Genomic DNA, 57,671 nt, shown 5'->3' on the forward strand with positions numbered 1-57,671 from the left:
TAGCGTCGAACGATGGTTTCTTGGATGTAAAACGTCACCTCAATATAAGAAATAACGTTCTTCAGTGCCATCATTCCAACTTCTAATAATGCCTTATCAACATTAAAGTCTACAGGGACGCCACTATTATCGATAAGAGCGCTTGCTTCTTTCTCAAACATCTGCCAAACGGCTCTTACGTCTGACAGGTTGATCACACGAGCAACCAGACCGGTATCAGCTCTATTTCTAACACCACTACTCATAACACTCCTCCTTTCCAGAAGCTACATAATGTTATGCCTCTAGATATCAACCAACATACTTCGATGCATATTGATCAACAGAGCTATTTTATGCCTCTTCACCACTAGGATGAAAGCAGGAGTGTAGAAGTCATTAATAGGAAATAGATACAGAAATATAGGAAGAGATAGGATATTTCTTCGAAACCCATCTCTACTGGCATTCACCAAGGGCAAATGTCACCGCCTCATCAATTGATTCAGGCATTTGGCCAAATCGGGCTAACGCTGTCTCCAATGACTCAGGTAAGAGCGTCTGTCGAAGCCGGTGCTGGGACTGATTGACAAAGGTATCGCGCGTTTCCCAGCCGGGCACTCCGATGTGCTTCCGCCAAGCATTGCAGGCTCCTAGAAGGGTTGCTGCCTGCTCCCATGACTCGATGGCAAGGGCATGGTTGATGTACCCATCCAGTGTAGCCGCAATGCCCCCTTTATCCTCTAGCTTCTGAAAGAGGCGCATCTCCTTGTGTAAAAAATCCAGGGCAGAGTTATAGTCTCCCTCCTCCGCCTCGATCTCAGCAAGTATCTGATAGGAATAGCCTGCGGCCCGTGGCTCTACTTCGGAAAGAGCACATTGGGAGATGCACTTCCGAAGCGTCTCTCTAGCTCTCCCGCTCTCACCACGTGCTTTGTAGAGTTTGCCTAGCCCATGGAGTCCCCAGAGCACTGCGGATTTATCCTCTAGTGTTGTTAGAATGCTCTGTGCTTGTGCGAGGTGAAATTCTGCCTGATCCAGATCCGTTTCTGGCTGATGCTGATACAGGAACGCCAGAGAGGTGCGCAGACGTGCCTCGGCTCGGAGACGCTCTGTTGGGTCGGAAATCTCTGCCGCAGTTCCCAGTGCGCGGTAGAAGAGATCACGTGCCTCTCGGAAGTCGCGCATCTGACAGGCAAGTATCCCAAGTCCGTCTAATACGAGGACGCGCTCCAAACTGGGGGGATAGTGAAACGGCACTTCAATAAGCTCCCCCATCAAAGTTCGCGCCGCTACCCAGTTCCCTTGGATGCTCCAGAGTGCCACCAGTGTTCGTGCAAGGCGCATACCCAGAGGCAGGCATTCACTCACGGCTTGGCACTGCGTCAGAGCATCTTGGATCGTTCGTACTTTCTCGCATAAAGCATCTAGTGCACTCCGATCTTTGATCCCCGCTGGGGCAAGGGTTGCCCCGAGAGCTTGCTCCGCGATGCGAGTCAAATTCTCGATAATTTCCCGTAAGTGCTCTGGCCGTAGCAGGTGCACCTGTGGTGCCCGAGCTTGTTTTTCGACGTACTGAAGCGCGTTTTGTACCAGCAGAACGTTACCCACTTCAGGATCTCGACGGCGAACCTCAGCCTCCAGTGCCTCGATCTCAGCAGCCTCTTCCTTCTCGTGGTTCTCTCTATAGAGGTAGAGGCTCATCAGTGCCTCACGATAGCGTCCCTGTTGCATCTGCTCCTCGACAAGTAAGCGTAATCGTCGCAGAACCGGCTTGCTCTGATAAAGAGCCTCCTGTAACCGCAGCGTAGTTGCCTCGGAGAGGAAAGTACGGCAGGGGCTCAGTAGGTACATGAGCATCCGATCCCGGCCCTGATGGACTTCGTCCCGGTAGTGCTCACACCAGGTAAAATCCCACCCTTGCAGAAATCGCTCTCTCTGATACCTTTCAACGGCTTCGAGGAGCTCCTCAACTAGCTCGATACGTGGCACCTGCGAGGAAGTGATCTGAACCAGTCTCCGAAACAGGGTGATATCTACGGTGAAGAGCTTTGGGTTCAGGTACACCTCCCCGCCATCTTCTCCACAGAGCCCCTGCGCCAAAGGTACAGGAAAGGGAAAACCCTTTTTGAGCTGCTTCAAGTTCTCCTGAATCGCGTTATAGCCAGAGTCCTTCGAGCGCCTCACAGGTATGCCCCCTGGATACAGCACGGATGCGACCGTTTTTCGTGGAGCGCGTAGGTCTGGCTGTACGAGTAGGTAAGCCAGGAGGCATTCCGGGAGTGTGGGCTTGGCTGAGGCTCCCAGCCGTGGGGAGAGCCCGCCAAACAACGAGAACGAAAACAGTGCACCGCTTGCCTGGGTGGGCGGGATAGGAATCTGTAGTTCCGGCAGATAGTGAGTAGCCATGCTCTCCTATTTACAGCCCTACCCACTCTGCCCGCATCCACACTTTTTGAGGAAGCGCTCCTGTTTTTTCACGCGGAAAATAGTGAGCTTGACAAGTCACCCAGCCGATAGATATAATCGCGCATCACAGGATTGTAAGTTAATTACAATCGCGACTTCCACAAAGAGGGAGGCAGGTAGTTTGTCTGGGTACTTGGAACATTTCGGTCTTAAGGTGAAGCCGTTCGCCGCGACCCCTGACCCGCAGTTTGCCTATGGCACGCGGGAGCATCAGCTCGCCGTCGCTAAGATTCAGTACGCCGTCGAGGAGCGGCAAGGCATCTTTCTTCTCCAGGGCGAGGTAGGAGCTGGGAAAACCACGGTTTCGCAGTTCATGCTCAATGCTTGGCGCGACGATGAGTCTCTTGTCGTTGCTCATATTACCAATCCCTCCGTGCGCACTGCATCCCAGTTTCTCAGATTGATTCTGGCACACTTTGGTGAGGAGGCCGCCCATTTCCAGTCGGATAACTGGGATGCTCTCCGAGGCTTTCTCGTCGGCAACTACAAGAGCGGAAAGACCACAGTTCTAGTCATTGACGAGGCCCAGACGATCTCCGCCGAGAACATGGAGACCCTAACTCACATTAGCAACGAACAGACCCAGAAGGACAAGCTGATCCAGATCGTCTTGCTGGCCCAGCCTAATATCGCACGCAAGCTCACCTACAAGCCAGCGCTCAGGGATAGGATCGCACATGGTTCGACGCTCAACCCCCTCTCCTTTCAGGATGCGGTGGCGATGATGCGCCATCGGGTTCAGGTTGCAGGTGGTAATTTCGACACTCTCTTTCCAGGGGAGCAGCTTCACCGGCGACTCTACAACATCACGAAGGGAGTACCCCGTCGGCTCTGCATGCTCTGTGACAATGCCCTGCTTAACGCGTTTGCCATGGGAGCAAAAACAGTGGATGACCAAACGATCTCCGATGCTCTTGACGACCTTGCCTTCAAGGGCTGGAAAGAGAGCGAGAGCAACACTGACCGAGACGCAAAATCAACCTCAAAACCAAGTAAGAAAGGCGCGAAGAAATGAGTGGTGGCCTTAAGATGCCTGGTAAGGGGAAGGCAGCCCTGCTGCTATCAGAGCTAAATGCTGAACATGCCCCTCGCCCTGAGGAGGTCCCTCTCCCTATAGCAGAACCAACAAGGAACAATGAAACTAACGTTACAACGTTACAACGTTACAACGAAGAAACTAACGAACCAACAAACGTTGTAGCGCAGCAACCTGAGAACGCACGAAGTAGCGACACTTCAAACGAAGCAACGAAAGAGCGTGAGAGCGCTCCTGCGAAGGTTGTCACGCCCAAACGCACGAAGGGCTCAGGAGAGGGGGCAGCAAGAGCCAGCCAAGGATCGGAGCGAGAAGGACGCCTGACGCGGGCGCTGGAGATTGCCGGGGACGATGAGGTTGCGGTGGTGACAATCCGGGTGTCCGCCAAGCTGAACAAGTACCTGGACGACTACGTGGAGCGCGTTAACCGACTGGACGCAAAGCGAAAGTACCGCAAGCAAGATGCGATTGCGGAAGCTTTCGCTGCGTTCTACGCCGATCATGTGATGCCGCCCGCCCCTGTGGACGAGGAGCTGTAAAGGAGGACATGACGATGGCAAACTTTCATGGGTTCCAGCGGCTTGAGGCGAATTTCACGCCCACGCCCAACCAGTTCTTCGACGAGATTATTCGCGGAGACTATCCCAAGTGCGTCATCGTCATTGTGGCTGTGCTGATTCGAGAAACCCTTGGCTGGCAGGACAGTGTGACCGGAGAGCGGCGAATCGAGGCTGAGCTAGCACTCTCCCAAATCACCGAGAAAAGCGCGTTGTCGATCAACTCAGCCCGTCAAGGCATTCGCGAGGCTATCGCCGCAGGATTCGTCATTGAGACCGCAAGCCACGATAATCGTCATGGGGCACGCTATGCTCTCCGCTGGGCAGATACAGAGCGCCAGAAAGAAGCCATCACCCGCACTCGCCTTGCCACAAGAGATCGCCTTGCAGAGGTAGAACCCGCTCTCCAAACGGACTTAAATCCCGAGGCAAACACGCCTGATTCTGGAGGTGCAAATTTTGGAGCTCCAAAATTTGGAGGTGCAAATTTTGCACCCACTAAAAGAAAGCGTTCTCCGGAAAAGAAAGATACGAATGTATCTATTAAAGAAACGTTGAACGTTAGCGAAAGCGAGAAACAAGCCCCACCACCTCCACAACGCCCAATGCCCAACGCTCAGGGGAAAGGCATATATGCCATCGCGGAGAAGGAAGTCGCCGAGGTTGTGACCCTTACCGGAGACTCCGAGAGCCTGAGGCGATTTCAGCAGCTCTGGGAGATCGCCGAAAGGAATGAGTGCTTGGATGCCTGGAAAGCGGCTCTTCGAGCCGTACAGAGGCGTCTACGGGCTTCTGGGCAAGGGCCTCTTGAGCGCCCTGGGGCTTATTTCTGCAAGGTCTGTGTGGAGGAGCTAGAAAAGCGCGAGGTCTTTGTTCCCACCAATGCCCAAAAACAGGCAGATGCAGGGGTTGCTGCCCTCATCCGCCAAGAGATTCTAAGAGAGATTCCAACGATAACGACAGTTTCAGCACCTGTCGATGAAGTTGACCTGACTCTCCAGCTGGTTTCCCCTACGAGCCCTGTGACTCCTGAGCTGCTAAGTGTCGAGCTTGGGGAGCTAGAGCGGCAGGGGGGTAAAGACTGGCAGGACTTCTTGGGGTACATCGAGGGGGAGAGGAAGCGATACGAGGGAGAACTAACAGGGATGCGAGAGAGCGCCCAGCAGCGGCTCCTGGACGTCTTTGATCGTCCAGATCGCCGCCGAGAGCTCTACCGAAAGTGGCGCGGAAGGTCGTGAGTCTATCCGTTACTGTAAGTCTGTTAGGCTATGCCAGTGAGGGCGTAGCTCCTCTGGATGGCTTGTCAGATAGTCCAGCAGAGTTGCCCACTTATCGCTACGTTCTTGGCACTGGCGGAGGTATCCGCCCTCAACGGTTTGCGATAGATCGCCGAACTCAGCAGACTGCTCTGCTCGCCATAGAGCGGAGTCCATTTGTGAGCGAACCGTCGATGTGGCGATATCGAGATGTCTTGCGATGGTCTCACGAGTGCGGTACCGGCTAGCCATCTGGAGTGCCTTACGCTCAGCTTTGGTAAAGCCGATTTTAGGCGAGTGCCATGCAAACGCATAACGGACAGGACGGCCTTCACGCTCAGGAGCAAACGCCTCCTCGCGGGTAAGACCCATCAGAAAAGGCTGCTGGTGGTCTGCATGGTCAGGCAACTCGTGCGCTCTAACGAGCTTTGCACCAAAGATATTCTGGAATTTTTGAAAGTTTTCAGTTCCATAAACTTCCTTGGTCCAAGTGCGCAAATAGTAACCGCGCAGGCTCTGAAGCATCGTCTCAAAAAGCCGGTCGCGAACCTGTCCCGCGCGTTCTGCAGAAAGCTGTTCGCCCAAATCGCCAAAAAGCAGACCGGTGAAGTTGAGACCTTTCTCCGGAGTGTTGTTGGCAAAGGTTTCCTCAAAGTCGCTCAGTGGGGAGGAGAGCTCCTTGGGTGAGCGCAAGATTCGACGAAGCAAGTAGGAATCGGCCTGTTGCCCCCAGAGAGCGGATTGGAAGTCGTCCGTCAGAAAGCCACCGGTGCCAATGCCAACCACCTGTTTCTGCGGGGGACGGCGATTGTCAAGGACGACGACCCCAAACATGCGTCTTTGCTTGAGCAGGTCACCTAGAGCTTCGCAGGTGAAGGCACGCTCCGCAGGGGAGACTTGTTTGCCTTCTTGGCTGACGGCAAGAGCTGCAGGAATATCCCGCAGTCGGATCGGCCGGGCGAATAAGTCTGGGGAGGCTACTCTGTGTCCAGGAGAGACTGTTGCAGATGATGGTCTTACTCTTTGAGTGGAGCGAGTCTTAGGAGAGGGTAACAATGCATTGGTCATAGTGTTTTTAAGTTCCTGTTGGGAGATTCAGCAGCTAAGTGCCTGCTCCAATTTATGCGCCGCTCCCTCGAATTGTGAGAGGTGAAAACGCTCGATCAGGCTATAAACCTGACCTAAATGCTCCGAAGCCCCCAGACGATCTTTGTTGTGCCAGCAGAGGCGTGCCCAGTAGAGCAGCCTGTTCATTGCTCCGATGGGATGTTCCTCGCACTCAGGTAGGGTTGGGGGAGCTGACATTGTTTTTGAGGCTCTGTCAGCATGACCCGCTTCTGCCAAAATAACGGAAAGAACCATCCTGGCATCACGAATGTGTTCCATCCGATCCGAGCGAAGGGCGCAGGTTTCGGCTTCTCTGGCCGTGCGCAGAGCGCTATTTAGATATCCAACTCTCGCTTGCCGAGTTGCAAGCTCTCTGAGAAGCTGGGACTCTAAAGCCTGGTCCCGTCTATCGCGTGCTAATGGGATAGCTTCAGTCCAACCCTTAATTGCAACCTCACACTTCGAATGGGGCTGTACTCTCGCTAGAAGGGAGGTTGCCCCAAACCAGATCACGGGATGCTCCTTGGCTGTCACAAGTGCCAGAGCGGACTTGAGACAGGTCTGGGCTTCCTGAGAACGCTCTCGGAGGTGAAGGAATAATCCCCGAGCGTGGAAGGCTTCGGCGAGCAGACGTTGTGCATGGGGCTCGATGAGCAAGCGCCGTGCCGCTTCCTCTTGTAGAGCGAGGAGTACCAGATCCCCTGGAAAGGTTGGATCGCCCCGCCAGATGGGTTGATAGAGTGCTTCAAGTGTTGCCCAAAGCTCGTCGAGTGATGCATCTACGAAGCGAGTTATTCCTAGCTCTGAGGTGCCCCGGCGCAGAACAGCGAGTTCATCGGGGAGAGCACACAAGGCGACAAGAAGCCTTTCACTCTGGTCTGTGCTGGGGATATGCTTGCCGTTTTCCCAGTGGGTAATGACTCCCGGTGCGACCCCTATCTCGCGGGCAAGCTGACGCACTCCAACTCCGCGCCGCATCCGTAAGGCTCTGAGAAGATCACCACTACTGGCGGGCAACACCGCATCCGTAAGAAGTGGTCGGTAGCTAAACTCAGGGTGGGCAGCAAAGATCGCCAGGCGCTCTGTCTGGCTTGCGTGAAGGGCGTCCAGAGTCCTGCTGATCTCATAGAAGCGTGGGGTCTTTGTGCTCTCAGACGCTTCCCAGCGTCGAATGGTAGACTCGCTGACTCCTCCCACGTGGGCCATCTGGGCGATGGAGAGTCGCCGCGATTCCCGCAGTATTCGGAGCTGTTTTGCCAGAGCCATGATTAAGGCTCATCGTACAACGGATTCACTATCTTCTGAGCATCAGGAACCGAGCATATTCGCACAACACCTGCACGAGGTGAACACAGTCGTGCTATTTCTCTCCCCGAATCGCCATATGTCTTGAGTCTCTGCGAGGCCTAGGAACATAGTGAACGAGTAGATCCTCTTATCCTGAGCTGTCTAGAGCATCCTCAAGGACATCAGCAAGCAGTGGTTCCAGCTCGGCCATTTTGGGGAAGAGGTCACCGACCTCAACCTTAAGGTTACTGGCGATTTTTATCAGGTTCTTTGCAGAGACATTGCGATACCCCAACTCGATGGCGGCGTAGTAGGTGCGGTCCATCCCCGCCTTCAGAGCGAAGCGCTCCTGGGAGAATCCCGTGCCCTCACGGTGCATGCGGATCTGCTTGCCGATGGCTTGCAGGACAGGGTCTCTCTCGTTTGGTTCTTTTCTTTTTGGCACAGGATCACGGTACGTAGTTGCGGCCTTTGAAGCAACGGTATACTGGTAGCCGGACTATAAGTAACATTTCTTGAGGCAATGAAAGAAGGTGACCAGGTGGCGAGGCGAAGAGAGTTCGAGAGACCAGAGACTACATTTGAGATAAGGGTGACGGAGGCGGAAGCGGTCATTTGTCTCTTCGAGGAGATTGCGGCGGACGAGGGCTGGCAGCCTGGCGATCAGATTCGTGCTCATGCTACTCGTTCGGTCTACTTTGGCGTGTGGGTGAGGGAGTTGCTCGTCGGTGGGCTCCAGCTCATCACTCCCGACGAGGCGGGTGAAGTGCCAACACACCTGGTTTGGCCTGAGCTGCCCGTCGTTGATAGAGCCTCAGGAGTGCTTCATGCGGCGATTCTAGCGGTGCTGGCCGAGTATAGGGGCAAGGATAACGGCGCGGCGTTCTGGCAGCTTGGCTCGGCGCTATGGCGCTACTGCGTCGAGCAGAACATCAAGACGATCTGGCTAGAGGCGACGCCCAAGATGCTTCGCGCCTACCGACTGCTGGGCTGGCCGCTGGTGGTGATCGGGGAGCTGCGAGAGCACTGGGGAGAGCCTTGCTACCCCTGTAGCCTCTCGGTTCGTGAGGTCGCTGGCTCTCTTGCCGAGCGTGCCTTGATCTCGACAACCTACCGGGGGATTTTGGATTATATGCTCGCCCCCGTACCAAAGCAACCCAAGATAACCAATATCAACGACGGATAGCCGAAGCGTCAAATTTTCCGGCCAGTTCACCTGTTCGGACGAGGAACCTTCTCTGCTTGCTACCCCATGTGTCCTCGATCCAGCCGCCGATAGAAAAGACAATATCTCGAAGTTGATTCTCATTCGGCCACTGTTCAATTTCGCGTCGGAGCAAAAGGGATTTTGTTCGGAGAGTAGGAGGGTCCCAGAGACCTTGGCCGAGCTCTGGCCATCCGTGGCCAAAATTTGCTAGAATACTGCCTTCTACGTCGCGAAAGGCGATTGTCAGTTCAAACGGACCGGACAGTTGGTAGCGCTCAATGGTATTGGTATAGATGCTCATCGCTAGCCAAATCCGACTGATTAGACTGACTAAGCGGACATAGGTGCGCTCCCGTCCTCTAACGACTGAATGCTCGCCTAGTTCCATTTCTAGGGCAACACCTCGGTACAAGGCAAGGTACTCTCCCCACTTCGCGGAGCCTCTAGCAAATCGGACGGCAGCGTTTGATGTAGGGGCAGATTCGTTAAGACCAGATAGCGAACGCCCTGTACTTGGGTCTGCCCACTCCTGAATCCACCAAGACCAGAAGTCCTCATCAAAGTCGATGAATCCTCGCTCCGGATCGAGTGGCAGTATCAACAGTCGGATAGCCGGGTGGTCAACGCGGTCAGCCAAGCCAGAAGTGGCAAAGTCCTCACTGGCGGTGTCAACGAGGTTTAGCTCAGCTCGGTAGCGCCGCCAACGATTCCGACAGAGCTCGAGGTCTACAGCAGGATCGTTCATCGCCTCTGTCTCCCGAGCTGATCGACCGTGGAGACGATCTTCTCCCAGAGGGCCTCCAGGAATTCTTCTTTGGAGTACGTCTTTTGGGTGTGGCGGCTATTGAGAAGGCTGAAATTAATAATTTCTAGAACTGGTTCACCCGATTCCTCACTGAGAACAGGTGTTGCTGTTGCAGTCATTGCCCCGGATCCACCGGAGTTGTTGCCCCATCCATCATAGAATCCTAGGCTCTTATCGCCACCGATAGCTCCACCAAGCCACATGTCTAGGAAATAGATCGTCCGGCTATCTGACTCCACGCGGAAACATATCCTGCCTTCCCGACGGTCGTGGTCCACAATGTAGCCTGCCGCTTCAATATCCTTCATTCGCTCCACTAAGCCCGTCTCGACAAAGGTAAGGATGTCCCGACCGGCCTGATATGCATTAAAGGCTGTGGGACGGGGTTTTGGTCGCGGGTAGGATGCCGCCACCGGCTCATCCGGAGCAAGCGTTGGTGTTTTTGGTCTTAGAAGCGACGTGCGAGGCACTGGGACTGGGCTTGGTGTCGCTGCCTTGCTGGCTCGTCCGCGCCAGTCTAAAGCAGCCTTACGAATGCCAGACGCAACCGCCACAAAGGCTTCATCTTGATTATGCCAGCTCGCCCCTGTGACTGGTTTCGCATCTGTGGGCAGGGCCTGAAGTCTACCAAACGGCGATCCGTGCCAGTCGCAGGGGCGCAGAATAATTGGGATGATTCGTGCTTCACCTGCATCATGGCGCTCTAACGCTCGCTTCATCTCAGTGTCGTAGCAGTAAGTGGAGGCGATGAAGTCGGGACTGATCAATAAAAGAATCAGGTCCGCCGTTTCCAGGTTTCGGTCAATCTCACCGGCCCACTCGGTACCTGCCAAGATCATACGGTCGTGCCATTGGGCAATGATGCCCTGGCGTGTGAGCGGACTCAAGTGGGTGCGTAAGGCATTTAGTAGCGCCTCATCCTTGTGGGAGTAAGAGAGGAACGCAAGTAGAGGTTTGTCAGTGGACATGTCAGCTTTCCGTGTACTGTTATCGAGTAAATACTACCATAAATCACACGGTCGTTTGCTCGCGTGGCAATTGGGGCTTGACGCTCCTAGTTTTACCGGAGACGATAAAAGCATCAAATGCTACCCCCATAAAACTAGGATCATGAGCATATTGCTTGCTTCAATTCTCTATGGTTTGGCTGGGATACTTCTCGCTAGTGCCTCACTCTACCTCTGGATACGGGAGCACCACTCGGAGGCCGCTCGCTGGTTCGTGGGAACTTGCGTGGCCCTCTTTGGCTGGACAGCCACGCTCTATGTCTTCCAGCACCTCTCGATTCCTGAACAAGTGCTTCTTGTAGGGCGGCTCAACTTCGCAGCGGCGAGCTTGGCGGTCTATGGGGTGTATCGTCTGGTTCGCGCTGTAGCGGGCCTAACAACGCGCTTGGCCGATCAGATGTTCGGTGGCCTGACGCTACTGGTGGCTCTGGTGAGTACCTTCACGCCTTGGGTAGACCAAGCCGAGCATGTGAGTCTGACCGCGCAGGTGAGTTTGACTTCGATGCAGGTACATCAGACCGTCTACGGCCCTCTGTTTCCCCTCTATGCAGCCCATCTGCTGGGGTTGCTCGGCGGTGCCATCCTTCTGGCGTTTAGCGAGCGTAGAAAGGGCATGCAGCTCCAAAACGTTCGGGATCAGCTCCTCCTGCTGGGTGTGGGCATCCTAGCGACTGGTGCTGTCTCGATCATCACCAACGTCCTGCTTCCTTACGTGCGCGGGGATTTCCGCTGGATCGATGTGGGGCCTCTCTCAACCTTGCTGCTTCTTTTGGCAGTTGGCTATGCAGTGGTTCAGCATCAACTCTTCGATATCAAAGTGTTGATCCGGCGCACGCTAGTTTTGGGCATGGCTCTCTCGCTGGTTCTGGCGGCCTACAGCGCATTGGTGCTGCTTGCGACCGACTCGGTAGGGAGCTCTGAGTCGGGAGGTGTGACGCGCTTCGGGGTATTGGTGCTCGCCTTCAGCTTCGACCCGATCCGTCGGTTTTTAGAGAAACGAATCGACAAGCTACTCTTTCCCGAACGCAGCCATCGTCGTTAGAGCTCCTATCCTCGCTGCCTTATTGTCCTCGCTCTTGCCGCTTCCAGCTATCGGCTTCGGCGTGGGAGAAAGTCTTTCCACAGGTGGTGCAGACACGATCCCCGGTGGGCTTGCCCTGGTCGTATTCCTGGACGAGCCTTGGATGGTCGCAAGGGGCTCCACTCCAGTTTCGTCTGAGGTCTGCTGCTTGACTGGCTTTCACACTTTACATGGTACCGCTATGGTCAAGCTCAGTCATAGTCTCGCAGGGTAGTCGAAAGACAATAGCAAGGGCGTAAACTACCCGTATGAACGATGTGTCCCTGCAAGGTGGAACCGACAACCTTCTCGATATGCCCAAAACGCTGGCCATGTCAGATGCCGATGTGCGCTTCTATCCCGACTTCTTCGACGAGTCAGAAGCTGATCAGCTCTTTGTCAAGCTGACCCAGACCATCCCGTGGCGGCAGGATCAGATTCGGCTCTTTGGGCGCTGGGTGGATCAGCCACGGCTAACGGCATGGCACGGCGACCCCAGTTGCAGCTATACCTACTCGGGGATGACGATGCAGCCACAAGCTTGGACAGCTGAGCTTCTGGCGATAAAGGGGCAGATCGAGCCCGTGGCGGGTGTTGTCTTCAACAGCGTTCTGCTAAACTACTACCGCACAGAGCATGACAGCATGGGTTGGCACTCCGATGACGAGAAGGAACTGGGAGAGAACCCCGTGATTGCCTCGGTCAACTTAGGAGCAACACGGCGTTTCCACTTCAAGCACAAGCACCTCAAGGAGCAACGGGTCGCTCTCGACCTAACGGCGGGTAGCCTGCTGATCATGGCGGGGCCGACCCAGCACTTCTGGCTCCACCAGGTCCCCAAGTCGGCTCGTTCGCTTGGCCCGCGGATAAACCTGACGTTTCGGGTCATCCGCTGACTTCTCCATCGTTGGTTGACTTCGCTGTATGAGGCCTGGCGTATACTGCTCTCATGACAGACAGCCCCGAAGGGATGCCGCTCCTGACGGTTGAGCAAGCGGCGAGCTATTTACAGCTCTCTACCTCCTCAATCCGTTCTTATATCCGTTCGGGCAAGCTGAAGGCATTTCGGGTGGCAGGGCTGCGAAAAGTCCTGATCCAACGTGAGGATCTGCTGGAGCTTCTGGAGCCAGCCCATCACGACGAGAGCTGACATGTCCCCTCCGTCCTTGGGAACGAAGTTTCGACTCCCAAGTACCCCGAATTCAACCTCAAAGTATGTGGTTGACGAGCTCAGATCCTTGGGCTAGGCTTTAACTGACGCAACGATCTAAATAATCATAAGCTTTATGGGGACGATCATTGGTTATGCCCGCACCGCAATAGAGACCCGAACTTCACCGTCGAACGGCTCAAGGCTTGACAGACAAAAGGTTGCCTTGGTTGAGGCTGGTTGTGATGTTGTCTTCGGAGAAATTTGCTCTGGAATGGCCCATCTGGAGGAGTGCCCTGTCTTGATGGGGTTGCTTCAGGAACTGAATTTTGGAGATACCCTTGTGGTATGCGACTTGACTCGGCTGAGCCGTTCCGTTGCCGTGCTTTGCTCAATCCTGTCGGATCTCCAAGAGCGCGGGATAGAGGTGCGCGTTTTGGGTGAGTTGCCGGAGGTAATCCCTCCAGCCTTTCTCCTCTCTGAATCCTTAGAGAGTCTGCGAGATATTGCCCTTATCAGGGGAGATACTACCCCTCTAAAACCTGCCAGACGGGCCGTGGCTCATGCAACCAGACTGGCCGTGGTTCATACAAAAAGTGTCAGAGGTGTCCGAGACTGAGGGTGCTTGTTAGGCCTTAGAGTGCCTATTGAATTGCTGCCTTTGTTCCTTCTGAAAGCACGGGTAAAAGCTTTGCCGAGAAGATGCGGTATAACTACAAACAAATGTTTGTTTTTACCGTATCCAGACCACGGCCGACTCTCTTCTGCCAGGTGCCAGGACTGCTAGCGCGAGCGGCCCTTGAGGCGCGAGGGCTTGATGAGTCGCGTGTCTCCTTGACCGTTATAGAAGGGAAGCTGGTTCGGGATGCCTCGCCTCTGGCTGTTCGCCGGGGAGTGACGTTAGGGGAGAGCCTCCTTCGGGCACGTCGCCTCTGCCCGGAGCTCTTAGCCGTTCCGCTCGTGGAAGTGGATGCCCGGTCACACTCCCAGCGGCTTTGGGACGCACTGGCCGAGCTGACAGATCTGGTTGAGCCTGCTGGCCCGGATGCCGCGTATGCGCTTCTCTGGGGAAACGAGTCACTAGAAAAGCTGGACTGTCTGTTTCCTGCTCTGACTCCCTTCTGCTCGATGGGGCGCTCGAAGCTGGAGGCACGGGTGCTGGCTCTCTCGGGAGTGGAGGGCCTTGCGGATGCTCCAGTCACGTTTTTATCGGGCGACCCTGCCATCACGGGCAAGCTCCTTCGCTTGGGCTTGACCACGTTTGGCGCAGTGGCAGAGGTCGGCGAGGCGGCCCTTATCTATCAATTTGGCCGGAAGGTGGGGCCACTGCTCTACCAGCGTGCTTTGGGGGAGGACAGCGATCCCGTCCAGGCGCTCTGGCCATTGCCCGTTGTGGAGGCGTCGTATCGCTTCGACCTGGAGCCTATCGAGGATGCGGCTTGCGTGGATCGCTACCTCGTCGAGCTTGCCAAGCGTTCCGCAGGAGAGCTCTGTACACTGCGCCGCTTTGGTCGGGTCGTGACGCTAGAGATCACTTGCGAGCGCGGTAGCCCTTTACTCGGGACGTGGCGTCCGCCCTGGCCCGTTCAGTCGCCTGGCGAGCTCTTGAGCAGCCTACGCCGCCTTGCTGCTCTCCAGCCTCTCCGCTCTGGTGTGATCGGCCTGCGCCTGGTCGTCTCCGAGTTGGACTTGCCGACTGCGACAACCCTCTCGCTCTTTGAGACGGTTCCAGCATCCTGCTTGGGGCGTCTGGAGTCTACTAAGCGGTGGATTCGGGCACGGTACGGGTCGGAGGCCCTGACGACACTCTCGAAAGTCCCTGTCTCGCTTCGGGATCGTCGCCGCGAGCTGGTGAGAGAGGTAATCAAAAGGTGAGCCGCTTAGTAAACCAGCCTGCCTCTGTGGTGACCAACCCGGAGGGTGCGCCTTGCTGGGTGAATAGCTGGGAGGTCTTGCATGTTCACAGCTTCCACCGGGAGTGGATAGGGGCGCTGGAGGGCGAGCCAGAGCGCGATATCTGGCACGTCGAAACGGCGCGAGGAATCCTAGAGCTACATCGAGTTCGGGAGAGCTGGCTCTTAGCACGGGCTGAGGATTAGAGGCAAGTGCATCTCCACACCCACTCAGCGTTCTCGTTTGGCTCTGGCCCTTCGTTGGTGTCCGCTATGGTCCTTCGTGCGGCGGAGCTGGGCTTGCCCTCGATTGCCCTGACGGATACCAACAGCATCACGGGGATTCCCGAGTTGGTACGCCGTTGCCAGAAAGCAGGTATCCAGCCCATCGGTGGTTGCGAAGTGGTATTGGAAGGGGGCGCACGCTTGACGCTTCTTGCTGATGGCCCCACGGGCTTCTCCTCTCTCTGCCAGATACTTTCAGCGGCGGGGCTGCGGGACGTGGAGCGTGATGGCTTACGCGTTCGCCTGGAAGATCTTGAGCGGCATTCCGAGGGATTGGTTTGCCTAACAGGAGCACCGCCACAAGGCTGGATTCCAAAGCTCCTGCTCCAGAGCCGCGATGAGGAATCGGAGAGGGCACTGGCACGTTTGTTGGGTATCTTCGGGCGGGATCGGGTCTTCGTCGAGGTAGTCCGCTCGCTGGCAGAGGGAGAGCATAGCCTCTCACTCCATCTTTTCGACCTGGCGGATAGGCTTGGTATTCGAGCTGTCGCCACCAACGCGGTCGCCTACAGCACCAAGACCGAGTTCCCCGCATGTGAGGCACTTCTGCGTGTGGGGCTAGTCGTTCCCGTGGGTGAGGAGCATGGAGAACTTCCCCTCAACGGTGAGCGCTACCTCAAGCCGATCGATGAGCTAGAGCGACTCTTCGCAGACCGACCCGATGCGCTCCGAAATGCGCGAGAATTGGCTGGTTGCCTCGTGCCACCGCTCGATCCCACCATCCGCCACTTCCCGCGATACCCCCAGCTACCGAGTGGGGAGAGCGCCTTCTCCCTGCTCTCTGGCCTCGTCTGGGAAGGGGCTAGGCGACGAGGCATCACGGACGCGGCTCGCCTCATACATGAACTGGAGACCATTCGTGACCTAGGCTACTGCGATTACTTCCTCATCTGCCACGACGTGATCCACGAAGCGAGACGGCGCAGCATCGGCTGTGCCCTCCGTGGCTCAGCTATTGGAAGTGCTGCCCTCTACGCGCTGGGTGTGAGTGACCATGATCCCATCACTCGGCGCGTCTCCTTCGAGCGGTTCCTCTCCCGTGCCCGGCGCAAGCCGCCCGACATCGATATAGACTTCCGCCACGACCGCCGCGACGAGATGTATGCCTACCTGCGCCAGACCTACGGCAGCGAGAATGTCGCCAATGTCAGCAACTATGTCACCTATCGCGGTAGAAGCCTCCTGCGAGACTTTGGCAAGATCCTGGGCTTCGATGGCCCCGAGCTGGATCGCTTGCGGGAGTTGCTCTGGCACGCGAGAGGAGATGACTTGGCGGAGCGACTACAGACTCTGCCTGAGCTGCGCGCCTTGCAGATAGACCCCGATACCTATGGCGACCTCTTCGCGCTCTGTGCTCAGCTCGCTGGGAACCCTCGTCATCTGGGCACGCACTCCAGCGGCATCGTGGTCAGTGATGTGCCTGTCTGCGAAGTCGCACCCATGCTCTGGGCAGCCAAAGGTGTTCCCGTCGTTGCCTTCGATAAAGACGATGTGGAGTCGCCGGGCATCGGGTTACTGAAGATGGATCAGCTCTGCCTGCGAGCGTTAACTGCCGTAGACATCGCCACCACAAAACTAAAGGCGCAGGACGAGCTGTTCGACTACACGAGCCGGGATAGAGAAGATCCAGAGACCTTGGCGATGATCCGCGCTGCCGAGACCATCGGGGTGTTCCAACTTGAATCGCCTGCGCAGATGGCCTTGCAGTGGCGACTCAAAGCCGACAAGTTCGACGACCTGGTGCATGCCGTCGCACTCGTGCGCCCTGGCCCGCTCGTTGGTGGCGGGATCGCTCCCTATGTGGCGGTTCGCCATGGTAACGTCAAGCCACACTATCCGCTGCCTGAGCTAGAGCCGGTACTCGCAGAAACCTACGGACGGATTCTCTTCCAAGACCAAGTGCTCGATGTTGTGCGGGTCGTGGGTGGCTTTAGCGCCGATGAAGCCGATGTCTGGCAGAAGGCCATCACTCACGCGAGAAGTGAGGAGGAGATGAAGTCGCTCGGCAGGGAGCTTCTGGAGCGAGTCAAGCCCAGGGGTATGACCGGCAAGGCGTTTGAGAAGCTCTGGAAGCAGATCAAGGGGTTCTCACGCTATGGGTTCTGCCATGGGCACTCCGTGGCGTTCGCGGACCATGCGCAGGGAACCGCCTGGCTGATGCACCACCATCCTGCCGAGTTCCTCGCAGCGCTCCTCTCGGTTGAACCGATGGGCTTCTGGCCGGTGGCGACCGTGGTGGAGGAAGCGCGACGGCGCGGTATCACTCCCCTTGGTCCCTGCCTGAACCGGAGCCACGCCACCCAATGGCAGGTCGAGACCCCAAACTCTATCCGCTGTCCCCTCTCTTTTGTGAAGAATGTCAAGCCCGAGCTGGCCGAAGCCATCGCCGCTGAGTGGGATACCAACGGCGACTTTGACGACCTCCCATCCGCTTGCCGCCGCCTTGGGTTTGTGCCTCGTGACGCCCTTGAGTGGCTCGTGCTGTCCGGGGCACTCGACGCTTTGTGTCCATCTCGCCGCCGGGCGATCTGGAGCCTGCCTGCCCTGCATCGTGCCCCCGACACCAAGCGCAAGCTGATCCTTGGTCAACAAGGGATAGAGCTGGCGATCTGCCCGATGCTCCCGCCCGACCTACCGGACTTCTTAGCGGCAGAGAAGGAGCAACAGGAGTGGCAGGCACTTGGCTTCTCACCACAAGGTCACCCAATGCGTCACCTGAGAGAGAAGCTGACACGGCGAGGCATCCAGCCCAGCATAGCCCTTCAGGCATGTGAAGATGGGGAGGAGATAACCCTCGCGGGGCTTTCGCTGATGCCGCATCGTCCCCCAGTTGCCAGTGGGGAGATCGTCGTTTTCCTGACGCTGGAGGACGAGACGGGGCTGGCTCAGGTGACAGTGCCTCCTGCCGTCTACGAGCGCTGGGGAAGTCGCTTGCTGACCGAGCGTGTGCTGGCGATCCATGGACGAGCGGTTCGTCGCGGCATCGGTAACATCCTGACCGCCGACTGCTTACAGGATCTCCCCTGACTGCATCCGAAAAGGAATGCTTTCGCGTACATCACTCTAACTATGGAGGTTGTTATGCCTCCCTTAGAGTGGCTGGAGAACCGGCTCTGCCCCGAGAAATGGTGTGCGCTCAGGCCTACCTCCTCATGAGAGGTACGCCTCGCCTTGATAGTGTCGTTTATACATTGATAGTCTGATGAGGAAAGTACGGGAATAAGGCATAATAGAGATAACATAAATGCCTAAATTATTTCCTGACCCGCTTCCGAATCGTGTTCGGTTGGATCGGCTTCACCATGCTGAAGTTCGTGTTTATGACGCCCTCAAATCAGGTTTATCTGCGGAGTGGGTCGTTTGTTATAGCGCAAAGTGGATAGGACACCGTCGCTTCAGTGGAGGGGCAAATGTGGATGGCGAAACTGACTTTATCGTTGCTCATCCCGACTTAGGAATCCTATTGCTCGAAGTCAAAGGCGGCCAGATTGACTACGATGGCGGCATAGATACATGGACATCAACGGATATTTATGGTGAGGTTCATGAAATAGATCCGGTAGGGCAGTTGCGAGATGCCAAAGGAACGCTTCGTAAGAAACTAAAAGATTTGCCTTCTTGGCGAGGTAATGCGCCGTGGATCGTCATGGAATATGCGATCGTATTTCCTGATTGTCTTCTTTCCAGACAAAACCTTACGACAGATCCAACATTATCAACCCCATCAAATATCTTGATTGACGGTGGCCAGCTTGGCGACATTGAAAAATGTCTTCGACGCGTCTTTGAACACTGGCGAGGTGATTCGCCTCCGCCTGCACCGGGAAGTCAAGCGCAAGTTATCAATGCGCTCATTGCTATGCTTGCCCCCAAAGTCTCACTACCTAATCCAATGGTTTTAGCCATACGCGAGGAAGAGCAAGAGCTTTTGCGCCTCACCGAGGAGCAGATGCGTTTACTGTCGTTCCTCAGCACACATCGTCGAGTTGCGATTTCGGGATGTGCTGGTTCTGGCAAAACCATGATGGCTGTAGAGAAAGCTCGACGTCTTGCTTCAGAAGGATTCGAGACACGTCTTCTCAGTTATCACGTCCCACTGGCCCAACATTTGAAGAGAGTCACAAAAGGAATCCCGAACCTTCAGGCATTGACGCTGAGTGAGCTACAGGCCGACGATATTTATGAGGCACTTGTCGTAGATGAAGGGCAGGACTTTACACCTAAAGAGTGGGATCAGATGCTCGATTGCCTTCTTCCCGACGAGGGCATTCTCTACGTGTTCTACGACGATAACCAACGAGTCCGTGCTCATTCTGAATTGGCGCTTCCTGAGGGCTTGAGTTATTTCCCACTACGGGAGAACGTCCGAAATACTCGGGCAATCCATGCCCGTATCCAGCCCTTTTATGATGCCTCTATTCAACCTCGTGGACCAAGTGGCCGCACTGTTGAGAAGATTGTTGCTGAGTCACCTGCACTAATTCGCAGTGCTTTGTCTCGGACTCTTCACCATCTCAACATCACTGAAAAGATTCCAGTTGCCGATATTGTTGTGCTGACACCCAAATCCCTGAATGACTCCTGTATTGCAAATCAGACCTTGGCCAGTGGCTTTAAGCTTATGGAAACTACACCTGCCATGGAAGGAAGGAGCTCATCAACGGCACACTTAGAAGTACGCTGCGAAAGCGTCGCTTCATTCAAGGGATTGGAGTCTCCTGTGGTAGTGGTGGTAGAGGTAGATAACGATCTCCTCAATAGCCCGCAATATGAGGCAATTTGTTATGTAGCCTTCTCTCGCCCGCGGCTTCACTTGGTCGTGATTGGTTCTGCGAATGCCTTGCAACAGTTGATGGGGGACGCAGTGTGAGATTATTTGCGGATATAGCACCTGATGGCGGTGTTACCACCGTTGAGATGATTGTCAGTCGGATCAAGGCACAATCTAGTTCAATGCCGGGCCGGTGGTCACTTTGTGAACTTCGACCGGATGAGGCTGATTACCAGTTCCTTCGTGCTTGGGCTGCTCATCTCCCCTATGGGGTTGTAAAGCAATACTTTCGTGGAGACCATTGGCAGCAACAGTCACATATGGGACTTGCTCTTTTAATGTTGTTTGCTGAGGTAGCACGACGCGAAGCAAGTGAGGGTACACTCTGGCCCCATATTCGGAGGGGAGTATTCAACCACCAGACGGAGCGTAGCTTATTTGTGCAATCGGCTCCCAAGGCAGAACTCGCCAATGCCATCGAAAGAGCTGTGCGAAGGTTTCATCTTCGACACGTTTTTGATCTGGATGCAGGTGGGCAGAACTACTACAATACGGTTTATCTTCAGTTTGGGTTTACTCGCCATGGCTTCCAAAGAAACCTAGGAATATGGTTATCTGGAAACTATTCCCAGGCAATTCGGCGTCTCCTCTTCACGACATCGCTACGTAGCGACTCCATGATGCAGCTCTGGTCTGCCTTGCGCTCTCGAAGTCCAAAGCTGGATGACATAATCAAAAGCTCCCCGTGGGTTTTACCCGAGTGGCGCGATGATCTGCATGAGGCACTTTCCCGTCAGGTTTTTCAGACAATCACAGATGAAGATGATGTTGAAATTCCTATACTCACGGAGCGACCTCAGCTTTGTTGGGAACAGGCACCTGTATTAGAGTGGCACATTAGTAGTATCGAAACTCTGTCTACGATGCAAGATTGCATTCTTCTTCGTATAAATGGGATCGTAGTCGCGGAGATGTATCTCCAAGAAAGCGGGCACTATGAGCCACTTAATCCTCGGCCTGTACGGACACCCATCATTGGTCATGAAGCTAATGTAGAGTTAGTTTCCCAGGAGGATGGCTCTGTATTACAGAGGGAATTCATTCCCATCTTTGACCGTGAAGCCTTGGTCTGCTGTTCTAATTTAGGACCGAAAAATCTGCTCTTTGCTGCTCCAGGGATTAGACTATCTCCAGAGCCACTACGGCGTTGGTCTTTGCCAAACCAATATTCTTTATCTCAAATGCCTAAAAGTGAGGACTATGAGGCTTTTGAGGAGGGAGAGTTAGTTTGGTCATCAGTACGTGGTTCCAAACCTCCTCCTGAGACCACTTTGGAAATTGACTGGCAGGAGCCCACACTGGCAGCAGCAGCTTCTCCATCTATCAAGGTCACTCACCCCTCGGGGGAGTCTCCTTTAGCTATCCGTATGTGGGGAATACCCCTAATGCAGGTTGCCGAGTCTGAAACAGTGTCCGTGGTTGGTCCTCTACTCGCTGCAGCTGGTACCTTACCTCCGACGATTCAGCTCAATGTGCTAACAGCAAAAGGAAACCGAGAAAGATCCACACTAAAGCGTGATCCTAACACTCTAAAGGGTATTCTTTTCCGATCACCTGAAGGCACCTGGCATTCCTGCGAGGAACTGAATACCCAATTTGCTACGGATATAGCCTCCCTACCATTGCGGTATTATCCACCAAAGCCCCTCTGTGGACGGGAAGGGGATGAGGCGCATTGGCTCTTGTTTGAAGGGGCTTCGTGGCGAGGTAACGTTGCTCGGCAGACACGACCCCGTCCATGGGGATGGGGGGCACCTCTCAATCTTCAAGAGCGAATCTATAACTCGAAAGAACGAATGCGCTTGTGTGAGAGTTGCGTGGACACAGGAATCATTGGAACGTTTGAGAAAGAGCGTCTTACTCTACGGTATCCAATTATCTTAGATCCCCAACGCCATAGGCTAGTCATTCTTAGGGCAAGCGGGCACTGTGAGATCCTTGATGCCGAGCAAGTTGTGTCTTCAGTAAGTGAGGACAATCTGGTCTGGAATTTACACCTGACATCCTCGCTAGACGAGCTTCGCATGATTGCTATTGCCTATGATGGAGAGTATCGCGGTTCATGGTGGTCGTCTGATTTCGGTACTTTCTTTAGTTCCAGCTCTGGAGTAGAGGCAGAAAATCTTAATACCGTCATCGCTCTACTTTACTGGGCAAAAGCCCCTTTACTATCTAGTGGCATTCGCGAACTCGTCCGGGCCTTTGTGAGTCGCAATGTAACTAAAATCATCAATGCATGGCTGTCTTTTGGTTATCTTCCCAGTGATTTGAAACCGCGCCTGCGTGGGGCTGATGATGGTTGGGATGCGACACTTGCAGTGTTGTTGGAAGATTGGGATGTGACACGTAGTGCAAAGACTATAGCCCCAGGAACCCTTCCGCTCAGTAAGAAACTCGCTGATGTGTCTTCACTCACTGCCTATCGATTTCTGAGAGCAGTCAAAAATTCAGGTTATCCGATTGACAATAGTGCCCTCCGCCTTCAATTAGAATTAGATAGCGCCAGCGAGCGGGTCAACCAATGGCGACAGGATATTGAGGCGGCTGATGAAACCGGGGTCAATGAACGCTTCGTCACACTTAAGGATGTCGGCCTTCTCGCGCTTGGGAAGCGTGCTGCCTATCATGGTGTCGCGTCGTTGGACTACTTCCACCGTCGCAATTTGCGAACCGCGATTGGTGCACTGACTCCCTTTCGCAACTGGTTGCTTCATGAGCTTCTAATTGACCTAGAGAATGGATAGTATTTTAATGGGAGTTTCGAGATGACACAGCCCAATGGAAGCATGGCGCAATTAGATGCGCTTGATTTAGTGGAAGGCGTACGGCAGCGCTTAACTGACTTTGCGGGCGAGTCCTGCTATGTTCGTGATTCAGCGCTCCGGAGCGCTTGCCAGTCTCTTTGGAGCGGCCCAGCTACAAAGGGAGGCCTTGTCAACGATCTGTGGGTAGAAGCTGCGTTTCCAGCAGAAAATGGTAACCGAACCCTTGCGGATTTTGTTACAGCTCACGAATTCCCAAAAGACCTTGCAGCCCATCTGCATCGCCGTGGTGCGTTTCCCTCAGATCGTCCTCTCTATTCCCATCAGCAAGCTAGCCTGGAGAGAGCATTCGAACTAGGGCCCAATCATGAACGGCCAGCAATTGTAGTAACTGCGGGTACTGGGATGGGTAAAACAGAGAGTTTCCTCTTGCCTGTTTTGAAGGACCTGTGGACAACCCCCAAGCGTTCTGAACGAGGTGGGGTTAGGTGCCTTATTCTTTATCCAATGAATGCTCTGGTAAATGATCAGGTTGACCGTCTCCATGACTGGCTGACGGGCCAGAATCATCTCACACTCTTTCACTTCACCAGTGAAACGCCAGAAGATTCGAAGGCAGCTCAGCGAAATCATACCCCTCTTTGGCGTGGTGATGAGATGTTTCGGATGCGTACTCGTCGGCAAGCACGTGGCCTTGAGGATGGTCGAGGACAAGCAGAGCCACAAGGTTCATTAGGGCCGCAGCCCGATATTCTGATTACGAACTACTCCATGCTTGAGTACATGCTATGCCGTCCGCAAGATGCGATACTGCTGGGTGAGAACCTACAGTCCATCGTATTGGATGAGGTTCATCTCTACAATGGCACCCTCGCCGCTGAAATAACACTTCTCCTGCGACGATTGCTCGAACGCTGTGGTAGGGCTCCGCGCGATATTCTTCAAATAGCGACTTCGGCTACCTTAGGTGGCGGCTCTGAAGCACTGGTTCAGTTCGCAGGAGAGATTTTCTCAAAAGACACAACTTTGGTTCGTGCTGTTGCAGGGGTGTCCCGCAAGGTGGGTCTTCCAGAAGTTGCGGAACCAGAGAGGCCCTCCAAGCCCGAAGAACTGGTGAATCTTCTCGCACTTCCTGGTCCAACTCTCTCTATCAGTGCCCAAGGCAATGTTCAATTAGCAGAGGATGTCGCAGCCACACAAAAGCTCAAGGTTAGATTAAGTCATCTGACAGCGTCAGAGGTTATTCCCCAAGGAGAAACTCGTCCAGCAGTATTGCTTTATGAGGCACTGGGCCATGCACCACTTGTGCATAAGGCGGAGTCGATTCTTTGGGGTCGCAAGCGATTGCGTATAGATGAGTTGGCGGATGACCTTTTTGACGTAGTGAATGCAGAATCAATTCAGGCAACGATAGCCTTGCTTCGTGCAGGTGCTGCTGCTCGTAAGCGGGCAGGAGATCTCCCGCTCTTGCCTCACCGTATGCATCTTCTCGTCCGAGGACCAGAGGGGGTTTCTGTTTGTTTGAATCCAACTTGTACGGCACCAGCAACAATGCGGCTTCCAAGTCTAGGAGGGGTCTTTTCAGGCCAGGGCAGTCTGTGTCCAGATTGTGGAGCGGCATCTAAAGAGGTATTGCGCTGTCCTGTTTGTGGTGAATGGGTACTTGGTGAACAAGATCGCAAGATCCATTACGTACTTGCCGAAGGCGATACTAGTTCCGGTCCAATTCTTACACTTGATCCAGTATCAGGTCAGAGACGTGGAGCCAACTCTGGAGGGATTCGTGTGCGGGCCGTTGCCAACTGTCCCCGCTGCTCTGCCCAGAACGACGGGGGTGACGAGACAATTGAAAGTGAGCCCCAGACACGTTTGTTTCTCCCGTTGATTGCTTCTACTGATCTGGCCCTATCTATTGTTGCAGAAACTACCCTGGCAGCTCTTCCTGTTCTACCTGTTGCAGAACGCCAGGCGCTACCCGCCGAAGGGCGGCGCTTGCTTGCTTTCTCCGACAGTCGTATGGAGGCAGCTCGCCTTGGCCCTCGTCTGACGACCCAGCACGAGACGCAGCTTGTTCGAGCGATACTAGCTCAGTGCTTGGAGCAGGCACCACCACAGGATGCCGATACTATCGTTGCTATTGAAGCCGCAATTCAAACGATGGAAGCACAGATACAAGCTGCGATCAACCCTACGATAGCAAGGACATGGAGCCAACAACGCGACTTGCTGGTTCAGCAATTGACCAGTATGAAAGTGGGTGGCGATCTTGATGGGTGGGCAGAAGCATTTTGTAACAATAAGTTATTAGGTCAGCTTTTTGATGTCGAGGGTGGGAGTATGCATCAACCGGAGACATCTGCACAACAAATATTTGATCGCAATAGGGATGAAATTCGTCGTCAGGCTCGTTTGCTCATGGCCCGGCAACTCGCCTCGCCAAGTTACCGACAATTTTCACTGGAGACACTTGGTTTAGCGGAAGTCACGTATCCGGGACTTGGGGAACATGAGGGACTACAGCCACCACTTTTAGACTACTTGCCATCAGAAGTGAAGACAAAGATAACAGATAACTGGCATTATCTTTTAGCAACACTGCTTGATACCCTAAGAGTAGATGGAGCCGTTACTCTTAGGCAAAAATCGACGGATACCGCCGATGTTGATGACGCATTCGATTATGGTGGTAGGAAGATTGGACGATGGATGGCTAGTGGAAGTCAAGGCCCCAGAACTTATTTGTTAAGGTTTTGCGGTGTTAGGCCAACTCAACGCCGCCGTGATTTCGTTGCGCGGATTCTGGTATCCGCAGGCATACCTGTAGAAGTTGCAGACCTCCATGCACAAACGATCTTGAGCACCCTCTTCGACCAACTCTTTCAAGTGGCGAAGTCGAAGGATCTTGCTTGGCTTGAGGCTGAACACCGTAGTGGGCACGATGCCATACGAATCCGTTTTTATGATCTTGGGCTTCGGCGACCTAGCGTGCTTTTCCGTTCGAAAAGTACAGGAAAGGTGTTTCCGAGGGGGGTGCTAGGATGCGCTCCTGAACCTGGTTGTAGTGACCTAGAGACCGTTGGAGAAGAGGCGCTCGATCAAGATCCCCGGATTGGTCGTCCACGGCGGGAGTATCGCTCCGCTGCGACATTTACCCAAGGACTTTGGGCGGAAGAACATAGTGCACAGCTTGCACCAGAGGAGAACCGACGGTTACAGGGGCTGTTCAAAAAAGGGATGAGGAACCTACTAAGCTCCACGACGACGATGGAGCTAGGTATTGATATTGGGGGCTTAAGTGCCGTTTTGATGACAAATGTTCCGCCCGGTAAAGCAAACTACCTTCAGCGTGCTGGTCGCGCTGGACGTCGGGCAGATGGCTCATCCATTGTCATCACATTCGCGCGTCCTAGGCCTTTTGACCATGAGGTTTTCAGACGCTTTGGCGATTACTTGGATCGTCCTCTGCGCGAACCAAAACCTCTTAGTCGTGCTCGAATCGTGCAACGGCACCTAAATGCCGTTCTCTTATCTGACCTCTTTCAGGCTGTGTACCCACCAGGCACGTGTGTGGGGGCGATGAATGCTTTTGGAAGTATGGGAGCTTTCTGCGGCGTTTCTCTACCACAGTGGTGGGAATCTTCATCTCATCCGCGCCCGAGTGTAGATATTCTTCAACATCATGGTGTTCCTCCTACAAGTGCTCCTTGGTGGAATGCAGCACGACAAAGTGCATGTCCTGAAGCATGGTTTCTCGATTACCTACATTGGGTTCGGGAGATGGGGAGTGAATCTCTAGAGGAACGCCTACGCTTTCTTTTAGCGGACACAGTGCTAGCCGTTGGGGTCAATGGGTTATTCGAAGACTGGTATGGGATGTTTGATGACATCATTACCTCATTTGCAAGTGCGATTTCTGATTGGCGTCGTGATTATGACAGCCATTTTTCTTCCTGGTACCACCTCGATGAGGTGGAAAAAGATGTTGCACGTCGAGGGAATGCCCATCGCCGCCAGATGGAAGCTCTCGCAGACCAAACGGTTATTGAAGCACTCGCAGACCGCCAGTTTTTACCTCGATATGGATTTCCTATTGGAGTTCAAAAGCTGCGTGTAGCAGTGCCAGATAAAAACCATCCTCAACGAGTGAAGGAGGACGATCAGTTCCGGCTGAGTCGTGGAGGATTGCAGGCTCTGAGGGAGTATGTTCCTGGCTCACAGCTGTTGGTGGCTGGGAAGCTAGTGCGTTCACGTGGTCTACTGAAGCATTGGACCGGTGCTGAGGGACTCGATACTCCTTTCGGGATTCGAGGTCGATATGCTCACTGCGCAAATAAGCATACTTTCTACACTTTTGGGAGTTCAGGCACTGACTCTTGTCCCTTTTGTGATAGTCCTGCGGTGGAGGAGCGGAGCCTTCTCGTACCCGAGCATGGTTTTACGACTGCTGCATGGGAAGAGCCACGTCGGAGTCTTGGCGTTGAACCCGTTGGTTTTGTTCAACAGGCAACCGTAACGTTCCATGATCAACTGGGTATTGAAGTGTCTGAGAACTTCGCTGGAATCTCTGGGATGCGTGCACTCTATAGAGAGAATGGCGAGTTACTTGTCTATAATGAAGGTGAAAATCACCAAGGGTTCGCCATCTGTACTGTATGCGGATTTTCCGATAGTGAGGTTAGTTTTGGAGGTGACCTTCCATCCTCGTTTCGCGATCATCACTCTCTGTTCGCATCAGAGAAGACGGCTAAATCGAGATGCCGGGCTAGCAATACCCTTCGCAATATCGCCTTTGCTGCCCGAGAGACCACAGATGTCTTGATGATTGAATTACCCCATATTCCGGGAGGAAGTGATTTGGCGATTATAACAACGCTCGCCCATGCTCTACGAATTTCTGGTGCTGAGTCGCTTGAGCTTGATACCCGAGAACTGGGTTGCCTTGTCTGTGAAGGACCCGCTGGCCGAGGGCCGGGAGCTGTTATTTACGATAACGTGCCTGGTGGAGCTGCGCATGTAAGGGCACTGCGTGACCAGGGAAGAACGTGGCTTGAACACGCCCAAAGGCAGTTGCGAGGAACACCTGAGCATGATGCGCGATGTACCAGTGCGTGTTTAGATTGCCTACTCACTTTTGATGCACAATCAGATCAGCAGAAAGGCTTATTGAACCGAAGACGTGCCCTACAGGTTTTGGATATCCTACTTGGGCATTAACTAAACCTTATTTTGTCCACAGAAATCTGTGCAGTTGCTTAAGCAACAACATATCCAAGTGAGACATTGAAGAAGTCATTTTGCTGACCGTTTTTGGTGGTGGCATCCAGTCTATTACAGTTGTCCGGTCTCCAAGTTATCGCCGAAAAGGAAGGTTTTCGTCCCCATCAAGGTCAATAGAGATAGCATAGTTTCCTGGGAAATTTTTCTGCCCGGGAGTGGTTGGAGAGCTAATCAAAACCCGAGAAATCGGTAACCCTCCTGCTGAATGGAAACAGGTGCGGGCTAACCCATCGGTTCCGAAGAGCGGATTGGACCTACACAAGGGGGCTGACCACCCAAACGTAGATGCGCCTTCCACTGGGCCTACTGACCATCCTGGCAACGGAGGCACTGCTGATTCGTGGAACGGCTTTGGGAACAGTGCCCACAGTGTGGACAGATAGGGTAAACCATGCCCATCATCTGTCCTTCTGGCAGTTGCGTGTCCGCACTGCACTCACAAAATAATGGGATCGCCATGCTTCCGCGTCGCCGTTCCCTATCGGACAGTTGCCGCGCATACGTCAGGTCCTCTTCTGGTAAAGCCACAACGGTTCTTCGCACCGATGCCAACCGGCGACGGGGGCGCAGTAATGGATAGGACGACTGACACGCCGGGCATCGTGTTACCGTCCATTCCGCGCCACATGAGCGGCACAGCGCCGCGGTTGCAGACTGGTAGTGTACGGCTCCTTTACAGGCTGGGCAACTGGATGGCCCGGACTCCTCCGCACTCATGCTAGTGATGTCGACTCCTATCGTATGGAACCGGATCAGCCGGATCAGGCGTAGCGCCGACTGTAGGCGCCAGGGAGACAGACAGAGGAATCCAGTTCGCGCCCCTGCCCATCGCGCCGCATCGCGCGGGATGAAACCATCCCCCAGCGACAACAGTCGATGCGCCACCGCTGGAGAACAGGTGGCTGGGAGATTCGCGGGTTCCGTCGGCGTCACCCAGAGAATGGCGTCCGTCTTTGTTCCCACCGCTTGTGCATAGGCGATGTCCAGCAGGTCCGTGGTAACGTTCTCCTGCCATCGTCCTCCTTTCGATTCTCCACTCTCTTCCAGCGCTATCGCCAAGGGGATGAGGCGGATACGCCGGACAACTGCGGGTCGGGCTTCGGAGCGGACTTTCTCCAGAACAAAGCGCCGCCAACTCTCGCTCTTTCCAGCGCGGGCGAGGAGATCTAACTCCTCTGGAGTCGGCTGCCCATAGATGGCCAACGCCGATCCTTCCCAGACAGCCTCACAAGGGAGCTCAGGCAGTGAAGTGGGTGCGGTGAAGGACACGCCACTGGGCGGTTTGACGACCATGCGGTGGCGCGTCGTCAGTGTGAGGTCAATAACCTCCCACTCTCCCGGGTCTGCCCTGCTGGAACCGACTTCTATACGCCAGTGGCCATCGCTGTTTACGTACGCTCCCTGCGCCATCCATCCTGAATGGTCCACCGCAGCGCATGCGGTCTGTTCCTCACCCTTAACCGGTTGGTACCCTAGCGCAGCGAGGGCTTGCAGGACTACGAGGCCTGTGTAGATACGATACTGATGTTGTGCATTGGCGGCTGTCTGGGGGAGACTGTCACCTGTGTCACCAGCTTTTCTGCGTAGCTCCGCGAGGAGCCGCCAGACGTCGAAGAGGCGGCGATAGTGCGGATCCATACGGAGGATGTTAGTCGTGTGGAACGGAGGTGCGAGGGACGGAAGTTTGTGCAGACGACGATATAGGGTTGAGTTTTCTGCCGGAATCAGGGCGCGGCGGAGTCGCCGTACCCGCTCCACCTCCTCACTCAACGCCTGATATTGGCGCTCCCATACCTCGCTATTATGGTCGAGATTCGGCAGGAGGGATTGTAGCAGACGATTCTGCTGCCAATCACTACTGGAAAAGCCGTCGAACTGTAATATATCTGCCAAGGAACGCATTCCTTCCAGCAGTCGGTTAGCCTCACCCACCAAGTACTCCCGCAGTTCGTCAATGAACATAATTACAAACCTATTTTCATATAGGGCTAGGTCATCTTCAGGAACCTGTGCGAGTAGTCGTGCTGGCCGTAGACCCGTGACTGTCCGAGATTCCCAATGTTCACTGTGGGAGGCGATATGGCGGAGCGCGGTGGGGCCAGTTCTGCGTACCAGTCCTACTGGGCGTATCTGCTCCTCTATGAGTAATCTGGTTCTGGGCTGTCGGCAGATTGCGAGAAGATGAGGCATGGCCTTCTCCAAGGCATCTAATAACCGGAGCCGGTTCGGGTCTTTTTGGACGGTCTCTGGCTGACGGAACAGCAGCAGCTCACCACATTCGACGGCAACGCGCAGCGTTCCCCAGCGCACCACCCCTTGATCCCCTCCTTCTTCCAGGCTTACAACTCCATGAAGTTCTTTCTCAAAATCGCTCAGGGTATCGCGAAGCTCCCACCCTAATGCAAGGGTAGGGTGCGGCCCGAAGCGAAAACTTTGGGCATGCTTACCGAAACCGTCTTGCGTCGCGACGATTTCCACGAGGGTTTCGCCTGCAGCAGGGTTCTCTATGCGCACTGGAAAAGGTTCAGAAAAAAGCGCCGACTCGGTGACACCGCGGGGTGGTGCCACAGCTACCGGATGTTCTGTGCCGTTCACGCGGACGCGCCAGGCGGAGGAGACTGCAGATGCCCCCTTGCGACGGTTTAGGGGCGCGGCACGTCCCTCAACTTCTCGCGTATCTGGCAGAACCAGGCGTGCCCACCCACCGAGCGGACCTGCCACGTTGACCCGGTGGGGGGATGCCTCTTCCCAACCCGTATCCTTCGACTCTTTCTGGTGGAAGTTAGGGAGATACTGGAGGCGCGGCTGGTCATCAGAGTATCGCTCCTCAGCGGCGGTCGTGTCCGGCATCAAATCCGGCCTCCGGAGAGTTCGGCGATGCGTCTCTGGATGACAGCCTTACAGTAGCGGAGAGGCTCCGGTGCTCCGGCAGCTAGGGCACTGCTTTCTAACAGCAGTTGTACTTCCTCCAAGGGCTTTCTGATTTCAGGATCCAGGAGCGACTCCAGTTTACGTAGCACCTTGCGGGCGATCTGAATATCCACGGCCTCTTCGACTGTCCCACCAGATGCGCTATAGACAGCGGCGAACCGGCATAATTGGTCTTGTAGGCGGAATCCGAAGGTGATGCCGAACTCTTTCTGTAGGAAGTCATCCAGCTGATCGACCGCTTTTTGAACTGGTTGTGGTAAGAAAGGCATCGCCCCGATGGCCTCATTAAACGCTCCGGTCAGCATCGAGTAACTTACCCAGGATGCGCCAGGACTGCTCGCCTGGAACGGGTTTTCGCGCTCCTGAAAGTCGATTACCTGAGCGCGATCATAGACTTTATCCGTAATCTCTAAGGTGGACTCATCACGGTTAGCCGTTCCTACGAACCATACATTCCTTGGAAGGCGCAAACGACGCCCATCAAGGAGATACTCCGGTGTCTTTTCCCCTTTCGAGCGGGGGTCGAATGAGATGAGGTCTACAGCACGATCGTCAGCGTTTCGTTTTTCCATCTCGGAAAGGAAGTCGGCGAAGTAGTATTCGATGCGTGCTAGATTCATCTCATCCAGCACTATGAACCACAGATTTTCCCTTTCCTTGTGCAGTTGGGCTTCGTATAGGGCGCGGGTCAACGCCGACTCTGAGAATCGCCCGGTGAAATCGTTGTTATACCCAAGCAGGTCATGCCGGTCGCGCCAACTGGACTGAACGGGAATCATACTACAAGTACCACTCATGGCTTCAGCGAAAATCTGTGGCAGGCTAGACTTGCCAGTACCACTCACCCCCTGAAGGATCGCCAGTGGAGAGGCTGCCATACCAGCTAAGAAACTGCGCACAGTTGCCTCACGGTAGTATAGTGGACGCTTCTGAGCGGCTCCGAAGTCGCGAACCAACTTCACTATAGTGGGAAGTAGTTTTCCTATAGGCGCGGTAAGGCGGGCGGGTCTACCCGTCTCCTGGGAATGGGCCTTCTCATCGAGATTGAGCAGCTCGGGAAAGCGGGCCTCGCCAGTTCGCTGGTGTGCTTCGGCGTGCCGTCTGAGTGCCTCTTCCAATTGGTCAACGATGGCGCGGTATGAGGCGACCTGAGCCTGAAGTGCGGAGAGCTCATGGCTAGCGACCTCGCGGCGTGCCGCAAGGTTTTTCTCTTCAATGACCTGCCGACGCAACGCAGCGTTTTCCCTATGGAAGCGAGCATTCTCCTGCTCAGCTTCCCTCAGATAACTTGCCTCCTCTTCGTCCGGCAGTTCAGACAGACGTTGGGATAGGTATTTGCATCTCTCTTTAAGTCGATCCCGTTCTTCGAGCAGATTTGTGAGCGAACGTCCGTCCCCCCCCTGCATCTTCTCGCGCAACTCATCCGCTTCTGTTCGTGTTTCCCTCAGGCTTTCTTCCAGCCGCGTAACATTTCCCTGCTCATCCTTCAGTCGACGTTTTAAATCCGCTACGATATCGGGGGAACATTGCTCCCAGCGAGCGACGGTCTGCACCCGCAATTGGTTGACCTGCATACGATCCGCTTCTAAGTCATCACGTTCCCACTGGAGATTTTCGGCAGCGTCTTTGAGTTCCCGTTGCCTGGTCTTTTGTCTGCTTTCCTCGGCGATAAGGCGCTCCTCCCAGGTTGACAGCTCCTGTTCACGTTCCGTCATCGCCTCGGCCGCACGAGCGCGGGCCGCATCAACGATGTCACGCCCAGTCACTTCTGCCTGCTCTCGAATGGATTTGGCTTTCGCTTCAGCCTCAGCGATATTCTCTAGGGAGATCCGATTCTGTTCGTCTGCATCCCGCTGGATTGCAGCCTGCTTCTCTTCAAACCATTCCCGCCTCAGTTGCTCCTCACTGGCGTAGATTTCCTGGCGGACCTCTGCTATGGCTGCTTCACGTGCTGCATCAACGGCCTGTTGACATTCCGTCGCAAAATTAGCTCGCTCTTCATTGAGCTGGGTTTCCTGTGCCTCTAATTTCTTACGCTCAGCTTCGTACAGGTCCTCCATTTCGTGAGCATTTGCCAGATCCGCTTTTAGACGATTGATTTCTTGGTGAGCTTGGTTTAACCTTATCACTGCATCCTGAAACGTCTTTGGAGGCGAAAAAGCTACTCCTTTAGACATATTTTGTCCTGGAGAATTGATTTTAGCCTCAGAAATGCTACTCACAGGCAAATCATCGCCGCCATTTGTATTATCAGAGGAAATATCTGTTGATGACAGAGAGACATGCGTCGTTGTCTCTACGTTTCGTTGTCCCATGGGAGGGAAGCTAGGTCTTGTGCGATTCTTTTTTGCCATTTTGTATCTCTGCTTTTCTGGAAATTCTTTATGCCTACTGCGTCTCCAAGACACGAAACAATGTTGTCAAGGCTAAGTGTGCGGCACTTGTCATCCGGATTACCCGGTTCTGATACGCTTCGACAGATTCTGTCTGTGAGGTATAGTGCGCCTTCTCATTACGTATTTCGGCGACTGTATCGAGTAAGACTAAGAGGTCTGTTTGCATCATCAACGCTTTTCGGAAGGCCGCATCATGCCGTTCGTTAGCGTCGGCTAGCAGGAACACGCACTTATCCCGTAGGCTGATGCCGTTTCCATCAGCCATCTTTTGCATAGATTTGCAGCGTGCCGCTCCGACCATACCGAATGGGATGGGCGTCCCAAAGTGCCGTGCCATCTCTTCTATCCGGTTTCTGAGATCGAAATCAGAGTAAAAATTTCCGAGCCGCCGCGCTAATGCCCGCCTCTCCGGTATCTGCTTCAGCAGGTGGACTGCTATAGCCTCAAGGGCAAATTGGCATTCCATGAAAAACCCCCCACCCACGTCTGGATCGGTTTGTGCTTTAGCAAGGACACGGCCGGCTTTTTCCCAGAACTCACGCGCCATTACAAGATCTGTATCGTCAGATGGTAACGGTAATGGGCTTTCCCAGAAAGGGCGAACAGTATTTGGCAGTGCCGCAAGTGGATCTACATAAGGCTCTTCGGCTGTCAAAAGTGTCGTATCATCAGTAGTGCCTACGTTGCCCGGCTCTTCCATTATTTCTGTGAAGGCGATAATAACGGAGTCTGAAGGCGCGAAATGCTCTTCCGCCATCCGCTTCTGTTCATCCAGAAAGGCCTTCAAGGGGTGATATTCTTGAGCGGTTGCAAGCAGGCGTGTTCGGTACCACTCCCCGCCTAACTCCCCGAAGGGGGCCGTAGCATAGAGATGACCCGGATTGTCCCGTAGTGCATAGAGAAGAACTTCAGCATCCACCGTCTCTGGTTCATCGGATAGCCCCAGGAATGTAAAGTCTCTTACCTGAGAGGTCGCTTTATGGGCTTCCATTCCCGCTTCCGCACCCTGTCCCATCGAAAGATCATCGTCATCCCCGACGATCCGATAATCCGCTTCGGTAAATCCGTTGCAATCCCGGACTGCAGCCTTTACGAAGAGAGAAGGCTGTTCCGCTTCAGACAGGCGCTCAGCATAAAGGCGCATTTTCTCTAATCGTGTCATCGCCGCTTTGACGGCTGCTGCTGTCGGCTCGAGTAGATCCGTGCCGTCGCGCGTTGGCAGGGGATAGACATACTCTGTTAAGGAATCGCGTCCGAGAGGTTTACTGTCGGAATAGAGTGGGCATAGGTAGCCTGTCACTAGGTCGCGGAAGACATAACCATAGGCTGGCGGACGATTGGCTTCAGCGGTCTCGACTGAAGATGCCCTCATAGGTTCTTTACCGTTCCAGACATCGACGCGTCGTAGCCCGGCTTCGGTGGTGACTCCGGTGGCCTCGACGAGACCATCTTCTATTAAGCGCTTCAGCACTGCCAGAATGACCTCCGGCGCGACTCCCAGGAAATATGCCAGCCGAGATCGGTCACGGACTCCGGCTACAGAGAGGCGGAGTACTGCTCGCTCCAGGGCGTTAAACGTCCCCCTCACTGGTGGGGCCATTAGAACAGGGAAGACCCGTAAGGGCCAAGCGAGACGTGCGACGTACGCACCTCCCTCTTTCTCAAGTGAGCGAATGTCATGCCGTCGGCTCCAGACAAAACGACGCGACGGTTCGGGACGTGGACGCAGGGGTGGGGCCATGCCGGGGTCATGCATAGGAGATATACCACCCTTCCTCTCCGCCAAGGCAGCGACGATAGAGGGCGTCCAGCGCCGGGATCGGCGGCGCGACGGTTTCGGCATCGCCGCAGACGATTAGCAGCCTACGGGCACGGCTGAGTGAAACGCAGAGACGGTTCTTTAGGGATAGAAACCCGACGCGCCGCCGACGTGCATCCTCGTCATCGCTTCGCTCCCCATTGCTCCGCACCGTGGAGAGCAGGACGACATCGAACTCCTTGCCTTGAAACGAGTCCACCGTACCTACCTCGATTTTCTGGCTCAGCTCGAGGGGAAGTTCTCGTATGCGTGTCCGCAAAAGCGCGGCCTGTCGCTCGTAATAGGCAATGATGCCGATGGTATACTGCGGGGCGTGTTTCAGGATGCGTTCTGCCTCAACGACGACGGCATCAACCTCTACTTGCCGTGTCTTACTTTGGCCCCGGCTTTCACCGCCGCGTGATCGGGGGATGTCCAGCCAGACGAGCGGTTTTCCACCATAAAGCGGTAATCCATGGTCACGTTCGTCAGCGGAGCAACCGGCTTCGACATCGTTATCATAGAACTGTTCGCTCACTAGTCGGCTGATGACAGGGTGCATCCGGAAGCCGGTACGGAGGCGGAAGGCGCGGCGGGGCTGACCTTCGTTGCGCTTCGGATCCGTGAATATTTCATAGAGTCGTTGGAAAAGGGATTGCTGCAACATCGCTGCGTCTTCCACGCCCTTAGTAGCAGAATATTCCTGAACTGCTTGGTCTTCCAGAATCTGCGGAAGTTGCTGATGGTCGCCAACCAGCACAATGCGACGCCCGCGCACCATCGGGATGAGGAGGTCGAGAGGCATGGCACGGGCAGCTTCGTCTATGATGACGAAGTCATACTCGGTCGCCTGTTCGGCGATTTGCTGACAGGTTCCCGCCGTTATGCTACCGTACTCTTCCACCATTCGGCGGGTTCGCGCTAGGTCGCCGATCTCCTCACGGAAGTATTGAACCGCATCGGCTATCGCGCCATATCCCGCTTGTGCGGAGTCAAGTAGGTCGTCCACGATAGCATCCAGTTGTTCCAGGATGGTAGCAGTCAAGGGGCGTTCGGCTGTTGTCTGGCTCGTCTCTTCTCCATTTTCCTCAGCATCGTCGCCCTGCAGTATACGTATGGAGCGAACGTAGGCTTCCCAGGTTTCGGAATCAGGCGGTGTATCCTGCTGCATTGCCACTGCCTGGAGCGCGTTATGTATGTCCTCCCGATCAGCAACACCGCCCAGGTATGCACCATTTCGGCTCAGGAATCGGCGCAAACGGTCGGCCTGGAACTGCCCGTCATCTGCGAACGCTTCCACCAGCACACGTTGTTGGGCAAGGAGAGCGTTGAGACGACTCTTTAAATTCGCATCTTCCGAATCCGGAAAGACCGATAGAGCTGCCGCTGCTTGAATAGAGTGTGTATGGGCCTTCTGGCACACGTCACGCACAGCCTCCGTACGGCTCAGTGAAATATGGCCAGCGTTGGTGAGCAACGTTTCCTCGGCGAGTGCGACTGCGGCGGGGAGTGCTCTCGGATCCTGTAGATCCCAGTCAAAACGGTAGCGGTCAAGTCGGTGTGCTAGCTCCCTTGCGCGGGCGCGCAACGGGTCATCCGGTAGTTGCTCCAAGACACCATCACAGTACTTTTTTCTGTCTTCGATCCACTTGTATAACTGACGATGTCGCTCTTCATGAGCCAGTCCAGACTTCCCACCGACTCGTTGTGGAGGCAATCCATTTACCTCCAGTCCCTGAATCGCGTTGTCCACCGCATCGTGCTGGTAGCTGGTCACAAGCACGCGCATCTGCTCTCCGCGTTCCTGTGCCCGTTCCATTAGGCGCAGGACAAGTGCGCGGATCACGGTCGTCTTACCGGTTCCGGGCGGCCCCTGAATCAGGGCGATGTCCGGTGTGTTCAGGGCAATATCTAGGGCTTCTCGCTGGTCTCGGGTTAGATCACGGCCCAAGTGTTCTCGCAGTGCTGTGGTGACTGCGGCATCGCGGGAGCGCGTTTCGAAGGCTCCTGCCCGTCCTGTCTCCAGGAGCTCGCCCAGCGTTGCCAATCGCGAGCCTACCAATCTTGGGTCACCCTTCGGACGAACGGATACCGCGCCGCCAGACACGGTCTCGAGCGCCGCCGAGCGCCGCTCCATGCGGCGTTCATCTCCAATGAGCGACAGCATGAGGAAACCATTCTGTTCCGGTGGGAGACTTTCGAAATCTGGCTGATAGTCTAGGTAGGTTATCAATCTTGATGTCTGGCGATCCGCCCGTTCCATCGTACCCGCCCGTTTCAGATCGGGCGGAAAACGCCAGTGCCCAGAATCATCCCGGTCTGGGGCTTCCGCTGCGGCGTCTAGATCTAAAGCCCGTCCGAGAAAGCCTTCCGGCAAAGGGGTAGTAAGTTTGAATTCGAGGCGCAGACCGTCTCCATCCACGTCCAACTTGTAGGAGTGGTAGCGCACCGTCCCGACGTTCGCTGCCTCCTCAAATACCAGCCTACGTTCTAATTCGAGGTAATATCCCCACCCAGCCAAATAGCTGTGGGGGCGCGTAAGCGACTCCAGAACGGCTTTCCTCGTTTGTGAACGGATCCGCGCGAGGTGTTCCCCTGTTCCGAAACGGATGTAGCCTTGTAACAATCGCATCCGTGCAGCATCTTCCCGCAGCGTACGGTGTTCAAATATCCGGACGCAGCGCAGGATGCCTTCTTCCAGCATAAGGTCGGCGGCCCGCCGTCGCGCCCAAAGGCGGATACCTGATCCTGTGCTGAATGGAGTGCCAGGCCGTGACCCAACACCGGGCCTCTCCAATAGTGTGAAAAATGCCAGGTGCGGACCGTGTAGTAGATCATCTGGGACTCGCATCCGCGCTGATTGAGGACGGGTAATTGCGCGTCCGTCCTGAGCCGCCAGGAATTCAACGGCCAGTTGACCCGCGAGCGCATCTGGGGACAGTCCATCCAGCTGGTGCTCCCGTAACACGTCGTCGGAAAGGTCGATTAGCAACGGGGTGTCTTCTGGCAGGTAAATACAGGAGAGGTAAGCACGTTGTCGTAATGTAATCCACTTCCTGTCCCCGCCTGATACAGACACGACCTCATAAAGGGCTTGGAAGCCGTATCGACGAGCTTCTACGAGGAATTCATTGGCCTGGGTGTTGTCGCGTTCTGCGACAAGCATGACCTCGCGCCCGTCAGGCAGCTGAAGCGTCCCCTCAGCACGCTGTTCGTCTGCACGGAAGCGCGCTGTAAGACTTCGGTCCTGGTCTGTCATCTCTCCCAAGATAACTCTCAGGGTGGCGGTTCGCTCCTCGCGCCCCGGTACATCTGTCGGATTCATGCTTCCTCCCGATCACTCAACCCCTGGGTTTGCGCTGCACGGAACAGCCTCATGCAACGGATGGCGGGGTGAGGCACATTACCCTCACCTGCTGAGATGGCTCTGGGATCGGAAAAATAGATGCTTGTCATGTCAGAGATCGGACGCGCCTCGCCCGCTTTCACAAGAGTCAAGCGCATTCCCTGAGCGCTGGTCTCCAACAGATAGATGGGGCGTCCGCCTGTATTATCCAGAGTAACCAACTGATCAGCGTTACAGCGCAGGAGGCAGGCGGTTGCGTCACCAGCAATGCCTTCAGCGCCAAACTCCGTCAGACGGCGTGGAATCGCGGCATTTTCCTGCGTAGGAAAAGGCAGGACAACGCTGCCAACTTTGCGCTGCAAGGCCTTTCCTCCGGTTCCGGTGGCGTCATAGAGTACTATGCGCCATAGCGGGGTCTGCTCCTTGCCACACCACGGACACGCTGTACCGTGTGGTAGGTAATCCGCGCCACACCCGATGCAGCGCGCAAGGTTGTCCGCGGCAGCTAAGAGCGCGGCTTCCCATTGGCGTGGGGCCGGACGTAGAGCGCGTTGCTGAGTCAGTCCCTCCATGAACGCGCGGCGGAAGAGCTCTTTCAGAGTGGTCGTCAAGGTTAGTTCCGCCGGGAGTAGACGCGAGCAGCGATTGCTACTGTTGTCAGGATGTTCGACGTAAGGCAGTTCGCCGCGCAAGGCCGTCTCTTCTGCCTCTGGCACATTGTCTAGGACGGCATCCCCGAGGAGAGGATGCCCCAACCTCAGGAGTGTAAAAATCAAGGTTGCGAGGGAGTGGCAGTCAGTTAGGCTGTCGGGCAAACCGCTTCCGCGCAGCAACTCTGGTGCGATATATCGTTCAGTCCCGACAACTGTGGTTCGTGGAACGTCGGATAGCGAGAGATTGTCCACATCGATCAGGCAGAGCGTGAGTAGCCGGGGGTTGCGGGCAACAAGAACGTTGGAATCCGACAAGTCACCGTAGGCGAGCCCGAGAGAGTGTAGAAAGTGAAAAGCGCGCGCTAGTCGCGCCCCGATAAGCAGTCGCCGACGCAGTCCCCCAGTGTCCTTCTGATACCACTGAGTGAACGAGCTATCCGGATCAGGGCGGAGTAGCCCGGTGAGTGGCCGGTGTCCACGGACGCGGGCCATTACATAGCCGGTGTGTGGAGGGGCCAGTACGGCGGTGGGGAGGAGGAGCGGCAGTTCGTCAGGTACAAGGCTTCGCAGTTCCCGCAGGCGTTCATAACGCCGCCGCCGCTCCCGTGCTTCCGCACCCGCTCGATCACCTCCCCCACGGAGAATTTTGATGACGGAGTCTCCTGAAGCTTCGCGATATACGATCCCTTGTCCCCCGAATCCCATCACCTGGGTTAGTCTATAGATTTTTCCGCCAGTATCGGTGACAGTGCCTAGGAGCTCCTCCTGTGGTACTGGCGAAGTGGACGCGTCCAGGGTAGCTGGAAATGTTGAAGGGGGTAACAATACTATATCTCCCTTCCTACAGGACTAATCCATCATCGGTGAGTTTAGAGAGGTCCAGCAGTTCGGGCACGATGGCGTTCGGGTCACGGCCTTTGGTGCGCGACGCCACTGATAGTGTGACCCACTGCAAAAAGCGCAGAATCGCCCCTGCTTCACTTGCACGTGCCACAGGTACTCCCGGCTGGTTGATAAAGGCTTCCAGAAGGGCATATGTAGGATCCCCGCTGCCGCCGGCCTCTATACCTAGAGCGAGTCTCTGAGAACGTGCGGCACGCGTCGCAGTATGGAGTTGTTGGATAGGTTCCCACTTCAAGAACGTTTCGCGAAGTTCGTCCGCATTTGCCGTTGTTCGGCGGGCGATGCGAGACATTAATTCGTCTGGCAAGTCGGTGGGCTGACCGTCACTTATCAGAACGAGCGTCGGTGAAAACGCGCGGTTTGGGATGATATCCCTATCCTCCAGCAGGTCGTGTGCGATCGCTAGCGCGGCTCCCAGCGGGGTTTTGCCGCCCGCAGACAGTTCCGGAAGTTTTACCTGGCGCGCCGGGATCGGGGGTTGGAGGATATTCGGTTCACCGCCGAACGTGATGACCCCCAGATATACTTCACCTCGGACATCATCCAGAGCCGCGAGCTCTGCTGCCATCGTCCTGAGCGCGTGGTTCATTGCTTCGATCTTCTCCCCCTTCATGCTACCGCTCGTGTCTGCTAGTACCAGTACAGGCAACGGTCGCGGAGTAGCAAGTTGAAAATCGAATGACATAGTGGTCTCCATTCTGGATGAAATCGAAGTCTCCTCTTTAGCGGAGGCTATCTTCATAGTATCGTTAAAAAATTTAGGACACGTCAAGCTGGTATCTATGGATCATGGTCACCTTCCGTTGGGTTTAGTGTGTTTTCAATTACACTAAGTTCCTACTTATCCCAAATCGAGCGTTTAGCGCCTCGGTGATTACGGCGGTAAGGCTGGTGTCATTTCGCTTGGCCTCCGCGACCCAGTGCATTCTTAAGCGCTTAGGCACCCGGATCGAGAGGTTCACCATCTCCTCGACTACCTTACCAGGAGCCTCGTTCTGTAATCTGGTATTCTGGCTATCTGGCAAAGAGGCCACCTCTCCTACTTCTGGCTCCTGCTCGGCTACCTCCGACTCTCGCGCCTTCTGGATAATGTCGGCGTAGCGCGGTCGGTTTGTGTCGTTTGGCTTGTTCATAGCTGTCCTATCCCTTCTCTTTCTATTCGCTCTCCAAGAGAGCGAGGATCTCTTTGCCGAGGCTCTCGAAGTCGCCCCAGGCCGCCTTCTGCCGTGGATCATCGAGCGTCTCCACTGTCGTGCCTGCCAGCGCAGACTTGGGGAAGCCCACGGTGCGACGGATCATGGCATCGAATACCTCGATCCCCGCCTGGCGCAGCTCCCCTTGCATGATCTCCCCCTCGCGGCTGGGGTGGGGCGGCACGATGGTCAGCAGCGCTCTGTACTTAGCACCAGGCAAGGCGCGACAGGTCTCCAGCATGGGCTGTAGGCTGAGCACGTCCGGAGCGGTGGGCAGGACGATCAGGTCACAGCCCTTGGCCAGCTCCTTGAGGTCATCGGAGTCAGGCCGTGCAGGTGTGTCTATCACGATGAAGTCAGCGCCTGCAACGGCTTTCATGGCCTGGCGCTGGTCCACGACCTCGAAGGGGAGCGAACCGCGCTCCGCCCAGGCGACGGACGTTCGGTTGGGATCACCGTCAACGAGGACGGTTTTGCCCTTCTTGCTGAAGAAGGCGGCAAGGTGTACGGCTACGGTGCTCTTTCCAACGCCTCCCTTGTAGCCTGTAATGGTAATGATCTTCATGCCTGCCTGTCTCTTCTCCTAAAGTGCCCGTTCTCGCTCCAGCCCCTTCTGTGGCGATTCTACGCGAGCTGCCGCCAAAAAGCTCCGGTTCTATCTGTCGCTTGCCGCGAGAGTGGAAGCGATGGGGTCGAGCTTCGCGGGGCCGTTTTGGTGCCTGTAGTATACCATATAGCCAGAATACCAGACTGGCATACCAGATTTACAGACCAGATAACCAGAAAGCCATACCAGAATACCAGGTAAATCAGGGGCGATTCTCGCTCTTTTTCCTAAGACTGTCTGATTTATACCTCCCAGTCCTATCTCGATCAGCCGCCTTTTGGCCGTTTCTACCAACCTGTGGGTGGAGCGATTCCCTTTCCAGGAGGCATCGCCCCTAAAATCGCCTTCTGGGGGCTTCTAGGGGCAAAACGCTAAAATCGGGGCGTCGAGCGAGATTGGGAGCAATACCAGCCCGGCGACTCCCCTTGCGATTTGCTGTTTCTAGCTACCGATAACGTTCTCTTATCGGTAGCCAGAAGGAAGCCGGGACAAGGGCGGTGAACTTACGTTTATGGAGAATGAAAACGGCGAGAAAGTCGGCTTTGGCGCGGCGCGGGGCGAACTCGTGCCCGTCATCGAAACCTCTGGTGAGCTATCCGAAGTCGCCAAGCTGACGCAGGAGGCGCGGGATTACATTCAGGATGCGAAGGCTAAGAATACGATCCGAGCTTACACAAGCGACTGGAAAGACTTCACCGACTGGTGCAAGATCCACCGGAGAGAGTCGCTCCCGGCAGGCTCGGAGACCGTGGCACTCTACATCACGCACCTGGCGCGAGGGCTTAAGACAAGCACCATCCAGAGGAGGATCTCCAGCATCTCACAGGCACACGCAGCGGCGGGGTATGACGACTCACCGACCAAGACCGCGCTGGTTCGGGCGACTTGGCAGGGAATCCGAAGAAGTAAGGGAGTCGCGGCCCAAGGTAAGGCACCCGTGCTAATGCCTGACCTACGGGCAATGGTCGAGCACCTCCCCAAGGAGGTGGCAAAGGGTAAGGGCGAAGAAGAAACGGTCGACGAGCCCAGAGAGGATGACGAGCAGCCGCGCGATAGGCTTATCGCTTGTCGGGATCGGGCGCTCCTGTTGCTGGGCTTTGCGGGGGCGATGCGCCGGAGTGAGTTAGTAGGCCTCGATGTCGCCGATGTGATCGAAACCGCTGATGGGCTGGTGGTGACAATACGACGCTCCAAGACCGATCAGGAGGGGCAAGGGCGCAAGATCGGCATTCCCTACGGCTCTAAGCTGGCAACCTGCCCCGTGCGCGCTCTGAGAGCTTGGAGAGCAAGGGCGAAGATTACGGAGGGATCACTGTTTCGGCAGGTGAACCGTCATGGGAAGGTTCTGGAGGGGCGACTCGGCGATAGAACCGTGGCTCTGGTGGTGAAGCGTGCAGTGGCGGCGACAGGAGTAGACGCGGCAAGCTATGCGGGGCACTCGCTTCGGGCAGGCCTTGCGACGGCGGCGGCGATGGCGGGAGTCTCCGAGCGCGTGATCCAGGGGCAGACGGGCCATAAAAGCCTCCCCATCCTGCGGCGCTATATCCGGGAGGGTTCGCTCTTCCGAGAGAATGCCGCTGCCGAGGTGGGGCTGTAGAGTTGCAGAATGGCCGATACTCAAATGATACAAGGTGAGCGCTCAATTAATGAGCGAGTCTTGTTCCTCTGTTACAATCTCTCCTTCAGGCGCTGGAGGCTGCCTTCTTCATCGCTGATCTCAAAGACAAAAAGGGTGTAACCTTCAGCACGAAGAGCCCGCCGTTTAACCTCATCTTTTTCGGCGACCCATTTTTGGTGGTGAATACTACCATCGACGAGGACATGAACACTTCCTACCTGAAAGTCAATCTCCGCAATCGGCGGGCCTTCTTCGGGAAGTGCATAGTGCGCACGCTTCGGCAGGGGGAGACCATTGTCTCGCAGAAGCTGAAGGAAACGCCGTTCGTTAGCTGCCCCGGAGCCGCTGATGTTATCTATAAGCTGTTGCCAGTTGTCTTTTCCAATAGGGTGCGGGGTCGCGTCTCGAAGCCAGAGTAGCAGGTCCTTCACCTCGTGGCGATTTAGTAACTTATGCTCACGCTGATTGAAAAAGTCTTGCAGGCACTCGTAGCAAGCCGTTGCGCAATCCGTTCTTTCATCTTGACCATCAGATCCAAAATGAAGCGCATCCATGGTCTGCGTAACGACCTCACGCCAGGTTTGGATTTCCAGCGCCCGAGCAAGAGCCCCTGCAGAGCCCGCTGTCGCCTCATAAAAGAGACTTTGGATCGTCGCTGGATCAGAGGTTGGCAGATCAAAGGCCCGAATCTCGCTGGGCCCCTGGCGAAGGGCAAGCGAGAGCCCTACTGTCAGCGCGGTTCGCAAGGTCACTCGTATCAGCTCAGCCTTGTCTTTGTCAACATTGGTCACCGTTAGCCGAAGGGCATCATGACTGCCACTGGAATAGAGCGCACGATACTTGTTATCGCCCTCGGGAGCATCCGCCGGACGGAGCTTCCAGTCACCTTCATCAATGGAAAACCCAGGGCGATAGAGTAAATCAGGTTTCACTTGCTGGCTCGATGCTCCATCGGAAGTTGCAAACTTGCTTCGGTAGTTAATTGAAGTCACAGTGGCACTGGGGAAAAACTCCAGAAGCACATTTATCGAACCGTTTGTGAAACTCCAAGCGCTCTTCGCAGGAGGCAGTTCTGCAAACTCCTCCATTACGAAGCTCTTGCTTTCACGGATTTCTTCCCAACGAGATATTCGATTCTCTGTTTTGACACGGACGCTGGGCATCCGCATTGCTTGAATTGGAGCAGCATCGAGTGCCTTACCGCACTCACACGTAGCTAAAGTGTTTTGCGTGATCTCGCGGATGCGTCCACACGACCCACAACGCTTAAAGGCACGAAGATCTTCTTTACCAACGACAGCGCTGTTCACAACCCATCGGCGCTTACCTGCATAGCAGAGGGCACGAGGTCCAAACTCGCGGAGAGCTCGCTGTGGCTCACGCACAAAATCATCATCAGGATTGGGGAATTGGATGGTGATGTACTCTCCACCAAACGCGTATCCAGGAAGAAATCCACGTGTGGAAAGCCACTGATCCATCGCGTAGGGAGAGCGGCCACTACTAGATCGCTGCTTCTTACTTAGACGTGGACCACGCCCCCCAGTATGAATATCGGTGCGGCGCTGCATCAATGCGGTCATGAGCTCCTGGTCGTACTTAACCGCAGTTCGCATCATGGCACTAATTTCCAGGTTTACACTCACATGCTCGTCGGCAAGCGCGTTCAAGTGACTCTCGAATGCCGCCCAGAAATCGTTCTGCCAGTCCGTAAAGCGCTCTCGAATCGGAGTCGTGTCGAGAGTCGTATCTGTAAGGAAAAGGCTCTCAATGGCTTGTCTGATCAGTTCAGATCTGTCTGTAAGAACACCTTGGAACTCTTGTCGAACGGAGACGCGTGGTATCAGACGCTCCTGTTCGTTCTGAGTGGGCTCAAAGTAATGAGAGTTTTCCTCCAAAACACTCAGCTCAGCCACCTCAGCAACGAGAGAGTGTAGGTGCGAGCGTAGCAACCCTTCATTGGCAAGATCGAAACGAGGAACGAGTATCTGCCCTGCAATCATCTGATCAGGATGCTTGTAGAAGTGACGGTCATGCGTAGATTCACCTGTTGTTGCACAGAACGTGAGCACGACTGCCCCCTGGCCACGACGCCCTGCCCGCCCCGCCCTCTGTACGTAGTTTGCTGGGTTTGGCGGAACGTTTCTTAGAATGACACTCCCAAGTTCACCAATATCAATACCAAGTTCCATCGTGGGTGTACAGGAGAGAACATTTAGCTTTTCGTTGGAAGAAGCGAAGTGTTTTTCTCGTTCGATCCGATCGGTATCACTAACCTGTTGACTATGATCTTCGGCTTCAAGATACGGAAGAGTAGCTGCCGCCCGGTAAAGGTCTCTGTAGTATCGCTGCTGTTCGGCGTAAACACTCAAGGGCTCCAGAGAAACACGACAGCGGGCATTCATACAGCCTTGATTTTTGCGCCACCAGAAGATACGGCCACACTTGGGACAGCGCTTCGCCTTCTGGGTCTCAGTGCTACGAATCCGCAAGTGAAGCTCGTTGAGGGCAAGTCCCTTCACACTTGTCTTTCCCATGCCATATCGGCTGCTAACAAGATAGTTATCCTGCTCGAGAGTTCGAATGGCAGTTGCGAGATATTCACCGGAGCCAAACGTACGCTCCATCCATTGGTAAAGCAGACTACGCTCACCGACCGAGATCGGATAAACATCGTCGCTTTCGGTTCGCTCCATAACCAGAGCTGCTGGCGGCGAATAGGTCCGGGGAATGAGAAACGGCTCTGGCTCATTGTCATCGGAGCCCAAGTTTTTAAACCGGCCCCAGAATGCCCCCGCATCTTTCCAAGCATCGAAGGCATAGGCTTTGTTGCGGCGAAGTTCTTCAAGAACGCCTAGGAGTAAATCATAAACTTCGTCAACAGACAGAGGAGAAAATGCACTCGCGGAACTCTTGGCCAGATCTGCCAGGCCATCGTAATCCACTCGCAGTAGCCCCACTTCCTCCAGGTTGACATCGGAGTACCAGCGACTCACGGCGAGATCTTCAAGGAGGCAGTACGATAAGTAGCCATTTACGATACTGCGTTTCCGAGCAGAATCTATCTTTACGCCTGGAAGATGCTGATCAAAGAACCCATCCTCTTCGAGGCGCTCAAACAGACGGCCAATGACCTTCGCCAGGTCCCAGCCCTCAGCAGGCGCTTCCTCCAATGTACGAAATAGTTGACACCGAAATAGGACGTGGGCATACCAATCGTCCATGTTCCCCGCCTGGAGTGCAGCATCCTGGCGGATATCACAAAAGATCAGGGACTTGGGTTTCGTTGGATCAGGCTTGGCTGTGAGAAGGGCCAAGGTCAAGATATTGATCGCAGTAGACCGACCGACCTTGCTGACGAAGTTGAGTTTATTACTCTCCCGAAGACGGCCTTCGGTGCGCGTAACACCACAGGCTGGACAGAGCTTTAGTGGAAATGGCGCAATTGCTCCGATGGTACGATCCTGTCCCGGTGCGAGGTCACCAAGCAGCAGGCGGCTTTCCGTGATAACCATCGTCGCAGCTTGTGGCACATAACCGACATACTTTTTACGAGGTGCCCCATCGAGCTTGAGCCACTCCTCGGGAATGGTGCTTTTTACTTCGTCCCACGTGTCTCGGTTTGTAAAACGGTAGAGGTAGCCTGCATGGGCGACCTGTTCCCGGTCTTCTTGATCCATATCCCAGGGAACGACATTGCCTTCGTCGGTCCAGGATAGTCCAGCGAGCTCGGTGCCACAGGCGCGACAGAAGTGCAGCGGGTAAAGAGAGACTGTCACCCCTTCGGCGGCACAGCGTGGGCAGCTTGCTTCACCATGTAGCGAAAGATGATTACATCGGAAGCAACGATAAATCTTCGCCCCCGATTGAAGGAACTGATGGAGTTTGATAGGGATAAGCTGCCGTCCATCAGCAACTTCGACCAGACCAAGACGGAGTGTCGCCTCGACACAGAAACGCGCTTCAGCTTCGGAGCGATTTGCGTTGCGTTCCAGAAACTCTGTCACAAGCTCCGCGATTTGTTTTGGGCGTTCAGCGAGAGCTTGTACGAGGAACTGGTAACCTTGAAACCCACGGAGTAGGATCTCGAGTGATTGTGGTGTTCGCTCTGATGCTGCTAGAGTGCGCCCAAAGACTGCTTCGGCGAGGGGCCATACCGTAGGAAGTTTCGTGGGATCGAATGCTTCTAGGAGTGCTGGTTGTGGCGTGAGTATTCCGGGAATTTCATACTCAGCGGGCGGAAGTGCTTCCTCTTCCTCCGTGATGTACTCTCCCAGCTTCTCTCCAAAAAGCTGCTGAAAGAACCCACCAACTTCTGCTCGTGCCTGAGTTGGATCGTCGTTTTTGACCAAGGTAGCCGAAGTTGCCACGCAGCGAATGCGGCCACACCCATTCATACGGCGCTTCAAACGACGCATGAGTAGCGCGACATCCGCACCACGCCTTCCTTCGTAGGTATGCGCCTCATCGAGCACCAAAAACTGAAGTGCATCTGCCCACGCGGGATTGAGCATCCGGCGATCCTGAGGCCGGATGAGCATGTACTCCAGCATCTTATAGTTAGTGATAAGAATATCGGGTGGGTTCTCGTACATCTCCGAGCGAGAGAGCACCTCGCTATCATAAGGCTTGTCCGAGCCAGTCAGGCGGCGGTAGGCTTCCAGTGCGCTCTGATCCGTGCGCTCCGTCTGGCCGGTGTATTTTCCGATCTTGACGCCCGTGCCATGAAGTCGCCGGGCCATGTTCCAATACTGACTGTTCGCCAATGCATTGAGCGGGTAGACCAGAATCGCCTTAATTCCGCGCTGGCCCTTTGTCTTTAGGCAGTAGTCTACGATGGGAATATAGAAACAGAAACTCTTTCCCGACGAGGTGCCTGTGCTAACCAAGTAGTTCTGTCCCGCTGCTGCTGCACGGACGCTACGAAACTGGTGTGCGTGTAGCTGTATTGCATCACTCTTGGGGTCGGACTCATCGCGATAGAAAACGTTGCGGCAATCAGGGTGCAGTGTGCCATCCGAAATGAGATCATGTAGCGAGCCCCCAGGCTTAAAGCGTCGCCCGATCTGGATGTAGGGCTCTTTCCAAAGAAGCTCACCTTTTTCAATAGCATCCGATAGCACGGGCACAATGTCGGGACTAGCGATCCGCTGGAAGCTCTCGACGTACTTTCGATAGCTACCTTGAACGGCGTGAAGGATTCCAAAGGGATTCATTTATCAAACTTCCTCAATCACACGTGCGACTCAGTCCCGTTGTTCTTTGGAATTAAGAGTCAATTCTAAAAGGTCATAAACCGTAGCAATCCCTAGAAGCTTTTCGGTGGAGTCACCGGTTTCAGTAATCAGGACTGCTTCAAGGTCAGGCGCTACCGCAAAGCAGTAACGCATCTCATCAACCGTCATGGTTTTAGGAACAAACTGACTGGTTCCCTGACTCTGCTCTAGGCTGAGCACGTCAGCAACAGTTGCTCCATCTAGATTTACAGAAGGACTAGTGTGCAATACGTGTTGAGCAACCCAGCGTGTAAGCCCATTCTCCGTCAGCAAGCCATGAAATTTCTTATCTGAATAAACAGGAAACTGGGAAAAATCGCGTTGGGCAATAGTATTGAAAACTGAAGCCAGAGTATCTTCAAGAGCAACACAATCGACATCTACTTTAAATCGCGGATAAATAAGTTTCGGGTTAACCATTCGTTCAAAAATAGCCTCAATTCGTTCAACTGCAACTATTGAAGGTGAGAATAGTGGTTCAGCACTATGAGTAATTGCATTTCTTATGCTAGCAAATGCATCTAGATCAAAACGATCTTTTTGATCCACGCGCCTTTCAAAATATTTTTGAGTCATTTGGGTAAACCGAGCCTCAGGGGGAACACCCAGCGAAACACGAAGGTGCTGCTCAACAAAATTAAAAGTAGTTATAAATCTCTTTGCCAAAATGTCTTCATTCATTTACGAATTTACCTCTCGAGAATAGTTGGAAATGAAAAACTGGCTATCAAAAATTAGTTGAGAAAAATACGAAACTCGGTACCAAGGTGCTAATTCTGGAAATTGTTGAATATTCAAAGAAATAATATTAGCAAGATCAGCACGACCTGCGTTCGTCACTACATTAATAAACGTAAGTATTATATTGTTATAAAATTCTTCTGGCATATCTCTAATATCAGAATCTCCCAATGAAGTAGCAATTTGTGAAAATGAGATATTATTTATTTCTATTGGGTTAGAACAGAAGTATGCTGATTGAGAGTTTGGTTTATAAACTATGTAGTGTTCATCGTCATCTTGAAGTAGACCAATTTCAACAGGATCGAAAAAAGCAGTAGCATCTACGGTTGTCGAATTAATATGATTCCTGTTCAAAACATTAACAGTATGAAATTCGGGGCATGCATAATAAACGTTTTGGAACCTATTACGTAGTTCTACAAGTAATTTTTGCTGGTCAGAGGTATTACGATGGTGAAGATACATGCGAAAATATTCAGGATCAACAAAATTATTCTCTGGTGCTCTAGCATTTTTTCTTCGGATTACTCTTGGTATTTTGAATTGTACAAAAATAGGAGTGCCACCACTTTGTAGGCGTACATCATATCCACCACCTGCTCCACCTTCCTCACGAAGTGATGGAAAGCTTGGGACAGCCGTTACTGTAGCAAGACGGCGTTCAATATTGTGTGTTAGAGCATAACCAAAGGTAAACTCAGAAAACTCCGTCGTATAAATTCCTCCTTTTTTTATCACGGTTCTATCCCCATCTTTAAAGTCTGATCTTGCTCAGAGAGTGACTTCTTGGGTCGCCCTCGCTGGCTGTTTGGTTTCCTGGAGGTTACAGTTCCTGCTACAGGCACCACCGGAGGCGGGAGCAATTCGTGGTAGTCACGTGGCACCACAGGGCCAAACTCAACCTCAAGACGTGCCCACGCTTCGAGAACAAGCCGTCGGGTTCTGTACTCACCAAACTCTTTCTCATCGTTCTGCTTCAATACTCGAAATGTCTCGCCTGGAAAGGTGGTGGTGGGCTCTGCTGGCAGGAGGTGTGGACCACTGCATGTTGGGTCTTCTTCAGGGTCGAGTATATTAATCAACTCAGCGTCGGAAAGACCATTGGGATCGAGGATGTAGCGGAGCTGCTTGCGTGTGAGGCCATAGAGCCGTGCGAAGTAAGCATCAAGTTCCGCTTTCAGAAGCGCCCGGCGATCCTCATCCCATACAAATGGGGGGCCGTCAAACCCCATTTGTATGGCGAAATCTTGCATCTCCCATGAGGTGTATACGAGCTCAAGTACTCTTGAACCAATATATTCAAAATCATCTTTTTCATAAGCTTGAGGTGGAAGTACGGCAAGCTGCTTGATGTAAAAAAAGTTTAGATTAGGGCCTCCAACTTTTTGCCGCATAATGAAATCCTGAACCAATGAGTTTAAATTGGCCAAAAATATAGCAGATTTCTTAGCATCTGATTCTGAAAAATCAATAAGCGGCGAGCTGTTTCCAACCCCAGATAAAGGGAGAATAGTAAATATTCCGGTCCTGACATCTGTATTTCTGGCATTATTTCGAAATCCAATTAGCCATTTGGGAATCCGGCATTCTACTAGCATCGCGGCGGTCTCCAGAAGCATTACTTCCTTCTTTGCCGCATCTTCCGTAGCAAAAGCATCTGCGATGCATACGGCTTCGGAATCAGTAAGAGGAAACTCACGCTCCATCGCGCGGTACCCCGCTTGCTTGGTTATGTAATCGATAGCATCTGACTGAAGAGAGGCAAACAGAGAACCTGCACGGGCTTGTACAATCTCTTCACCCAGTTTAGCTTTGGCAACATCACCTGCATCGCCCCGGTTTAAGCAGTGGCCACCGAGCCAGTCTAGCAGCATACGGCGAATTCCAGGATGATCCTGTGCCTTAACCAAAGAGAGTAGCGGCGATGGAACTCGTGCTACCTTGGCAATAACTGCATCTCGTTCAACCCAATAGCGTGGGCGTACCCTATAGTTTGGGTCACGTTTTTCTTCCAAAGTAACAGGGCGTGTCTCAGCGTCTTCGTCATCGACGCTTCCCTCATAGGTAGCGAAGCGGTGATCGAACTGGTGAAGCATCTTTGCCTCGTATAGAGGCAGCCACTCCGTAGCATTGCTTTGCTGGCTCACAACCACCACCCTGAAAGTTGGAGATAACAGGCTTCTTCGGTATGTGACGGAGGCGTGAACCAACGAGCAAGGGAAACCCGAATGAGACTCCCCGCAGGAATAACCGTTACTGGTTGCTCCACTCCAACATATGGCATTTTATATGTCTTGTCTTGCCATGATACGACATAGTAGGCTTTGCCATTCAAACGCAGATTTATGTCCCATGTAGCAATCCAAAATTGCGTACTAAAGCTAGGTACATTAGGACGTCGAACACAGATGCTTCCCGAAAGGATAGGAAGTAAATGACCTTGATACAATGCAGCAAAGTTTCCCTGCGCCACTGCTACGTTTGCCACAATATCGTTTTTTAACGATGCTCCATAGTCACGCACTTTGCTAGGTGCCACAGTCAAGCGAAAGTCTTCCGTATGCGGCGGTGTAAGAACAGCATTTGGAGCACCTTCAACATTCCAGACTTCGCCAACTTTCATTGGTGAGTCTGTAGGCCAAGAGCGGCTACCATCAGAAGGCAATAGTCGAATTGCACTCCAATCAGAAAGACGAAGACCACCGATGCAAAGTCCCCCCTGCATCTTGGTTTTTCCTGTAATCACAACTTCCACAACTACCTCCTACGGTGTGATGTCTCGAACTGATAACTGACGTTGCTCTGTGAGAGCCGCGGCGACAATGCTTCGATGACATGCCTCAGGAGCACGCTCGACACAAAAAAGGGCAAGCCTGGCGCTGTCTGGAAACATCCCAAGAAATGCACTGAGATCAAATGCCACTAAGCACTCCTCGTGATACCCATTCACAAAGGCATCGGAGAGCTGAGAACGATCTCGCTTGCTTGTCCCTTCATCGGAATCCTGATTTTTCTGTACGGATCGAAGCTCAGGGCTGGGTGCTAGATCAATCACGTGATGATAGCGAATCCCGAGTTCCTTGAGTTTGTTCGCCAAATAGGTTGCGTTCGCGTAGGCATATTGTTTACCGCGCATTCCACGTCGCCGACGAATGTCAACAAAATCAGAGACACCGGCCTGAGTAAGCGCCTCAAAAAAGGACGCCTCAGTGGTGCCATATACTCCGATGGTCACAACTTCTATCAACTATTTCCTACTTTCTGTATGACTTTCGAGAGCGAAGATCTCCCCCAAAGAGGTCTTCTTGATCTCCCATGATGCGCCGCATAACTTCTGCTTGTTCAAGCAATGCGCCGGATTCTGAGATATGACGAAGGGCAACTCCCTTTTGCCAGAGATGTTGGCCGATAAGTTTTGTTCGGTGGCAATCTTGCGGCTTCAGCTCACTGCACATCATGCAGACACGCCTATCTGAGTGCTCAGCAGCCTTGAGTAACTTGGTTATGCCACGTCGGAAGAAATGAGCCTGCTCGACGAGCTGATAGACCACATGCCCCTGCGAGTCATAGCAGCTAGGATCAGAAGGACGACCGCCTAGTTCCTCACCCATATGCAGGTATCGAATCCCATATCGGGCTGCCTGACGCTCTAACTCTTCACGATTAAAATCAGGCATCCGGCGGCTATAGGGCATTGTTCGCACATCAACCAGATGCGTGATCTCGTACCTTTCTAGTAAACGAAAAAACTCGTCACGAGAACGATTCCCATAGCCAACCGACCAGACCTCAGTTGTCACAACAGAAGAATCATCAGCAGGTATGGTGGCTTCTGGTGGAGCAGACACTTCACCCATTCCGCTGTCACTACCACCACCTAAATCTTCAGCTACTGGAATGGAATTCCTAAAGAGGCCAGAGTCATTGGCCATATCCAGCATTCTCTGGAACCGTATCCCCCAAGGGTTCTGGTGGGTACGTTCGTTCCATAGCACCGGCACTCGACTGTAGATGTCTTTGGTGAGATCCGCATCAGCACGAGTACGAAACACGGGACACGTGCGGGTGTTTGGATTGGCTCGCTCGATATCATCACGTGTCAGGACTATTCGCCGAGCTGGATCATGCAACTCCTCGATTGTGTAACAGAGCCAAGTGAACTCCATCTGCTTAGCTTCCATACCTACCCCCAGCATCGTCAGCAACCCAAAAGTGACTGTATGTTCAACAGGCTTCAAAAACAGAAAACGCTCATTCTTGAAACCAAAATAGCTTTCCAACGTCCCCGTCTCAACCAGCGAACCGAAGAAGACTTTCGTCGTATCGTCGGTCGCAATGCCCGTAGGAACGATTATCCCAGCACGTCCTCTCGGTGAAACCAGTGTCCTTGCGGTCTCCGAAAATAGAGCATAGGTATTCACATCCCCAACGGCAGTCAGCGGAAAGCGGCCAGCTTTGCGAACAAACTTGCTCTCCGCTTCCGCTGCATGTTTGGCCAGATGAAAGGCTCCGTAGAGGTCAGGATTTTCCGTGCGGAGCTGATCGATCATTCGCTGCCGAGCTGCCTTATTTGCTGCCTTGGCAATTTGCGGGGCGCGCGATGCAAAGAACTCCTGCTCTTGTAGCTTAATACGCTCCCAAGGCGGGTTCCCCAAAATACCATCGAAGCCTCCCGCCTCAAAAACGTCGGGGAACTCCAACTCCCAGTGGAAAGGGCGTACAAGCTCGATGATCCGGTCTGCCTCCGCAGCCATCGTCGGAGGAACTACATTGGGGTTCGCGCCCGCCCGCTGAAGCCACTCGGTCGTCGGTACCTCCGCCTCGTCGTCGGCAGAGTGCCGCCAGAAGAACGCTGCTGTCCAAAGATCCGCAACCAGCTTCTCTTCCGCATACTCAGCACTCCGGCGATAGGCTAAGAATCGCTCTTGCTTTCGCCGGATTGCTTCACGTGATGTTTCAGAATCCCGAAGGGGACGGTATGCCTCTGCGCGAGCGTGTTGCCGTGAGTGCGCCGCGTCCAGAGCTGCATCTTCCGCACTGAGAGTGCGTTGCCCTGTCTGCACGAAGACACTATTCTCTGCACGAGCCTTCGCCGCACGCTGCTTATCATCTTCGCCAACCGGCGCAAGTGCCTCATCTGGGAGTATTGGTTGAGCGGGCCGCCAGCCGGTGTAAACCAGCTTAGCTGCTTTCTTGATCTCGCCCGCTTGCTCCAACGCTTCACGCTCTGCTCGAATGGTGGCCTCAGCCGCTTCAGCCTGACGTGTCAGCGGCACTCCTACTAGAGCGTTGCCACACCGAATAGCGGGTTCCAAATAGGACAGCGGAAGCTCAGGGTGTGCCACCTGGAGCCATAGCTGGAACTTACACAGCTCCACTGCCATGGGGCGAAGGTCAACGCCATGGATACAGTGCGTCACCACATCTCGCCGCGCCGCCCGAATTGTTTTTTCGTCGGGCTCCTCGCCCTCCATACGAATCTCACAGAGCTTCGCCGCCAGCGTATCCAATGCCTGAAGAAGGAAATGGCCGGAGCCACAGGCAGGGTCCACCACAGTTATCGAGAGTAGAGCCGCCTCACGATCTTCTTTGTTTTGTTTGTCTTTCAGCCGATCTGCAATAACTGGCACCAGCGCCGACTGAATCAGCTCGTTGACGAGGCTTGCTGGAGTGTAGTAGCTCCCCGAGAGCTTGCGGTCAGTTCCCTCCCCAAAATCAAAAAGACCGTTTTCAGTGAGAACTGGTGCAAGGTCAAGCAGGGCCTCGTAGACGCTCCCCAAAGCCTCAATGCGCAGGTGGCGGAAGTTCACCCTATATGGCTGTTTGTTGCGCATGAAGGTCGTGAGCTGACGAATTGCTCGTAACAGATCGGCATTGCCAAGAGGCGCTCCTTTAAGCGGTCCAAGTCGCTCATCATCGAAAAGCTCACCGCCATAAGGATGGATATCAAAGAACTCATTGCCATCTCGGATCATCCCAAAGACGACCTTGAGCCCCTCCCAATGATCTTCTGCATCGCCACGCGTGGCTGAAAGCTCCTCAGCCTGCTCACGAAGCCGAGCGATGCTGTAGCTCGATGCCCAAACAGGATTTATCGCCGGAGTCCAGCCGGGTTTGTTTTCGATATAGAGCAGGAAAAGCAGGCGGTAAACGATTCGCAGGAGCGCTTGGTAGAACATTGCCAGCCCCTCGGAATCAGCCCGTAGGATCTCTAGTAAACGGCCCTGGCGATCTGCGGCCAGAAAACCGTTACCCAGAGTCTTGAGCGCCTCCAGCACGGAGAAGCGTAGCTCCCGCCCGATCTCTGCCCCTTCTTGGCGGCTGTAGTCGCGAAGAAGCTCAATCGGGCGGCGGCCCTCTTTTCCCGGCTGAAATCCCTTAGCATGGAAAATCCGCCAAAGTGCGCGGAAAGCATCGAGATCAAGGCTCTCAAAAACGGACTCAAGATCAACTTCGACATAGTTCCGGGTCAGGGTCTTATGGTAGTCATGGAGCAACCGGATGGTTCGACCATTGCAGATAATTCCCCAAGCATCCGACTCGGTCGCATCCAAGTAGTCCTGGAACAACTCATGAGGACTCTGGTTGCGTCGCCCCGTGACGACCTTATCGTCCGGCAACTCGTCGTAGTCAAGAATCCAGATGGGAATACCACTGCCCCGATGACTGATCGGAATGGTTCTCTTGTCACCAAACTGAATGTGCGCCTTTTGATACTCCAAGGAGAAACCCAATGTCTCCAAAAAAGGCACGATCCACCGCCGTCTTAGGCGCTCTGTCCCATATTCTTTCAGGTGGCTTCTATGGAGTTGCCACTCTTCCGAGAGCAACTGCCAGGACACGACAAGGTCTTTTTCTTCACGCTCACCACCAGGAAGTTTACACTTCTCTCCAGCGAGCTGGGAGATAACATCCTCACCCAGGATTTCACCTGAGATTTCAAACCGAGCTAATGTAGAGGATCGAGCCATCTTAACGAGCCTCCGGTAAAAGCAGAGTTAAACAGTAAAGATCAAAGCCCACAACCTCGATATCTTCAAATCCATCGAGCCATGAGGCTTCTACCTCGCCAGACTTTGCCAGCTCGTCACGCAGTGTTGTCCGGTACGTTTTCAGGCGATCCAGGGTTAGAGATCGAGCAGAGTCTAAAGCAGTGCCCCAGAGCGGCTGTGAAATCAAGTGTTTGAAATCTTCCACAGCATCGTCTCGAAGTACCTTGGCTGCTGAAGGGGTTCGCTGCTGCGCCTCTAGAAGTTCCTCGGGAGTAAGGATGCGTACACCATCTCGTGACTCCTCAATACCAAGAGTCACCACTTCTTCCAATAGTGTCGGAGGCTGCGTTGCTGAAGTCGCCCGAAGCAGCCCATAGCCCAGCAATACGATTCCACGTTGTCCAGAGACTCGATAGGCTGCCGTACGTGCGCCCGTATCTTCTTCCTCTCGCAATGCGTCCTCTCTCAATACAGCATTCAACCGACGCACAAGCGGATGCCCAACATCAAGCACCACAGCATCAGGGTGAAGCGCTTTATCTGCCGGATCAAGAACTGCCGTGGGAATCACATCTCCAACCCGTGCCACTCGCAAGCGCGGGTTGTTAATCTGAATCGAGAGCGTCCCATTTTTCTTCTCTTGGACAGAGCATTGGTACGTACGAAGCCCTTCGATAATAAAACGCTTTATCTGCTCCGGCGTACCAAACTTGTGATGCATCGCCCTAAGGCGCTCAGTGACATCACTGACTTGGACATCTGCCTGGCCATAAAAACCTTCCGAGCGCATTCGATTCAGCGCGTTGATGTCGTAGATTTCCTCGATATCAGTCTCTGGTTCGAAGTCCATCGCTAAAGTCATTACATCTTGACTTTTGCGTCGCTTACGCCGTCTGGTCAGCACCCGTAGCACAGTTTCCTCCGAAACAGTCAATGGCGGCGCGAAACCAAGGTCTCGCCGCATCTGATCCAGCTTGCGCACAAGCAGTTGCATGACGTCTTCATCACTAGTGTCTTTACAGAAGACCGTGCGAACATAGACGACTGGGGCACGCTGACCAAAACGATCCACACGCCCCGTGCGCTGCTCGATACGGTTCGGGTTGTAGGGGACATCGTAGTGAACTACCATGCACGAGAGCGACTGAAGATTGAGACCTTCGGAGATCACATCAGTCGCCAACAACACAGCTTTTGACGAGGCAGCAAACTGATCCAGACGGCGCTCACGCTCCCCCTCAGAAAGA

At 54.2% G+C, this 57,671-nt stretch carries 37 protein-coding genes and 1 pseudogene (2 of these 38 running past the window's edge); 15 read left to right on the top strand and 23 right to left on the bottom strand.

Annotation, left to right across the window (positions count from 1 at the left end):
* Positions 1-245, bottom strand: the 5' end (the start) of a protein-coding gene (locus HNQ39_RS28250) for a hypothetical protein (protein ID WP_184203955.1). Its footprint begins 289 nt before the window's first position; the window shows 245 of its 534 coding nt (coding positions 1-245); its start codon is at positions 243-245; its stop codon lies off the left edge, out of view.
* Between the two features lie 193 nt (positions 246-438).
* On the bottom strand, positions 439-2,121 hold the full coding sequence (locus HNQ39_RS28255) for a tetratricopeptide repeat protein (RefSeq protein WP_184203956.1): 1,683 nt from the start codon (positions 2,119-2,121) through the stop codon (positions 439-441).
* Positions 2,122-2,602: 481 nt separating this feature from the next.
* Here HNQ39_RS28255 and HNQ39_RS28260 point away from each other — a divergent pair, with 481 nt between their 5' ends.
* Genes HNQ39_RS28260 through HNQ39_RS28270 form a run of 3 tightly spaced genes read left to right on the top strand, consistent with a single transcriptional unit; the run spans position 2,603 to position 5,279 of the window.
* Complete coding sequence (locus tag HNQ39_RS28260; RefSeq protein WP_184203957.1) at positions 2,603-3,463, top strand: AAA family ATPase; 861 nt, start codon at positions 2,603-2,605, stop codon at positions 3,461-3,463.
* Positions 3,460-4,023, top strand: a complete 564-nt coding sequence (locus HNQ39_RS28265; protein WP_184203958.1) for a hypothetical protein — start codon at positions 3,460-3,462, stop codon at positions 4,021-4,023. The genes HNQ39_RS28260 and HNQ39_RS28265 overlap by 4 nt, the downstream gene beginning before the upstream one ends.
* A gap of 14 nt (positions 4,024-4,037) precedes the next feature.
* On the top strand, positions 4,038-5,279 hold the full coding sequence (locus HNQ39_RS28270; protein WP_184203959.1) for a hypothetical protein: 1,242 nt from the start codon (positions 4,038-4,040) through the stop codon (positions 5,277-5,279).
* A 9-nt stretch (positions 5,280-5,288) separates the two neighbouring features.
* Here the strand turns inward: HNQ39_RS28270 and HNQ39_RS28275 are convergent, their stop codons facing one another.
* From HNQ39_RS28275 to HNQ39_RS28285, 3 genes are all read right to left on the bottom strand, one after another.
* Positions 5,289-6,365, bottom strand: coding sequence for a helix-turn-helix transcriptional regulator (locus HNQ39_RS28275; RefSeq protein WP_184203960.1), 1,077 nt, complete (start codon positions 6,363-6,365; stop codon positions 5,289-5,291).
* Positions 6,366-6,392: 27 nt separating this feature from the next.
* Positions 6,393-7,670, bottom strand: a complete 1,278-nt coding sequence (locus HNQ39_RS30900) for a helix-turn-helix domain-containing protein (protein WP_184203961.1) — start codon at positions 7,668-7,670, stop codon at positions 6,393-6,395.
* Positions 7,671-7,839: 169 nt separating this feature from the next.
* The gene (locus tag HNQ39_RS28285; protein WP_221290415.1) at positions 7,840-8,136 is read right to left on the bottom strand and encodes a helix-turn-helix domain-containing protein; all 297 of its coding nucleotides are present in this window, start codon (positions 8,134-8,136) and stop codon (positions 7,840-7,842) included.
* Between the two features lie 78 nt (positions 8,137-8,214).
* On the opposite strand from HNQ39_RS28285, the gene HNQ39_RS28290 reads away from it, so the two are divergent.
* Positions 8,215-8,877 carry a hypothetical protein gene (locus HNQ39_RS28290; protein WP_184203962.1) on the top strand — a complete coding sequence of 221 codons (663 nt, stop codon included), beginning with the start codon at positions 8,215-8,217 and terminating at the stop codon, positions 8,875-8,877.
* Here HNQ39_RS28290 and HNQ39_RS28295 read toward each other — a convergent pair.
* Together HNQ39_RS28295 and HNQ39_RS28300 are read right to left on the bottom strand one after the other, a co-directional pair.
* Positions 8,864-9,643: a hypothetical protein gene (locus HNQ39_RS28295; RefSeq protein WP_184203963.1), complete on the bottom strand. Its 780-nt coding sequence runs from the start codon at positions 9,641-9,643 to the stop codon at positions 8,864-8,866. The genes HNQ39_RS28290 and HNQ39_RS28295 overlap by 14 nt on opposite strands.
* Positions 9,640-10,671: a toll/interleukin-1 receptor domain-containing protein gene (locus tag HNQ39_RS28300; protein WP_184203964.1), complete on the bottom strand. Its 1,032-nt coding sequence runs from the start codon at positions 10,669-10,671 to the stop codon at positions 9,640-9,642. Before HNQ39_RS28300 ends, HNQ39_RS28295 begins: the two co-directional genes overlap by 4 nt.
* Positions 10,672-10,846: 175 nt before the next feature.
* On the opposite strand from HNQ39_RS28300, the gene HNQ39_RS28305 reads away from it, so the two are divergent.
* The 10 genes from HNQ39_RS28305 (at position 10,847) to HNQ39_RS28350 (ending at position 27,904) form a co-directional block, all read left to right on the top strand.
* Complete coding sequence (locus tag HNQ39_RS28305; protein WP_184203965.1) at positions 10,847-11,752, top strand: histidine kinase N-terminal 7TM domain-containing protein; 906 nt, start codon at positions 10,847-10,849, stop codon at positions 11,750-11,752.
* 287 nt (positions 11,753-12,039) lie between these two features.
* The gene (locus tag HNQ39_RS28310) at positions 12,040-12,666 is read left to right on the top strand and encodes an alpha-ketoglutarate-dependent dioxygenase AlkB family protein (protein ID WP_184203966.1); all 627 of its coding nucleotides are present in this window, start codon (positions 12,040-12,042) and stop codon (positions 12,664-12,666) included.
* Between the two features lie 53 nt (positions 12,667-12,719).
* Entirely contained in the window at positions 12,720-12,920 is a 201-nt protein-coding gene (locus HNQ39_RS28315; protein WP_184203967.1) for a helix-turn-helix domain-containing protein, read from the top strand.
* Between the two features lie 136 nt (positions 12,921-13,056).
* Positions 13,057-13,539 carry a recombinase family protein gene (locus HNQ39_RS30905; protein ID WP_184203968.1) on the top strand — a complete coding sequence of 161 codons (483 nt, stop codon included), beginning with the start codon at positions 13,057-13,059 and terminating at the stop codon, positions 13,537-13,539.
* A 104-nt stretch (positions 13,540-13,643) separates the two neighbouring features.
* Entirely contained in the window at positions 13,644-14,795 is a 1,152-nt protein-coding gene (locus HNQ39_RS28325; RefSeq protein ID WP_184203969.1) for a Y-family DNA polymerase, read from the top strand.
* Positions 14,792-15,019 (top strand): hypothetical protein, encoded by a 228-nt coding sequence (locus tag HNQ39_RS28330; protein ID WP_184203970.1) that lies wholly within the window; start codon positions 14,792-14,794, stop codon positions 15,017-15,019. Before HNQ39_RS28325 ends, HNQ39_RS28330 begins: the two co-directional genes overlap by 4 nt.
* Positions 15,020-15,025: 6 nt before the next feature.
* Entirely contained in the window at positions 15,026-18,124 is a 3,099-nt protein-coding gene (locus tag HNQ39_RS28335; protein WP_184203971.1) for a DNA polymerase III subunit alpha, read from the top strand.
* Between the two features lie 217 nt (positions 18,125-18,341).
* Positions 18,342-19,967, top strand: a complete 1,626-nt coding sequence (locus HNQ39_RS28340; RefSeq protein ID WP_184203972.1) for an NERD domain-containing protein — start codon at positions 18,342-18,344, stop codon at positions 19,965-19,967.
* Complete coding sequence (locus tag HNQ39_RS28345; protein ID WP_184203973.1) at positions 19,964-22,672, top strand: hypothetical protein; 2,709 nt, start codon at positions 19,964-19,966, stop codon at positions 22,670-22,672. Before HNQ39_RS28340 ends, HNQ39_RS28345 begins: the two co-directional genes overlap by 4 nt.
* Positions 22,673-22,693: 21 nt before the next feature.
* Positions 22,694-27,904, top strand: coding sequence for a DEAD/DEAH box helicase (locus HNQ39_RS28350; protein WP_184203974.1), 5,211 nt, complete (start codon positions 22,694-22,696; stop codon positions 27,902-27,904).
* A 2,912-nt stretch (positions 27,905-30,816) separates the two neighbouring features.
* Here HNQ39_RS28350 and HNQ39_RS28360 read toward each other — a convergent pair.
* The 8 genes and pseudogenes from HNQ39_RS28360 to HNQ39_RS28390 all read right to left on the bottom strand — a co-directional run bounded on the left by HNQ39_RS28360 (position 30,817) and on the right by HNQ39_RS28390 (position 41,752).
* A complete protein-coding gene (locus HNQ39_RS28360; protein ID WP_184203976.1) occupies positions 30,817-33,213 on the bottom strand; it encodes an AAA family ATPase in 2,397 nt (798 codons plus the stop codon).
* A gap of 73 nt (positions 33,214-33,286) precedes the next feature.
* Positions 33,287-34,765 carry a hypothetical protein gene (locus HNQ39_RS28365; protein WP_184203977.1) on the bottom strand — a complete coding sequence of 493 codons (1,479 nt, stop codon included), beginning with the start codon at positions 34,763-34,765 and terminating at the stop codon, positions 33,287-33,289.
* A 277-nt stretch (positions 34,766-35,042) separates the two neighbouring features.
* Positions 35,043-38,417: a DEAD/DEAH box helicase gene (locus HNQ39_RS28370; protein WP_184203978.1), complete on the bottom strand. Its 3,375-nt coding sequence runs from the start codon at positions 38,415-38,417 to the stop codon at positions 35,043-35,045.
* The gene (locus HNQ39_RS30155; protein ID WP_246386308.1) at positions 38,414-38,800 is read right to left on the bottom strand and encodes a hypothetical protein; all 387 of its coding nucleotides are present in this window, start codon (positions 38,798-38,800) and stop codon (positions 38,414-38,416) included. The genes HNQ39_RS28370 and HNQ39_RS30155 overlap by 4 nt, the downstream gene beginning before the upstream one ends.
* A gap of 276 nt (positions 38,801-39,076) precedes the next feature.
* Positions 39,077-39,796: pseudogene (locus HNQ39_RS30910) on the bottom strand (protein kinase domain-containing protein); the annotation flags it as partial.
* 136 nt (positions 39,797-39,932) lie between these two features.
* Positions 39,933-40,736: a vWA domain-containing protein gene (locus HNQ39_RS28380; RefSeq protein WP_184203980.1), complete on the bottom strand. Its 804-nt coding sequence runs from the start codon at positions 40,734-40,736 to the stop codon at positions 39,933-39,935.
* 82 nt (positions 40,737-40,818) lie between these two features.
* The gene (locus HNQ39_RS28385) at positions 40,819-41,127 is read right to left on the bottom strand and encodes a hypothetical protein (RefSeq protein ID WP_184203996.1); all 309 of its coding nucleotides are present in this window, start codon (positions 41,125-41,127) and stop codon (positions 40,819-40,821) included.
* Positions 41,128-41,149: 22 nt separating this feature from the next.
* On the bottom strand, positions 41,150-41,752 hold the full coding sequence (locus tag HNQ39_RS28390; RefSeq protein ID WP_184203981.1) for a ParA family protein: 603 nt from the start codon (positions 41,750-41,752) through the stop codon (positions 41,150-41,152).
* Between the two features lie 553 nt (positions 41,753-42,305).
* Between HNQ39_RS28390 and HNQ39_RS28395 the strand changes: the two genes are divergently transcribed.
* On the top strand, positions 42,306-43,391 hold the full coding sequence (locus HNQ39_RS28395; RefSeq protein WP_184203982.1) for a site-specific integrase: 1,086 nt from the start codon (positions 42,306-42,308) through the stop codon (positions 43,389-43,391).
* A gap of 71 nt (positions 43,392-43,462) precedes the next feature.
* On the opposite strand, the gene HNQ39_RS28400 is transcribed toward HNQ39_RS28395, so the two are convergent.
* The 8 genes in view from HNQ39_RS28400 to HNQ39_RS28435 are tightly spaced (at most 47 nt apart) and all read right to left on the bottom strand, a layout consistent with a single transcriptional unit that may run on beyond the window.
* On the bottom strand, positions 43,463-48,628 hold the full coding sequence (locus tag HNQ39_RS28400; protein WP_184203983.1) for a DEAD/DEAH box helicase: 5,166 nt from the start codon (positions 48,626-48,628) through the stop codon (positions 43,463-43,465).
* Positions 48,629-48,658: 30 nt separating this feature from the next.
* Positions 48,659-49,369: a CBS domain-containing protein gene (locus tag HNQ39_RS28405; protein WP_184203984.1), complete on the bottom strand. Its 711-nt coding sequence runs from the start codon at positions 49,367-49,369 to the stop codon at positions 48,659-48,661.
* The gene (locus HNQ39_RS28410) at positions 49,370-50,170 is read right to left on the bottom strand and encodes a hypothetical protein (protein ID WP_184203985.1); all 801 of its coding nucleotides are present in this window, start codon (positions 50,168-50,170) and stop codon (positions 49,370-49,372) included.
* The gene (locus HNQ39_RS28415; RefSeq protein WP_184203986.1) at positions 50,167-51,528 is read right to left on the bottom strand and encodes a hypothetical protein; all 1,362 of its coding nucleotides are present in this window, start codon (positions 51,526-51,528) and stop codon (positions 50,167-50,169) included. Before HNQ39_RS28415 ends, HNQ39_RS28410 begins: the two co-directional genes overlap by 4 nt.
* Positions 51,529-51,575: 47 nt before the next feature.
* Complete coding sequence (locus tag HNQ39_RS28420; RefSeq protein WP_184203987.1) at positions 51,576-52,187, bottom strand: dual OB domain-containing protein; 612 nt, start codon at positions 52,185-52,187, stop codon at positions 51,576-51,578.
* A gap of 9 nt (positions 52,188-52,196) precedes the next feature.
* Entirely contained in the window at positions 52,197-52,679 is a 483-nt protein-coding gene (locus tag HNQ39_RS28425) for a DUF488 domain-containing protein (protein WP_184203988.1), read from the bottom strand.
* A gap of 7 nt (positions 52,680-52,686) precedes the next feature.
* Positions 52,687-56,403: a DUF488 family protein gene (locus tag HNQ39_RS28430; RefSeq protein ID WP_184203989.1), complete on the bottom strand. Its 3,717-nt coding sequence runs from the start codon at positions 56,401-56,403 to the stop codon at positions 52,687-52,689.
* 1 nt (position 56,404) lies between these two features.
* Positions 56,405-57,671, bottom strand: the 3' end of a protein-coding gene (locus HNQ39_RS28435) for a helicase-related protein (RefSeq protein WP_184203990.1). It continues 1,664 nt past the right edge of the window; 1,267 of the gene's 2,931 nt are visible here — the last part of the coding sequence; its start codon lies off the right edge, out of view; it ends in the stop codon at positions 56,405-56,407.

Origin of the sequence: Armatimonas rosea (genome assembly GCF_014202505.1) — a bacterium.
In the GTDB taxonomy this organism is placed as follows: domain Bacteria; phylum Armatimonadota; class Armatimonadia; order Armatimonadales; family Armatimonadaceae; genus Armatimonas; species Armatimonas rosea.

Bases quoted from the DNA above. Each gene is read 5' to 3' on its own strand.
- HNQ39_RS28265 (WP_184203958.1), top strand. From the start codon at position 3,460: ATGAGTGGTGGCCTTAAGATGCCTGGTAAGGGGAAGGCAGCCCTGCTG.
- HNQ39_RS28270 (WP_184203959.1), top strand. From the start codon at position 4,038: ATGGCAAACTTTCATGGGTTCCAGCGGCTTGAGGCGAATTTCACGCCC.
- HNQ39_RS28275 (WP_184203960.1), bottom strand. From the start codon at position 6,365: ATGACCAATGCATTGTTACCCTCTCCTAAGACTCGCTCCACTCAAAGA.
- HNQ39_RS30900 (WP_184203961.1), bottom strand. From the start codon at position 7,670: ATGGCTCTGGCAAAACAGCTCCGAATACTGCGGGAATCGCGGCGACTC.
- HNQ39_RS28290 (WP_184203962.1), top strand. From the start codon at position 8,215: ATGAAAGAAGGTGACCAGGTGGCGAGGCGAAGAGAGTTCGAGAGACCA.
- HNQ39_RS28295 (WP_184203963.1), bottom strand. From the start codon at position 9,643: ATGAACGATCCTGCTGTAGACCTCGAGCTCTGTCGGAATCGTTGGCGG.
- HNQ39_RS28300 (WP_184203964.1), bottom strand. From the start codon at position 10,671: ATGTCCACTGACAAACCTCTACTTGCGTTCCTCTCTTACTCCCACAAG.
- HNQ39_RS28310 (WP_184203966.1), top strand. From the start codon at position 12,040: ATGAACGATGTGTCCCTGCAAGGTGGAACCGACAACCTTCTCGATATG.
- HNQ39_RS28315 (WP_184203967.1), top strand. From the start codon at position 12,720: ATGACAGACAGCCCCGAAGGGATGCCGCTCCTGACGGTTGAGCAAGCG.
- HNQ39_RS30905 (WP_184203968.1), top strand. From the start codon at position 13,057: ATGGGGACGATCATTGGTTATGCCCGCACCGCAATAGAGACCCGAACT.
- HNQ39_RS28325 (WP_184203969.1), top strand. From the start codon at position 13,644: ATGTTTGTTTTTACCGTATCCAGACCACGGCCGACTCTCTTCTGCCAG.
- HNQ39_RS28340 (WP_184203972.1), top strand. From the start codon at position 18,342: ATGCCTAAATTATTTCCTGACCCGCTTCCGAATCGTGTTCGGTTGGAT.
- HNQ39_RS28350 (WP_184203974.1), top strand. From the start codon at position 22,694: ATGACACAGCCCAATGGAAGCATGGCGCAATTAGATGCGCTTGATTTA.
- HNQ39_RS28360 (WP_184203976.1), bottom strand. From the start codon at position 33,213: ATGGGACAACGAAACGTAGAGACAACGACGCATGTCTCTCTGTCATCA.
- HNQ39_RS28370 (WP_184203978.1), bottom strand. From the start codon at position 38,417: ATGAATCCGACAGATGTACCGGGGCGCGAGGAGCGAACCGCCACCCTG.
- HNQ39_RS28380 (WP_184203980.1), bottom strand. From the start codon at position 40,736: ATGAAGATAGCCTCCGCTAAAGAGGAGACTTCGATTTCATCCAGAATG.
- HNQ39_RS28385 (WP_184203996.1), bottom strand. From the start codon at position 41,127: ATGAACAAGCCAAACGACACAAACCGACCGCGCTACGCCGACATTATC.
- HNQ39_RS28390 (WP_184203981.1), bottom strand. From the start codon at position 41,752: ATGAAGATCATTACCATTACAGGCTACAAGGGAGGCGTTGGAAAGAGC.
- HNQ39_RS28395 (WP_184203982.1), top strand. From the start codon at position 42,306: ATGGAGAATGAAAACGGCGAGAAAGTCGGCTTTGGCGCGGCGCGGGGC.
- HNQ39_RS28400 (WP_184203983.1), bottom strand. From the start codon at position 48,628: ATGAATCCCTTTGGAATCCTTCACGCCGTTCAAGGTAGCTATCGAAAG.
- HNQ39_RS28405 (WP_184203984.1), bottom strand. From the start codon at position 49,369: ATGAATGAAGACATTTTGGCAAAGAGATTTATAACTACTTTTAATTTT.
- HNQ39_RS28415 (WP_184203986.1), bottom strand. From the start codon at position 51,528: ATGCTTCACCAGTTCGATCACCGCTTCGCTACCTATGAGGGAAGCGTC.
- HNQ39_RS28430 (WP_184203989.1), bottom strand. From the start codon at position 56,403: ATGGCTCGATCCTCTACATTAGCTCGGTTTGAAATCTCAGGTGAAATC.